This window comes from Paraburkholderia sp. GAS333 (assembly GCF_050435665.1).
Taxonomy (GTDB): Bacteria; Pseudomonadota; Gammaproteobacteria; order Burkholderiales; family Burkholderiaceae; genus Paraburkholderia; species Paraburkholderia fungorum_A.
In genome coordinates this window covers 115344-171559 of sequence record NZ_JBNDKS010000001.1, presented here as the reverse complement: position 1 = coordinate 171559, position 56216 = coordinate 115344, and the positions used below count along the sequence as shown (strand labels likewise).

The 56216-nt window shown below is 62.5% G+C and carries 54 protein-coding genes, 1 other RNA gene, 1 pseudogene and 1 riboswitch (2 of these 57 cut by a window edge); of the genes and pseudogenes, 26 read left to right on the top strand and 30 right to left on the bottom strand.

What is annotated here, in order from left to right; translation table 11 throughout:
• On the bottom strand, positions 1–561 hold the 5' end (the start) of the coding sequence (gene ggt, locus ABH945_RS00800; protein ID WP_074765661.1) for a gamma-glutamyltransferase. 1077 nt of this gene lie to the left of the window's left edge; 561 of the gene's 1638 nt are visible here — the first part of the coding sequence; it begins with the start codon at positions 559–561; its stop codon lies off the left edge, out of view.
• A 362-nt stretch (positions 562–923) separates the two neighbouring features.
• Here ggt and ABH945_RS00795 point away from each other — a divergent pair, with 362 nt between their 5' ends.
• Both ABH945_RS00795 and ABH945_RS00790 read left to right on the top strand, forming a co-directional pair.
• A complete protein-coding gene (locus ABH945_RS00795) occupies positions 924–1703 on the top strand; it encodes a DeoR/GlpR family DNA-binding transcription regulator (RefSeq protein WP_074765664.1) in 780 nt (259 codons plus the stop codon).
• A gap of 309 nt (positions 1704–2012) precedes the next feature.
• Positions 2013–2210 (top strand): hypothetical protein, encoded by a 198-nt coding sequence (locus ABH945_RS00790; RefSeq protein ID WP_074765666.1) that lies wholly within the window; start codon positions 2013–2015, stop codon positions 2208–2210.
• 219 nt (positions 2211–2429) lie between these two features.
• Here the strand turns inward: ABH945_RS00790 and ABH945_RS00785 are convergent, their stop codons facing one another.
• The gene (locus ABH945_RS00785; RefSeq protein WP_429249442.1) at positions 2430–2804 is read right to left on the bottom strand and encodes a hypothetical protein; all 375 of its coding nucleotides are present in this window, start codon (positions 2802–2804) and stop codon (positions 2430–2432) included.
• 218 nt (positions 2805–3022) lie between these two features.
• Between ABH945_RS00785 and glpD the strand changes: the two genes are divergently transcribed.
• The 3 genes from glpD to ABH945_RS00770 all read left to right on the top strand — a co-directional run bounded on the left by glpD (position 3023) and on the right by ABH945_RS00770 (position 7228).
• A complete protein-coding gene (glpD, locus tag ABH945_RS00780) occupies positions 3023–4552 on the top strand; it encodes a glycerol-3-phosphate dehydrogenase (RefSeq protein ID WP_429249441.1) in 1530 nt (509 codons plus the stop codon).
• Positions 4553–4873: 321 nt separating this feature from the next.
• A complete protein-coding gene (gene glpK / locus ABH945_RS00775; RefSeq protein ID WP_074765670.1) occupies positions 4874–6373 on the top strand; it encodes a glycerol kinase GlpK in 1500 nt (499 codons plus the stop codon).
• Between the two features lie 168 nt (positions 6374–6541).
• Positions 6542–7228 carry an HAD family hydrolase gene (locus tag ABH945_RS00770; RefSeq protein WP_074766551.1) on the top strand — a complete coding sequence of 229 codons (687 nt, stop codon included), beginning with the start codon at positions 6542–6544 and terminating at the stop codon, positions 7226–7228.
• Between the two features lie 123 nt (positions 7229–7351).
• Here the strand turns inward: ABH945_RS00770 and ribB are convergent, their stop codons facing one another.
• The 4 genes from ribB to ABH945_RS00750 all read right to left on the bottom strand — a co-directional run bounded on the left by ribB (position 7352) and on the right by ABH945_RS00750 (position 11161).
• Positions 7352–8071: a 3,4-dihydroxy-2-butanone-4-phosphate synthase gene (gene ribB, locus ABH945_RS00765; RefSeq protein WP_074765672.1), complete on the bottom strand. Its 720-nt coding sequence runs from the start codon at positions 8069–8071 to the stop codon at positions 7352–7354.
• A gap of 155 nt (positions 8072–8226) precedes the next feature.
• A riboswitch (FMN riboswitch) is annotated at positions 8227–8413 on the bottom strand.
• 122 nt (positions 8414–8535) lie between these two features.
• The gene (locus ABH945_RS00760) at positions 8536–9267 is read right to left on the bottom strand and encodes a helix-turn-helix domain-containing protein (RefSeq protein ID WP_074765674.1); all 732 of its coding nucleotides are present in this window, start codon (positions 9265–9267) and stop codon (positions 8536–8538) included.
• Between the two features lie 286 nt (positions 9268–9553).
• Complete coding sequence (locus tag ABH945_RS00755) at positions 9554–10741, bottom strand: MFS transporter (RefSeq protein WP_429249440.1); 1188 nt, start codon at positions 10739–10741, stop codon at positions 9554–9556.
• Between the two features lie 15 nt (positions 10742–10756).
• On the bottom strand, positions 10757–11161 hold the full coding sequence (locus tag ABH945_RS00750; RefSeq protein ID WP_429249439.1) for a VOC family protein: 405 nt from the start codon (positions 11159–11161) through the stop codon (positions 10757–10759).
• Between the two features lie 138 nt (positions 11162–11299).
• On the opposite strand from ABH945_RS00750, the gene ABH945_RS00745 reads away from it, so the two are divergent.
• The 7 genes from ABH945_RS00745 (at position 11300) to lnt (ending at position 19450) form a co-directional block, all read left to right on the top strand.
• Positions 11300–12283: a LysR family transcriptional regulator gene (locus ABH945_RS00745; protein WP_429249438.1), complete on the top strand. Its 984-nt coding sequence runs from the start codon at positions 11300–11302 to the stop codon at positions 12281–12283.
• Between the two features lie 155 nt (positions 12284–12438).
• Positions 12439–13812 (top strand): tRNA (N6-isopentenyl adenosine(37)-C2)-methylthiotransferase MiaB, encoded by a 1374-nt coding sequence (gene miaB, locus ABH945_RS00740; RefSeq protein ID WP_429249437.1) that lies wholly within the window; start codon positions 12439–12441, stop codon positions 13810–13812.
• A gap of 61 nt (positions 13813–13873) precedes the next feature.
• The gene (locus ABH945_RS00735; RefSeq protein WP_429249436.1) at positions 13874–14944 is read left to right on the top strand and encodes a PhoH family protein; all 1071 of its coding nucleotides are present in this window, start codon (positions 13874–13876) and stop codon (positions 14942–14944) included.
• Between the two features lie 51 nt (positions 14945–14995).
• Positions 14996–15457 carry an rRNA maturation RNase YbeY gene (ybeY, locus tag ABH945_RS00730; RefSeq protein WP_429249435.1) on the top strand — a complete coding sequence of 154 codons (462 nt, stop codon included), beginning with the start codon at positions 14996–14998 and terminating at the stop codon, positions 15455–15457.
• 41 nt (positions 15458–15498) lie between these two features.
• Positions 15499–16209, top strand: coding sequence for a gamma-glutamylcyclotransferase (locus ABH945_RS00725; protein WP_429249434.1), 711 nt, complete (start codon positions 15499–15501; stop codon positions 16207–16209).
• 451 nt (positions 16210–16660) lie between these two features.
• Positions 16661–17554 (top strand): HlyC/CorC family transporter, encoded by an 894-nt coding sequence (locus ABH945_RS00720; protein WP_074765689.1) that lies wholly within the window; start codon positions 16661–16663, stop codon positions 17552–17554.
• Between the two features lie 171 nt (positions 17555–17725).
• Positions 17726–19450: an apolipoprotein N-acyltransferase gene (lnt, locus tag ABH945_RS00715; RefSeq protein WP_429249433.1), complete on the top strand. Its 1725-nt coding sequence runs from the start codon at positions 17726–17728 to the stop codon at positions 19448–19450.
• Between the two features lie 224 nt (positions 19451–19674).
• Here the strand turns inward: lnt and ABH945_RS00710 are convergent, their stop codons facing one another.
• Entirely contained in the window at positions 19675–20289 is a 615-nt protein-coding gene (locus tag ABH945_RS00710) for a glutathione S-transferase N-terminal domain-containing protein (RefSeq protein WP_171910231.1), read from the bottom strand.
• A gap of 183 nt (positions 20290–20472) precedes the next feature.
• Between ABH945_RS00710 and ABH945_RS00705 the strand changes: the two genes are divergently transcribed.
• From ABH945_RS00705 to purH, 5 genes are all read left to right on the top strand, one after another.
• Positions 20473–21879 carry an aminopeptidase P N-terminal domain-containing protein gene (locus tag ABH945_RS00705; RefSeq protein WP_429249432.1) on the top strand — a complete coding sequence of 469 codons (1407 nt, stop codon included), beginning with the start codon at positions 20473–20475 and terminating at the stop codon, positions 21877–21879.
• 6 nt (positions 21880–21885) lie between these two features.
• A complete protein-coding gene (locus ABH945_RS00700) occupies positions 21886–23193 on the top strand; it encodes a UbiH/UbiF/VisC/COQ6 family ubiquinone biosynthesis hydroxylase (RefSeq protein ID WP_429249431.1) in 1308 nt (435 codons plus the stop codon).
• Positions 23194–23421: 228 nt separating this feature from the next.
• A complete protein-coding gene (gene dusB, locus ABH945_RS00695) occupies positions 23422–24483 on the top strand; it encodes a tRNA dihydrouridine synthase DusB (protein ID WP_429249430.1) in 1062 nt (353 codons plus the stop codon).
• A complete protein-coding gene (locus ABH945_RS00690) occupies positions 24480–24713 on the top strand; it encodes a Fis family transcriptional regulator (RefSeq protein WP_006049915.1) in 234 nt (77 codons plus the stop codon). Before dusB ends, ABH945_RS00690 begins: the two co-directional genes overlap by 4 nt.
• 46 nt (positions 24714–24759) lie before the next feature.
• Positions 24760–26325: a bifunctional phosphoribosylaminoimidazolecarboxamide formyltransferase/IMP cyclohydrolase gene (gene purH / locus ABH945_RS00685; protein ID WP_074765699.1), complete on the top strand. Its 1566-nt coding sequence runs from the start codon at positions 24760–24762 to the stop codon at positions 26323–26325.
• A 275-nt stretch (positions 26326–26600) separates the two neighbouring features.
• Here purH and ABH945_RS00680 read toward each other — a convergent pair whose 3' ends face one another.
• Entirely contained in the window at positions 26601–26843 is a 243-nt protein-coding gene (locus ABH945_RS00680; RefSeq protein ID WP_429249429.1) for a hypothetical protein, read from the bottom strand.
• A gap of 126 nt (positions 26844–26969) precedes the next feature.
• Between ABH945_RS00680 and ruvC the strand changes: the two genes are divergently transcribed.
• Complete coding sequence (gene ruvC / locus ABH945_RS00675) at positions 26970–27512, top strand: crossover junction endodeoxyribonuclease RuvC (RefSeq protein WP_074766555.1); 543 nt, start codon at positions 26970–26972, stop codon at positions 27510–27512.
• Between the two features lie 10 nt (positions 27513–27522).
• Here the strand turns inward: ruvC and ABH945_RS00670 are convergent.
• Positions 27523–28154 (bottom strand): annotated as a pseudogene (locus ABH945_RS00670) (LysE family translocator).
• A gap of 148 nt (positions 28155–28302) precedes the next feature.
• Between ABH945_RS00670 and ruvA the strand changes: the two are divergent.
• The 3 genes from ruvA (at position 28303) to ABH945_RS00655 (ending at position 31048) form a co-directional block, all read left to right on the top strand.
• A complete protein-coding gene (ruvA, locus tag ABH945_RS00665) occupies positions 28303–28884 on the top strand; it encodes a Holliday junction branch migration protein RuvA (RefSeq protein WP_429249428.1) in 582 nt (193 codons plus the stop codon).
• A gap of 130 nt (positions 28885–29014) precedes the next feature.
• On the top strand, positions 29015–30079 hold the full coding sequence (ruvB, locus tag ABH945_RS00660; protein WP_074765706.1) for a Holliday junction branch migration DNA helicase RuvB: 1065 nt from the start codon (positions 29015–29017) through the stop codon (positions 30077–30079).
• Between the two features lie 27 nt (positions 30080–30106).
• Positions 30107–31048 (top strand): oxygenase MpaB family protein, encoded by a 942-nt coding sequence (locus tag ABH945_RS00655; protein ID WP_429249427.1) that lies wholly within the window; start codon positions 30107–30109, stop codon positions 31046–31048.
• A gap of 196 nt (positions 31049–31244) precedes the next feature.
• Here the strand turns inward: ABH945_RS00655 and ABH945_RS00650 are convergent, their stop codons facing one another.
• The 3 genes from ABH945_RS00650 to tyrS all read right to left on the bottom strand — a co-directional run bounded on the left by ABH945_RS00650 (position 31245) and on the right by tyrS (position 33811).
• Complete coding sequence (locus ABH945_RS00650) at positions 31245–31919, bottom strand: histidine phosphatase family protein (protein ID WP_429249426.1); 675 nt, start codon at positions 31917–31919, stop codon at positions 31245–31247.
• 157 nt (positions 31920–32076) lie between these two features.
• Positions 32077–32535 carry a D-aminoacyl-tRNA deacylase gene (dtd, locus tag ABH945_RS00645; protein ID WP_074765712.1) on the bottom strand — a complete coding sequence of 153 codons (459 nt, stop codon included), beginning with the start codon at positions 32533–32535 and terminating at the stop codon, positions 32077–32079.
• Between the two features lie 25 nt (positions 32536–32560).
• Positions 32561–33811, bottom strand: a complete 1251-nt coding sequence (gene tyrS / locus ABH945_RS00640) for a tyrosine--tRNA ligase (protein WP_429249425.1) — start codon at positions 33809–33811, stop codon at positions 32561–32563.
• 205 nt (positions 33812–34016) lie between these two features.
• Between tyrS and ABH945_RS00635 the strand changes: the two genes are divergently transcribed.
• Positions 34017–35147, top strand: a complete 1131-nt coding sequence (locus tag ABH945_RS00635) for an anhydro-N-acetylmuramic acid kinase (RefSeq protein ID WP_074765716.1) — start codon at positions 34017–34019, stop codon at positions 35145–35147.
• Between the two features lie 95 nt (positions 35148–35242).
• On the opposite strand, the gene erpA is transcribed toward ABH945_RS00635, so the two are convergent.
• From erpA to rplM, 3 genes are all read right to left on the bottom strand, one after another.
• A complete protein-coding gene (gene erpA, locus ABH945_RS00630) occupies positions 35243–35608 on the bottom strand; it encodes an iron-sulfur cluster insertion protein ErpA (RefSeq protein WP_029968241.1) in 366 nt (121 codons plus the stop codon).
• A gap of 277 nt (positions 35609–35885) precedes the next feature.
• Complete coding sequence (gene rpsI / locus ABH945_RS00625) at positions 35886–36278, bottom strand: 30S ribosomal protein S9 (protein WP_007180423.1); 393 nt, start codon at positions 36276–36278, stop codon at positions 35886–35888.
• A gap of 11 nt (positions 36279–36289) precedes the next feature.
• Positions 36290–36718, bottom strand: a complete 429-nt coding sequence (gene rplM / locus ABH945_RS00620; RefSeq protein ID WP_020069304.1) for a 50S ribosomal protein L13 — start codon at positions 36716–36718, stop codon at positions 36290–36292.
• A gap of 703 nt (positions 36719–37421) precedes the next feature.
• On the opposite strand from rplM, the gene ABH945_RS00615 reads away from it, so the two are divergent.
• Complete coding sequence (locus ABH945_RS00615; RefSeq protein WP_074765718.1) at positions 37422–37844, top strand: OsmC family protein; 423 nt, start codon at positions 37422–37424, stop codon at positions 37842–37844.
• A 97-nt stretch (positions 37845–37941) separates the two neighbouring features.
• On the opposite strand, the gene rnpB is transcribed toward ABH945_RS00615, so the two are convergent.
• The 3 genes from rnpB to pyrC form a co-directional block, all read right to left on the bottom strand.
• An RNA gene (gene rnpB / locus ABH945_RS00610) (RNase P RNA component class A) lies at positions 37942–38355 on the bottom strand.
• Positions 38356–38483: 128 nt separating this feature from the next.
• Positions 38484–39335 carry a DUF3025 domain-containing protein gene (locus ABH945_RS00605; RefSeq protein WP_429249424.1) on the bottom strand — a complete coding sequence of 284 codons (852 nt, stop codon included), beginning with the start codon at positions 39333–39335 and terminating at the stop codon, positions 38484–38486.
• Positions 39336–39360: 25 nt separating this feature from the next.
• Complete coding sequence (gene pyrC / locus ABH945_RS00600; protein ID WP_429249423.1) at positions 39361–40422, bottom strand: dihydroorotase; 1062 nt, start codon at positions 40420–40422, stop codon at positions 39361–39363.
• Positions 40423–40588: 166 nt separating this feature from the next.
• On the opposite strand from pyrC, the gene ABH945_RS00595 reads away from it, so the two are divergent.
• Positions 40589–41539: a class II glutamine amidotransferase gene (locus ABH945_RS00595; protein ID WP_429249422.1), complete on the top strand. Its 951-nt coding sequence runs from the start codon at positions 40589–40591 to the stop codon at positions 41537–41539.
• Positions 41540–41638: 99 nt separating this feature from the next.
• Here ABH945_RS00595 and ABH945_RS00590 read toward each other — a convergent pair whose 3' ends face one another.
• The 6 genes from ABH945_RS00590 to ABH945_RS00565 form a co-directional block, all read right to left on the bottom strand.
• The gene (locus ABH945_RS00590; RefSeq protein ID WP_042320997.1) at positions 41639–42364 is read right to left on the bottom strand and encodes an amino acid ABC transporter ATP-binding protein; all 726 of its coding nucleotides are present in this window, start codon (positions 42362–42364) and stop codon (positions 41639–41641) included.
• Positions 42361–43038: a glutamate/aspartate ABC transporter permease GltK gene (gltK, locus tag ABH945_RS00585; protein WP_074765726.1), complete on the bottom strand. Its 678-nt coding sequence runs from the start codon at positions 43036–43038 to the stop codon at positions 42361–42363. Before gltK ends, ABH945_RS00590 begins: the two co-directional genes overlap by 4 nt.
• Complete coding sequence (locus tag ABH945_RS00580; protein WP_074765728.1) at positions 43038–43778, bottom strand: amino acid ABC transporter permease; 741 nt, start codon at positions 43776–43778, stop codon at positions 43038–43040. The genes gltK and ABH945_RS00580 overlap by 1 nt, the downstream gene beginning before the upstream one ends.
• A gap of 91 nt (positions 43779–43869) precedes the next feature.
• Positions 43870–44763, bottom strand: a complete 894-nt coding sequence (locus tag ABH945_RS00575; protein ID WP_074765730.1) for a glutamate/aspartate ABC transporter substrate-binding protein — start codon at positions 44761–44763, stop codon at positions 43870–43872.
• 271 nt (positions 44764–45034) lie between these two features.
• Positions 45035–46348: a Glu/Leu/Phe/Val family dehydrogenase gene (locus ABH945_RS00570; protein WP_074765732.1), complete on the bottom strand. Its 1314-nt coding sequence runs from the start codon at positions 46346–46348 to the stop codon at positions 45035–45037.
• Positions 46349–46486: 138 nt separating this feature from the next.
• Entirely contained in the window at positions 46487–47443 is a 957-nt protein-coding gene (locus ABH945_RS00565; protein WP_074765734.1) for a LysR family transcriptional regulator, read from the bottom strand.
• A 354-nt stretch (positions 47444–47797) separates the two neighbouring features.
• Between ABH945_RS00565 and purB the strand changes: the two genes are divergently transcribed.
• Positions 47798–49186: an adenylosuccinate lyase gene (purB, locus tag ABH945_RS00560; protein WP_074765736.1), complete on the top strand. Its 1389-nt coding sequence runs from the start codon at positions 47798–47800 to the stop codon at positions 49184–49186.
• A 110-nt stretch (positions 49187–49296) separates the two neighbouring features.
• On the opposite strand, the gene ABH945_RS00555 is transcribed toward purB, so the two are convergent.
• The 4 genes from ABH945_RS00555 to edd form a co-directional block, all read right to left on the bottom strand.
• Complete coding sequence (locus ABH945_RS00555) at positions 49297–49791, bottom strand: gluconokinase (protein WP_074765738.1); 495 nt, start codon at positions 49789–49791, stop codon at positions 49297–49299.
• 10 nt (positions 49792–49801) lie between these two features.
• Positions 49802–51184 carry a GntP family permease gene (locus ABH945_RS00550; protein ID WP_429249421.1) on the bottom strand — a complete coding sequence of 461 codons (1383 nt, stop codon included), beginning with the start codon at positions 51182–51184 and terminating at the stop codon, positions 49802–49804.
• A 294-nt stretch (positions 51185–51478) separates the two neighbouring features.
• A complete protein-coding gene (gene eda, locus ABH945_RS00545; RefSeq protein WP_429249420.1) occupies positions 51479–52120 on the bottom strand; it encodes a bifunctional 4-hydroxy-2-oxoglutarate aldolase/2-dehydro-3-deoxy-phosphogluconate aldolase in 642 nt (213 codons plus the stop codon).
• 26 nt (positions 52121–52146) lie between these two features.
• Positions 52147–54084: a phosphogluconate dehydratase gene (gene edd, locus ABH945_RS00540; RefSeq protein ID WP_429249419.1), complete on the bottom strand. Its 1938-nt coding sequence runs from the start codon at positions 54082–54084 to the stop codon at positions 52147–52149.
• Between the two features lie 309 nt (positions 54085–54393).
• Between edd and ABH945_RS00535 the strand changes: the two genes are divergently transcribed.
• Positions 54394–55239: a MurR/RpiR family transcriptional regulator gene (locus ABH945_RS00535; protein WP_074765747.1), complete on the top strand. Its 846-nt coding sequence runs from the start codon at positions 54394–54396 to the stop codon at positions 55237–55239.
• A 106-nt stretch (positions 55240–55345) separates the two neighbouring features.
• On the opposite strand, the gene ABH945_RS00530 is transcribed toward ABH945_RS00535, so the two are convergent.
• Together ABH945_RS00530 and ABH945_RS00525 are read right to left on the bottom strand one after the other, a co-directional pair.
• Positions 55346–55762, bottom strand: a complete 417-nt coding sequence (locus tag ABH945_RS00530; protein ID WP_429249418.1) for a CopD family protein — start codon at positions 55760–55762, stop codon at positions 55346–55348.
• Between the two features lie 66 nt (positions 55763–55828).
• On the bottom strand, positions 55829–56216 hold the 3' end of the coding sequence (locus tag ABH945_RS00525) for a glutamate-5-semialdehyde dehydrogenase (RefSeq protein WP_429249417.1). The gene runs 884 nt beyond the window's last position; only the last 388 of its 1272 coding nucleotides appear in the window; its start codon lies beyond the right edge, outside the window — the gene reads right to left on this strand; it ends in the stop codon at positions 55829–55831.

The following is a 56216-nucleotide window of genomic DNA, read 5'->3' as shown; positions in this document are numbered from 1 at the left end:
CGCGCGTCCGCGCGGCATGAAGGTTTGCGCGAAGCCCGGCAGGTCCTTCAGTTCGGGCACGGCGGCGGCCCACTTATAGGCGACGATGCTCGCCACCGCGTGACCGCGCTCGGCGATTTCAATCGCCGGTTCCATCAGATCGGCGAACGGCAACGTGCCGAATTTCTGATGCAGCGCTTCCCAGCCAGCGATCACGCCCGGCACCGTCACCGCGTCCCAGCCGCGCTTGGGTTGCTTCGCGAGACCGTTTTCCTCGCCGTACTTCTGCTTGAAGTAATCCACGTTCCACGCTGCGGGCGACACGCCCGACGCGTTCAAACCATGCAGCTTCTTGCCGTCCCAGACCAGCGCGAACGCGTCGCCGCCAAGGCCGCAAGAAACCGGTTCGACAACCGTGATGGCTGCGGCCGCTGCGATTGCGGCATCGACGGCATTGCCGCCTTTCCACAGCATGCGCAGGCCGGCTTGCGCGGCCAGTGGATGCGAAGTCGAAACGATGTTGCGCGCGAACACGGGCAGACGCGGTGTCGGGTAAGGGTTTTGCCAGTTGAAGCCAGTCATGTCGAGCACTCTCAAAAGCGCGGCCCGGCTTTGAGAAAACGCCGGAAACCATGGGAACGTGTAAAAGGCGGGTAAGGCTCGCGTAAAACGCGGAACCCCGGATTGCAGCGCGAACCGGCCCAAAAAACAAATTCATTTATCTAATGAATAAATGCGCAAATTGTCTGAATGGGTCGCGGCCCGCGCGTTCTTGACCACCGCAGGTCTTATGGATGTCGCATGAGTTGGCGGACAACGCGGTCGATGGTCTTACAATACGCTCCATCCCCGTTCCCGCGCTGTGCACGCAGTACGCGGCTTCCGGCTCAGCGTATCGCGCCGGCGGCATGCAGCGCCGATAAAAACCCACGTTTTCGAGACCCATGACCCGAGACCCCCGCCTGACTCTCAACGCCCGGCAACAGGAACTGCTGGAGTGGGTGCAACGCGACGGCTTCGTAACCGTGGATGACCTCGCGGCCCACTTCGATGTGACGCCGCAGACGATCCGCCGCGACGTCAACTGGCTCGCCGACATGAACCTGCTGCGCCGTTATCACGGCGGTGCGAGCCTGCCCACCAGTTCCGAGAACGTCTCGTATACGGCGCGTCAGCGGATGTTCCATGAAGAGAAGCGGCGCATTGCGGCGCTAGTGGCCACTCACATTCCCGACCAGGCGTCGCTGTTCATCAACCTCGGCACCACGACCGAAGAAGTCGCCCGCGCGCTCAACCGGCATCGCGGCTTGCGCGTGATCACCAACAATCTGAACGTCGCCAGCATGATGAGCGGCTATCCGGATTGCGAAGTGCTGGTGACAGGCGGCATCGTGCGGCCTTGGGACAAGGGGATCGTCGGCGAACTGGCGATCGACTTCATCCGCCAGTTCAAGGTGGATTTCGCGATCATCGGCACGTCGAGCATCGAAACGGACGGCACGCTGCGTGACTTCGACACCCGCGAGGTGCGCGTGGCCGAAGCAATCATCCAGCATGCACGCACCGTCTTCCTCGCCGCTGATAACTCGAAATTCGGCCGCCCCGCGCTGGTTCGCCAAGGTCATCTCGATCAGATCGACGCGCTGTTCACCGACATCGCCCCGCCGCCCGACATGACCGAAACGCTCACCGCCGCCAACTGCCAGGTGTACGTCGCCGGATAGTTTGTCTGCCGCTATCGGCCATGCTGCAGCGCACGCGAAACTTCGAGTGAAATCAAGCTTCGGGCCGCGACTGCAAACCGCCGCCCGCGCCCCGCTTTGTCAAAGGGAAAATTTTCTGGGGCCGCTTTGGTGTTTAACGTGCGGTTGACTACACTCCAGTTCCCCGGCGTGCGTTCCGCATTCTGCGTAGCGCCGGTTGCGTGAATCTGTCGTGTAAGCCGTACTTCCCGCCTGATCCTCTAGCGGACTCACTGGCCCTTCGCCAGTTGCCGGCAAGGCTGTCCGCGTTTGTCTGACATGGAGAGAACGATGCTGAGTCCGCATGAATTCGCCACGTTGTTGCTCGTCAAAGACGCCCCCAATCAGGTCGACATGGCGCGAGAAGAACTCGACGCGCTACTCGAACGCCAGTTAGTGCAACTCGAACGGCTCGCATCGGGAAACGAACAATGGCGCGTGACGGAAACCGGCGATAGCGCATTGCGGGCAATCAAGCGGCTTTCCTGAGACATTTCTGATTTTTTCTGATTGCGTGGGCGCGCGGACGCTGCTTCCAAAGCGGCGGCTGGCCGGTTATCCGTCCGCTCACCCATCGCTGCAAGGCAGAAGCGTCTGCTGAAATTGCGTCACGCGCTTTCAGCCTTTTTAGTTTGCTTCGTATTCTTCGTGCGAGCAGGCCGTCAATAGTGGCGGCCGTTTTGTTGCGGCTTGAGCCGCAACAGCCCGTCAGCCCGATCGCAAAGTCGGATCGACCGTCGACCGCCAGCTCAGCGCCTTAGCCCGCTGAGCGGTGAAAAAATCCACCCATTGATTGCGCACTTGCGGATCGGTGCTCATGCCCTCGCTCGCATGGCGCTGCGCGATCGACGCCTGAAACGCGCAGAAATCCTCCTTCGACAACCTCCCACGCCGGTTCGCCACATACGCATCGAAAAACGCCGCATAGACGTTTTGCGCGTCGGGGCCGTAGTCGACCGTTTGCGGACTGCACATCTGCTGCAACGCCCCGAACGACGTCGCGCCCCGAGTGCCCTCCAGGCTTGGCGAGCTGACGCATCCCGCTAGAAGCGCTGCCGCGCCGATCATCGAAAGTCCACGCATTGATTCACCTCGAAATGGCTGCTGCCCGAGAGTATCGTCCGCGGCCGGGTGTTACGCCACTGTCCGAGATAACTCTCAGCCTGCCCGAGTAACCCAACCGAACTTTACTTTTTCGAATATGTTCATTAAAGTTCGAAAACGAACACGACTTGTTCGCGAGTCTCGTTCACTACGCTTCTTCAAGCCCCCATTCCAGATTCAACGCAAGGACCCAGCAGGTGACGCAAGGCTCGAAATACGATTTGCTCGTCGTAGGCGGCGGGATCAACGGCGCAGGCATCGCTCGCGATGCAGCGGGCCGCGGCCTGTCGGTATTGCTCTGCGAACAGGACGATCTGGCCGCGCACACATCGTCGGCGAGTACCAAGCTGATTCACGGCGGCTTGCGCTACCTCGAATACCGCGAGTTCGGGCTGGTGCGCAAAGCGCTGCAGGAACGCGAAACGCTGCTGCGCGCCGCGCCGCACATCATGTGGCCGCTGCGTTTCGTGATGCCGCACATGCCCGATCTGCGCCCGGCCTGGCTGATCCGCGCAGGACTTTTTCTGTACGATCATCTCGCCAAACGCGAACTGCTGCCGGGTTCGCGCGGCATTTCCATGCAGAAGCATCCGGCCGGCGCACCGCTGGTCGATAGCATCAAGCGCGGTTTCGTCTATTCGGACGGCTGGGTCAACGACGCACGGCTGGTCGTGCTCAACGCGCTGGACGCCCAGGAACACGGCGCGACCATCCTCACGCGCACCCGGCTGGTCAGCGCTGTGCGCGCGAGCGGCGAATGGCGCGCGCAACTCCGGCGCGCGGACGGCACGACGCTCGACGTGCGCGCCGCTTCTATCGCGAACGCGGCTGGTCCATGGGTCGGCGAACTGCTCCACGGCGCGCTCGGCCGCAAGTCGTCGCATAGCGTGCGGCTCGTCAAAGGCAGCCACATCGTCACGCGCCGCCTGTTCGAACACGACCACGCGTACATCTTCCAGAACCCGGACAAGCGGATCATCTTCGCGATTCCGTACGAACACGACTACACGCTGATCGGCACGACCGATCTCGAATATCGCGGCGATCCGTCGAAAGTGGCGATCAACGCCGAAGAAACGCAGTACCTGTGCGACTCGATCAACCGCTACTTCAAGCAGAAAATTTCGCCCGCCGATGTGCGCTGGACCTATTCGGGCGTGCGTCCGCTGCTCGAGGATGAAGGCGCGGACAACCCGTCGGCGGTCACGCGCGACTACTCGCTCGAACTCGATGCACCTGCCGGCGAAGCACCGTTGCTGTCGGTGTTCGGCGGTAAAATCACGACCTTTCGCAAGCTGGCTGAAGAGGCCGTCGACAAGCTGGCCGGCGCGCTGCGCAACGAAACGCCCGCGTGGACGGTCGGTGCGCCATTGCCCGGCGGCGATATTCCGAACGCGAATTTCGAGCGTTTCCTGACCGAACTCAAGCAGCAGCATTCGTGGTTGCCCGCCGATCTCGCTCATCGCCTCGCGCGCGCTTACGGTACGCGCGTTAAGCAGGTAGTCGGCAACGCGCGCTCGCTGGCCGATCTCGGTCACGCGTTCGCGCCGGGTCTTTACGAAACCGAGCTGATCTATCTGCGCGATGTCGAATGGGCGCGGAGCGCTCAGGATGTGCTGTGGCGTCGTTCGAAACTCGGTCTGCATGTCGAGCCGGGCACGCTCGATTCGGTCACGCAGACTATCGACGGCTGGTTCGCGCGCCAACCGGTGCGGCAAAGCGCTTAGTTGCGTGGTCGGCGGGTCGGCGTGATGCGGGCAGGACGCGTGCGTGAGCGCCAAGCGGCTCCGGGTTCAGACACAAGCTGGTTGTTCGATCGCCCTCAGGCAATCGAACGGCCGGCGCGAACCGGATCACTTCACAGCAGCCTTCTCGCCGAACGAACCGGGCCAGAACGCACGAATCAGGCACGCGCGCGCAAACGCACACAAACGCACGCACCCGCAAACGCACAATCACACACTGTTTTGCAGTCCGCTTAAAACAACGAGCCGTTACCATCGCCGGTGAGCAGTCCGGGGATTTGCAAAACGCATGGAGAAGAGACAATGCAGGATCAGTACATCCTCGCGCTTGACCAAGGCACCACCAGCTCGCGTGCGATGCTGTTCGACCGCAGCGGCAATGTCGTGTCGATTGCGCAGAAAGAATTTCAGCAGATCTATCCGCATCCGGGCTGGGTCGAGCACGATCCGCAGGAAATCTGGTCGACCCAGGCCGGCGTCGCCGCCGAAGCCGTCACGCGCGCGGGCATGAACGGCGCATCGATTGCCGCGATCGGCATTACGAATCAGCGCGAAACCACGATCGTGTGGGATCGCGAAACCGGCCATCCGGTCTATAACGCGATCGTCTGGCAGGACCGCCGCACCGCCGATTTCTGCGACCAGCTCAAGGAGCAAGGTCTCGAAGAAAAAGTCCGCGCGAAAACCGGTCTGCCGGTCGATTCGTATTTTTCGGCGACCAAGATCCGCTGGATTCTCGACAACGTCGAAGGCGCGCGCGAGAAAGCCAAGCAAGGCCGCCTCGCGTTCGGCACGGTGGATAGCTGGCTCGTGTGGAATTTCACGAAAGGCGGCCTGCACGTCACCGACGTGACCAACGCGTCGCGCACGATGCTGTTCAACATTCACACGCTGAAGTGGGACGACGAGTTGCTCGACGCGCTCGATATTCCGCGCAGCATGTTGCCGGAGGTGCGGCCTTCGTCGGAAATTTACGGGCCGACCAAGACCACGGTATTCGCGTCGAAGATCCCGCTTGCGGGCATCGCCGGCGACCAGCACGCCGCCCTCTTCGGCCAGATGTGCACGGAGTCGGGCATGGTGAAGAACACCTACGGCACCGGCTGCTTCCTCGTGATGAACACCGGCGACAAGCCGATCGAATCGAAGAACAACCTCGTCACGACGATCGCCTGGCAGATCGGCGACAAGATCAACTACGCGCTCGAAGGCAGCATATTTATCGGCGGCGCGGTGGTGCAGTGGCTGCGCGACGGCCTCGGCATCATCAAGAACGCGGCAGAAATCGAAACGCTCGCGCGCGGCGTGCCGCATTGCGACGGCGTGTATCTGGTGCCCGCGTTTGCCGGGCTCGGCGCGCCGCACTGGAACGCACGCGCTCGCGGCACGCTGTTCGGCGTGACGCGCGGCACGACCTCTGCGCACATTGCACGCGCGGCGCTCGATTCGATCGCCTATCAATCGCTCGATGTGCTGAAGGCGATGGAAGCCGATTCGGGTATTCGCATCGGCGAATTGCGGGTGGACGGCGGCGCGTGCGCGAACAATCTGCTGATGCAATTCCAGGCCGATATTCTCGGCGTCGACGCGGTGCGTCCGAAGGTGCCGGAAACGACCGCGTTGGGCGCGGCCTATCTGGCGGGCCTCGCGGTGGGCTACTGGAAGGACGTCGACGAACTGCACAGCCAGTGGAAGCTCGACCGCCGCTTCACGCCCGCGCTGCCGCACGCCGATGTCAGGGATTGCCTCGACGGCTGGAAGCGCGCGATTCGCGCGGCGAAAGCATGGGCCGACACGCCCTGACTGGCTGACCGCAAAGTCGCCGCCTGAACCTGCCCGCGCGAATGAAAGCGGCGGCAAGACGTCGCCGCCATGGGGGCGACGTCAAAGCACGTATCATGATGCTTTCAATCAACGCGCATGAGCTTGCCGTTCTTCGGCTCACGCGCTTCCCGCTTCTGCATTTCAGGCATGATCGACCACCTCATCTGTGACTGCGACGGCGTACTCGTCGACAGTGAAATCATCGCTGACCGCGTGATGTTCGAAACGCTGACCAGCACCTTCCCCGGCCTCGACTTCGAACCGGTCGTCAAGACGGCGTTCGGTCAGCAAACCTCGCGCTTTCTCGAAGGCATCGAGAAGTCGTTCGACATCACGTTGCCCGCGGATTTTCTCAACACCATCGATCACGCCGTCGAACTCGAACTCGCGGCGTCGCTCAGTCCGATCAACGGCGTGCGCGAGGCCTTGCAACGCGTGACGTTGCCCGCGGCGGTCGTCTCCAACAGCCGGATGGCACGCGTGACCGCGTCGGTGAGGCGAGCCGGTTTGCAGCAGATTTTCGGCGAGCGGATTTTCAGCGCCGAACAGGTCGCGCGGCCCAAGCCTTATCCCGATGTGTATCTGTTTGCCGCGCAGACGTTGGGCGTGGAGCCGTCACGCTGCATCGTCGTCGAAGATAGCGTGGCGGGCTTGAACGCGGCGCGCGCGGCGGGAATGAAGACGATTGCGTTCGTCGGCGCGAGCCACATCCCCGATGGTTATGCGGACGCGCTGCGCAAAATGGGCATGACACGCATCATGAAACATATGGACGAGTTGCCCGCGCTGATCGAGGCCGGCGTGCGTGGGGATTTCGGGGACGTGCAGTCGTAGCCTGAATTGCAGTCACGTCGAGTTGCAGCGATAAAAAAGGCCGAATCTGTCTATCAGATTCGGCCTTTGTGTTTGCGCCGCGTGTCTGTGGCTCACATGCGGTGCTTAACGCCAATCAATTCATCAAACCTCTTCCACCTCACGCTCGCGCACCCGCGCCAGCGCTTCGCGAAACGCCACCAGCTCCGCAATCGTCAGCATCGGCAGATTGTGTTGTGCGGCGAAACGTTCGACGTCGGCACCGCGCGTCATCGTGCCGTCCGCGTTCATTAGTTCGCACAGCACGCCAGCCGGCTTCAGACCTGCGAGGACCGCGAGATCGACCGTGCCTTCGGTGTGACCGCGTCGCGCGAGCACGCCGCCGGGCATCGCCCGCAACGGGAATACGTGGCCCGGGCTCACGATATCGGCAGGCTTCGCCGCGTCGGCAATCGCGGCGCGGATCGTCGTCAGGCGATCGACCGCCGACACGCCCGTCGTCACGCCTTCGCGCGCTTCGATCGACACCGTGAACGCGGTGCCGTAACGGCTCGCGTTGTTGGTGGTCATCGGCGGAAGCTCGAGCGAACGGATTGTGTCGTCGGGCAGGCACAGGCAAACAATGCCGCTGCACTCGCGGATCAGCAACGCCATGGTTTCGACCGACAGACGCTCGGCAGATACCACCAGATCGGCTTCGTTCTCGCGATCGTCGTCATCCTGAAGGACGACGGCGCGGCCGTCGCGCATGGCCTGCAACGCGGCGGCGATGCGGGGCGGCACAGCTTCGGTGGCGAGTAGCGGGAGATCGTCGATTGCATCGCTGGCAATCGTCAAGGGAGCAGGAAATTTAGCAAAAGACATAGTTGAAACGCTCATCGCAAAAGTGGGGCGAAAAACGTTTCAGGGCATTGCAAACAGACAAAGACGCGCCGCTGAACGCCGCCCGATTCAAGCGGGGCGACGCTCACGCGTCGCCTGAACCTCGGGCGACGACACGACAACGAACATGACTATCTGCACATCTTCTTTCATCCGGACTGTGACCGTCGGCTCTGGCTTTTCACCAGATCTGCTGACCCCGCTGCGGTCCTCGATGCACTGAGAAAAACCGCACGATGCGGGCGCTCGCGGGCTCACCGGCTCACGCTTTCGCGCTGCCGGCATACCGCCGGTGGGGAATTTCACCCCGCCCTGAAGACGCACTGATTGCCGGATCGACCGGCTGGCAAAGCTTACAACAGTCGCGCATGGGCTGCTGCGCGACAGACCACGGCCTGACAGGAAGCTCTATTTCGAGACAAGCTATCATCAGCCTGAAATTGTGCTCAAACGGGTGTCGCTTCGCGCTGTGGCGTCGCCTGGGTCTGAGCTTCCGGCTGCGTTTCATGCCGCGTCTCGTGCAGCGCGGGCACGTCCCAGCGCGGCGGGGTCTCCGCCTTCAGCGTGACGCGAAAAGCGCGCGCTTCAGTGTCGCCAGGATTGCGCAGACTATGCGGCTGATCGGCATCGAACACGATGGCGTCGCCGGTTGCGAGCAACTGGCGCTGATCGTGAACGCTGACTTCGAGCGTGCCTTCGCTGACCACCAGATTCACCGTCGTGCCCGGCGCGCGGCGCGTGCCCGCCTCGGTGTGCAACGGCGCGATTCGCAATTCGTGGAACTCGGCGGCGGTCGGTTCGGCATCGGGATAAAGCGGCCGCGCCGAATAGCGCCCGTTCGAGCTAACGATGCGCTGCGAGCGCTCGGCCGGCAGATGCTCGAAGCCGTTAGTCGCATGACGCCGCAAGAACGCCGCCACCGATACCTTCAGCGCAGCCGCCACCTTACACAGCACCTTGATGGACGGCACGCTGCGCGCCGATTCGATCTGCGCGAGCATGGCCCGCGACACGCCCGACGCGCGGGCCAAAGCATCGAGCGACAGTTGCCGCTCGGCACGCAGGCGGGCCAGATTGACACCGACCAGGTGCTCGAGTGCGTCGAAGGGTTCGGCGGCGCGCGGCGACGCATCGGCGTCGATCGAGGGATCGCGGACCAGCGCGAGCGGGGAATGCATGATTGCCTCCAAAGCGCCGCCGGACGGCAACGCATGCGGTTAGTGGAAGCAAGATAGCATCGCGTCCGCCCACGCCCAACGAAGTTATCTTCACACTGTTATCAGTATTGCGGAGGGCGATTCTGGCAAAGCTTGTGCGGATTTTTCATATGGACAGGAGCTAGATTGAAGGCTCCTGGTCAGTCGTGCGGAGCATGCGTAACCGGGCCTTACAGGGTTGAAGGCACAACCGTCCTATACGACATCGGCCGGTTGCGCCCTCTTCCCTCGTCGCGAAATCTCGGTGTCAGACGTGCTCGCGCACTGTCACACTCTGCTGCGCCGCCTTCGACACCGGCGCATCCATCCGCGCGGCGAACCACGTCAGCAACAGCGCCACCACGCTGACGCCCGCCGCGACCCACGGCAGCGTATCGAGCGAATGGCCGTGGTTGATCACCAGGCCGCCGAGCCACGCGCCGCCCGCATTGCCCACGTTAAACGCGCCGATGTTCAGCGTCGACGCGAGATTCGGCGCGGCGGCTGCCTTCTCGACCACGCGCATCTGCAACGGCGGCACCGTCGCGAACGCGGCAATGCCCCATACGAAAATCGTGATCGCGGCGGCCACCTGCGAATGGCTGGTGCGCGCGAAAATCGCCATCACCACGGCCAGCGCGACCAGAATGCCCATCAGCGACGGCATCAGCGCGCGGTCCGCGAGCTTGCCGCCGACCGTATTGCCGATCGTCAGACCCACGCCGAACAGCACCAGAATCAGCGTCACGCCACGCGGCGAGAAGCCGCTCACCTGCTCCAGAATCGGCGCGATATACGTGAACACGACGAACACGCCGCCGAAGCCGAGCACCGTCATCGCGAGCGCGGTCCAGACTTGCGGGTCTTTCAGCACGCGCACTTCGTGACCGAGACCGACGGGCCCGGAATCGTGACGATTCGGCACCAGCGCGGTCACGCCGAGCAGCGACAGCACGCCAAACGCGCTGACGATCCAGAACGCCGCGCGCCAGCCGAACTGCTGTCCGATGAAGGTGCCGAACGGCACGCCGAGCACGTTCGCGAGCGTCAGGCCGGTGAACATCAGCGCAATCGCGCTGGCACGCTTTTCGGTCGGCACGAGCGACGCTGCCACCACCGCGCCGATCCCGAAGAACGAACCGTGCGCGAACGATGTCACGACGCGCGCGATCATCAGCACGGAATAGTCCGACGCCACCGCGCACAGCGTATTGCCGACGATGAACACGCCCATCAGCAACTGCAATGCGAGCTTGCGCGGCATCTTGCTCGTGAGCACCGCGAGCAGCGGCGCGCCGACCGCGACGCCGAGCGCATAGCCGCTCACCAGCAGCCCCGCCGACGGAATCGACACGGACAGATCGCGCGCGACCTCGGGCAGCAAGCCCATGATCACGAATTCGGTCGTGCCGATTGCGAATGCGCTGATCGCCAGCGCGAGTAACGGAATGGGCATTTTTATTCTCCAGTCTTAAAGTTGAGCGTGAATCAGCGTCGTCACGAATTCGATGACGACGCCCGGCGCGAGCGCCACGAACAATTGCCGTTCGGCGGGCTGCGCGCCCATTTGCGGGACCTGCGCGGTTTGATAGGCGACGCCTTCCGCGTCGAGGCGCTCCAGCAACGCCTGCCATTCGGCCGCGCCGTCCAGCCGGAAAGCGATGTGGTCGATCCGCGGCGCCACCCGGCTCTGCGTGGCGGCAGCCGGCATCGTCGAGTCGATCAGATGCAGCACCGGACGGCCGTTTGCGTACAGCCAGTAGCCATCCACCGAAAACGGCGGGCGCGCGCCTTCGGTCAGTCCGGCGATGTCGACGAAGAAATGCCGGGCGGTGTCGAGATCGGCGGTGACGATGGTGGCGTGGTCGAGTTGCATGGCGTCTGCCTCGGGAATGCCGACACTTGCGCGCGCGGCATCAGGGTTTTCGAGGAGTGCATTGTCGGTGCGGAGCGTCGATTTGATAATTGGCGTAGCATTTGAAGCATTTTCAAATTCTTTTTGAAAGCACGAACGATGGACAACCTTGGTGACATCCGCCTCTTCGTTGAAGCCGCGCAACAGGGCAGCCTGTCGGCGGCGGGCCGCAAAATGGGCCTGACGCCGGCCGCCGCAAGCGCGCGCCTGGCCAAGCTCGAAACCGGCCTGAGGGCGCGGCTGTTCGAGCGCACCACCCGCCAGTTGCGGCTCACCGACGAGGGCCGGCTTTATCTGAATTGCTGCCGCCAGGCGCTGCAGTCGCTCGACGACGCCGAGGCCGCGCTGCAAGCCGGACAAGGCGTGGTGCGTGGCAAAGTGCGAATTTCGGCGACGTCCGACTTCGGCCGCAATCTGCTGATGCACTGGCTCGACGAATTCAACGCGCTCTACCCCGAAGTGACGTTCGCGCTGACGCTGTCCGATTCGCTGTCGAACCTCGTGCAGGAAGATATCGATCTGGCGATACGTTTCGGCGTGCCGCAGGACAGTTCGCTGGTCGCCCGCAAGCTCGCGCCGAACCGGCGTGTGCTGTGCGCGTCGCCGGAATACATTGCGCGCAAGGGCGAGCCGAAAGATCCGCACGATCTGGCGAATTTCGATTGCATCGTGCTCGGCACCGCATCCGGCTGGGCGAACGAGTGGCACTTCACGCGCGGCGACGAGGAGCAGAACTACACGGTGCCGTTCGAAACCGCGCGCGAGACCAATGACGGCGCGGTTGCCCGCGAATGGGCGTTGCGCGGCTACGGCATCGTGATCAAGTCGATGTGGGACGTGGAAGCGGATCTGCGCGCCGACGGTCTGAAAATCCTGTTGCCGGAGTGGCGCTATCCAGACGCGCCGCTGCACGCGCTTTATCACCGCAACCGCTTCATGGCGCCGCGCGTACGCGTGCTGCTGGATTTTCTCAGCGAGCGTTTCGCGCAGGTGTCGGACGAACTGGAAAGCCTGCTGGGCTTGCCGCCGGAGCGGCCGCGCGCTGCCGCAGCGGAGAAAACCGCATCCCGTGAAGGGCTATAATGTTGCGTTACGCTGCAAACGTGTAGAGCCTGCCAACCGCGACTACGCGCAGGTTCCAAAGCAGGCCCGGGTGGCCCAAAGCACCGCCCCTACGTTTCGCCCCCTTTACCTTTTACCGACGCCCCCAGGTTAACCACTGCGACCGGCGAAATTCGATGACCAAGAAAGTTTATGTAAAGACCTTTGGCTGCCAGATGAACGAGTACGACTCCGACAAGATGGTCGACGTACTCGGCGCGGCGGAAGGCCTCGTGAAGACCGACACGCCCGAAGATGCGGACGTGATCCTGTTCAACACCTGCTCGGTGCGTGAAAAAGCGCAGGAAAAAGTCTTCTCCGACCTCGGCCGGGTGCGTGAGCTGAAGGAAGCGAATCCCAATCTGATCATCGGCGTGGGCGGCTGCGTGGCGAGCCAGGAAGGTGCTGCGATCGTCGCGCGCGCGCCCTATGTGGATCTGGTGTTCGGTCCGCAAACGCTGCACCGTCTGCCGCAAATGATCGACCAGCGCCGCGAAAGCGGCCGCGCCCAGGTCGACATCTCGTTCCCGGAAATCGAAAAGTTCGACCACCTGCCGCCGGCGCGCGTCGACGGCCCGAGCGCGTTCGTGTCGATCATGGAAGGTTGCAGCAAATACTGCAGCTACTGCGTCGTGCCGTACACGCGCGGTGAAGAAGTGTCGCGTCCGCTGGACGACGTGCTGACCGAAATCGCCGGTCTCGCCGACCAGGGCGTGCGCGAAGTCACCCTGCTCGGCCAGAACGTGAACGCGTACCGCGCCGGTTTGACGCTCGGTTCGTCGGAAATCGCCGACTTCGCGACGCTGATCGAATACGTCGCCGATATCCCCGGCATCGAGCGGATTCGCTACACCACGTCGCATCCGAAAGAATTCACGCAACGCCTGATCGACACCTACGCAAAGGTGCCGAAGCTGGTCAGCCATCTGCATCTGCCGGTTCAGCACGGCTCCGACCGCATCCTGATGGCGATGAAGCGCGGCTACACGGTGCTCGAATACAAGTCGGTGATCCGCAAGCTGCGTGCTATTCGTCCTGACCTGTCGCTGTCCACGGACATGATCGTCGGCTTCCCCGGCGAGACCGAAGAAGACTTCGACAAGATGATGTCGCTGATTCACGAGATGAGCTACGACACCAGCTTCTCGTTCATCTACAGCCCGCGTCCCGGCACGCCGGCTGCGAATCTGCACGACGACACGCCGCACGAGGTGAAACTCAAACGTCTGCACCACTTGCAGGCGACGATCGAAGAAAACGTGCAGCGCATCAGCGAGTCGATGGTCGGCAAGATCGAGCGCATTCTGGTCGAGCGCCCGGCGCGCAAAGACCCGAACGAACTCGCGGGCCGCACCGAAAACAACCGCGTGGTGAATTTCCCGGCGCCGGTGGCGTCGCACGCGCGGCTGATCGGCCAGATGGTCGACGTGAAAATCGTCCATGCGTACCCACATTCGCTGCGTGGCGAACTCGTGCTGGTGCATGACGACGCGCCCGCCACGACGCACTGAATGCAGCACTAAGCGACACATCCCAACCGCGTATCGAAACCGACAGGATCGAACCTCCGCCTTGAAGACCGCTCAGCAGCATCTGGAATTCACCGCACCGCGCGAAGACAACGCGCGGCTCGCCAACCTCTGCGGACCGCTCGACGAAAATCTGCGGCAGATCGAGCAGGCGCTCGACGTGACGCTGCAACGCCGGGCTCACCGCATCACGATCCGCGGGCGCGGCGCGAAACTCGCGCTCACCGCGCTCGAGAACTTCTACAACAACGCGCGCGAACCGCTGTCGGTCGACGACATCCAGCTTGCGCTGGTTGAGGTGCGTCATCCGGCGCGGCATCGTCCGAACGGCACCCATGGCGACGAAGCCGGCGATCCGCGTTTCGCGGGCAACCCGGACCATCCGTTCGACCAGCCCGCCGAGGCAGCCGATGACGACCTCGACGCACTCGGTCCGAAGCTGTACACGCGACGCGCCGATTTGCGCGGCCGTACGCCGATGCAGCGCGAGTATCTGAAGCAGATCGTTTCGCACGATGTCACCTTCGGCATCGGGCCGGCAGGTACGGGTAAAACGTACCTGGCCGTCGCCTGCGCGGTGGATGCGCTGGAGCGCGATCAGGTCAAGCGTATCGTGCTGACGCGCCCCGCCGTCGAAGCGGGCGAGCGTCTCGGCTTCCTGCCGGGCGATCTGGCGCAGAAGGTCGATCCGTATCTGCGTCCGCTGTACGACGCGCTGTACGACCTGCTCGGTTTCGACAAAACCGCCAAGATGTTCGAGCGGCAGATGATCGAAATCGCGCCGCTCGCGTACATGCGCGGCCGCACGCTGAACCACGCGTTCATCATCCTCGACGAGGCGCAGAACACCACGCCCGAACAGATGAAGATGTTCCTCACGCGGATCGGCTTCGGCTCGAAGGCCGTGGTCACCGGCGACACGACCCAGGTCGACTTGCCGCGCGGCCACAAGAGCGGGCTGATCGAAGCGCAGCAGGTGCTGACTGACGTGCGCGGCATCGCCATGACGCGTTTTACCAGCGCTGACGTGGTGCGGCATCCGCTGGTCGCGCGAATTGTGGAGGCGTACGATGCGCATTCGCAGAAAGTCGCCAGCCCGGCGGATTCCCGCTGATTTGCGTCCATCGAGCATGCTTCTGATCCACACGCCTCACCAAGAAACCGCATGAGCCGCGCCCCGAAACTGACGTTGAATCTGCAATTCCCCGCCGCCAAGGCCTTCCCGGAACACAAGGCGTTGCTGCCGCGCGCCACGGTGGCCGGCTGGATCAAGGCGGCGCTTTTCGCGGACGGCGAACTGACCGTGCGTTTCGTCGACGCCGAAGAAGGCCGCACGTTGAACCGCACGTATCGCGGCAAGGATTACTCGACCAACGTGCTGACCTTCGCGTACGCCGAATCGGAAGACGATCCGGTATCGGGCGATCTGATCCTGTGCTGTCCGGTGGTCGAGAAAGAAGCCGCCGAGCAGGGCAAGCCGCTCGTCGCGCATTACGCGCATCTGCTGGTGCACGGTACGCTGCACGCGCAGGGCTACGACCACGAAGTCGAAGAAGAAGCCGAGGAAATGGAAGCGATCGAAACCGAGATTCTCGGCAAGCTCGGCTTTCCAGATCCTTATCAATAGGCTTCGATCACCCTTCACCGACCATTCGTTCGAACCATACCGTGAGCACATTCTCCCCAGAAGCCGACCTCCGACAACCCTGCCCGGACTATCCGCCGGCGCTCGGCGAGTCGCGGCTTCTGACGGACGACGAACTGCGCGCGTCGCTCGAATGCACGCTACGTGACTGGGACCGCAAGAGCGATCTCTGGCTGTTCGGCTATGGCTCGCTGATCTGGAATCCCGGCTTGCCCACCGTCGAGGCCACCCGTTCGAAGGTGCATGGCTATCACCGTGGGCTGTATTTGTGGTCGCGCGTGAATCGCGGCACGCCGGAGCAGCCGGGTCTCGTGCTCGCGCTCGATCGTGGCGGTTCATGCACCGGCATCGCGTTCCGGCTGGCCGCTGAAGGCTCGGCGCCGCATCTCGACGCGCTGTGGCGCCGGGAGATGGCGATGGGCTCGTATCGTCCGGCGTGGCTGCCGTGCGTGCTCGCCGACGGCCGGCGCGTCGACGCGCTCGCGTTCGTGATGCGCCGCGACGTGCCAAGCTACACCGGCAAGTTGCGCGACGACGTCGTCAAGACCGTGTTCGGTTGCGCGTGCGGCCGCTATGGAACCACGCTGGACTACGTCAGCCGTACCGTTCACGCGTTGCGTGAGAGCGGAATGCCGGATCGTGCGCTTGAAGCGCTGCTCAAGCGTTGTCGCGAGGAAAGCGATGAAGCGGGTCGGCAGTCCGGGGCGTCGGGCGCCGCAGCAACGGGGAGCTGAAGGCGTCGCGTTGCTGCGACGTGCGATGGTCGGCCAATGACAGTCCTTCGCCGATCCCGCGACAAAGCAAGCTCCAGCGCACTGACGAAGGCCGTGCCGCGAACAGTGCAGCGCGTTCGGTCCAGCGCTAAGAATCGAGCGGGTAACGGCACGGCGTATTGCTCAGCATGCGCCCAAAGCGCGCCATCGCCCACACCGCTCCTCCCGCACCTCACCTCCGCGAACAAGCTCCCATCCGCGCCACTTTTTTGCTCAGAAACGCTTTTCCGCGCGTAATCAGTTAGGATTGACCCACGCGCTGTCCATCGCGACAGAGCACGACAAAGCCGCTTCAACCCGCTGCACCCCGGTTTCACCCATCGCCCAGCCCGTCGGAACACGGTTCCGCCATGTGCCTGGTGTATCCTTAATGCTCCGCAACAGCGCGTCCAGTCTTGCCGGGCGCACTACCATGAACGACACGTATCCCAGTCGAAGACAAACCGACAAACCGCAGGAAAAGCGCTCACTCCTCGAGCGTCTGACCGACTTCATCTCGCCCGAGCCCGACTCGCGCGCCGAACTTCTGGAAATTCTGCAGGATGCGCACGAGCGCAACCTGATCGACGCCGACTCGCTGTCGATGATCGAAGGCGTGTTCCAGGTCACCGAACTCAGCGCACGCGACATCATGGTGCCGCGCGCCCAAATGGACGCGATCAACATCGCGGACAATCCCGCCGAATTCATCCCCTACGTGCTGGAAAAAGCGCACTCGCGCTATCCGGTCTACGAAGGCAATCGCGACAACATCATCGGCGTGCTGCTGGCCAAAGACCTGCTGCGCTACTACGCCGAAGAAGAGTTCGACGTGCGCGGCATGCTGCGCCCCGCCGTGTTCATCCCCGAATCGAAGCGTCTGAACGTGCTGCTGCACGACTTCCGCGTGAATCGCAATCACCTCGCGGTGGTGGTCGACGAGTACGGCGGCGTGGCCGGTCTGATTACGATAGAAGACGTGCTGGAACAGATCGTCGGCGACATCGAGGACGAATACGATTTCGACGAGGAAAGCGGCAACATCATCGCGTCGCCGGACGGCCGGTTCCGAGTGCGTGCCCTGACCGAGATCGAGCAGTTCAACGAGGCATTCGGCACGCACTATCCGGACGACGAAGTCGACACGATCGGCGGACTCGTCACGCATCACTTCGGGCGCGTTCCGCATCGTGGCGAAAAAGTCCGCCTCGACGATCTGATCTTCGAGATTCTGCGCGGCGATGCCCGCCAGATTCACATGCTGCTGGTGCGCCGCGATCCGCTGGCTGGTCAGCGCGAGCGCGAAGCGCAGCACGTGCAGACCTGATCCGGCTGCTGGCCGCGTGGGTTCGCGTAAGTTTCACGCGGCTGCCTCGTGGCTGCTTTCGGTCTGCCCGCCGGCTGCTCATCGACGGCTTTCCCGCTTCCTGGCAGCACGTCCCGGCAGTCCCTTCGCAGCCTTTTCACTTTCCCAACTACTCACGCCGACCGCGCAACAATGGCCGACCCGATTACTACCCGTTCGCGCCCCGGCGTGAACGCTTCCGCCGCCGATGCGTCCCCCGACGCAGCGCGCAGTCGCAAGCTGCCTCGCTGGCATTACCTCGTCGCGCTCGTCGCTGGCGCGGCCAACACGCTTTCGTTCGCGCCGACGCCGCACGGCGGCTGGCTCCAGCTCGCCATCTTCGCGTTCTTCTTCGCGTGGCTCACGCGCACGACCAGCTGGAAAAGCGCCGCGCTGACAGGCGGCGCGTTCGGTTTCGGCAACTTCGTGACCGGCGTGTGGTGGCTGTACGTCAGCATGCACTACTACGGCGGCATGGCCGCGCCGCTCGCAGGCGCGGCGCTCGTGCTGTTCTCGCTGTATCTGGCGGTTTATCCGGCGCTGGCAGCCGGGGTCTGGTCGTTCTGCGCGGGTCACGCGCGACACGGCTCGGCGGCTGACGATCTGCCGTTCTCGCCCACCTGGCATGGCGCGCTGGCGTTCGCGAGCGCGTGGGCGATCGGCGAATGGCTGCGCGGGACGGTGTTCACCGGCTTTCCGTGGCTCGCGAGCGGTTATGCGCAGGTGGATGGCCCGTTGGCCGGGTTTGCGCCTGTGGTCGGCGTGTATGGCGTCGGCTGGATGCTGGCGCTGGTGGCCGCGTTGATCGCCCAGACGCTGTTACGGTTGTTGCGTTCGCGCCGGGCCGCGAGCAGCGTCGACGGTACTGCCGATATTGACGGCGCGCCCGCAAAACCAAACGCCGCAGCCATCGTGGTTCCGGCTGTCGTCGCCCTGGCGCTGATCGTCGCGGGCCTGCTGCTTCCGCTGGTCCAGTGGACCGTGCCGTCCAACGCGCCGCTGAAGGTGCGTCTGCTGCAAGGAAACGTCAAGCAGGAAATGAAGTTCGAGGAAGCGGGCATGCGCGCCGCCATCGATCAGTATCAGCAGATGATCACGTCGAAACCCGCCGACCTGATCGTCACGCCGGAAACCGCGATTCCGGTGCTCGCGCAGCAGTTGCCTGCGCCGTTTGCGTCGGCGGTGCGCGAGTTCGCGGATTCCACCGGCACGTCGATCCTGTTCGGCGCGATTGGCGGCACGATCACCCCGGAAGGCCAGGTGATCGACTATACGAACAGCCTGTTCGGCGTCACGCCGGGTTCGCACGACGTGTATCGCTACGACAAGCATCACCTTGTGCCGTTCGGCGAATTCGTGCCGTGGGGGTTCCGCTGGTTCGTCAATCTGATGAGCATTCCGCTCGGCGACTTCTATCGCGGCGCGCCGGTGCAGAAACCGTTCATGGTGCACAACCAGCCGGTGTCGGTGAACATCTGCTACGAGGACATCTTCGGCGAAGAGATCGCGCGCAATATTCGCGAAAGCGCGACGCCCGCCGGCGTGCTGGTCAACTCGACCAATCTCGCGTGGTTCGGCGACACGATCGCGCTCGACCAGCATCTGCAGATTGCCCGCATGCGCTCGCTGGAAACTGGCCGGCCGATGCTGCGCGCGACCAACACCGGCATGACCGCCGCGATCGACGCAAACGGCCGGGTGATCGGCCGGCTCGCGCCCTACACGATCGGCTCGCTCGACGTCTCCGTACAAGGCACATCGGGCAACACGCCGTACGTGACGAGCGGAAATAACACGGTGCTGGCGGTTTCGCTGCTGTTGCTCGCGTTCGGCTTCGCGTTCGGGCCGGGCATTACGCGGCGACGCAACGGGAAATAAGCCGCAGGGAAACGTGCTCGTCATGCGCAACGCATGGCGAGCGCGAGTTGCAGGTTGCAACCTCCGAGTCGCAACTTTCGCGTTGCAAAACACCGGACCCACCAAGCAACCCGCATAAAAAATGCGCCTGCAGAGCAGGCGCATTTTCAATTCCATCACACTCTTCAAGCCAGATTTCCAGGAGCCAGGACCAGCCGGTTCAGCGCTCCGTCAACCTTCGACCCTCAAGCCGCCGGCACCGTATCGATAAACGATTGCCGCTGCGACAGCTTCTGCAAATGTTTGTCCAGATTCGGATGCGGTTCGCGCCAGTTCAACTCCGGCATGCGGAAGTCGAGATAAGCCAGCGCGCAGCCCACGGCGATATCCGCGAGCGTGTAGTGATTGCCCGCGCACCAGGTCTTGCTACCCAGCCCCTGTGACATCGCCACCAGACCTTCTTCGATCTTGCGCTGCTGCCGCGCCACCCACGCATCCACGCGTTGCTCCGGCGTGCGCTGGGTGTTTTCGGCGCGGATCAGCACGGCTGCGTCCATCACGCCGTCTGCGAGCGCTTCCCAGCAACGCACTTCGAGCCGCTCACGCCCCGACGGGGGAATCAGCTTGCCGACCGGCGACAGCGTATCCACGTATTCGCAGATCACCCGCGAATCGAACACGGCTTCGCCATCTTCCATCACGAGGCAAGGAACCTTGCCGAGCGGATTGAAGGTGTGAATCTGGGTATCCGGTGCCCAGACATTCTCGGGCACCAGTTCGTAGTCGATCCTCTTGTCGGCCAGAACGATCCGCGCTTTACGCGCGAACGGACTGGCGAGCGAACCGATGAGTTTCATCATGACCATCTGCCTTTTCTTGAATCCGGCGAAAGTATAAGTGCTCGGAGGCCATCACGAGCGCAGCGCCACCGCTTCGCAACCCGCGTGGAGACTCGCTGTGGACGGATTGCAACATGCCGGCGGCCGTCCCGCCAACTGTATTTGCGCAAAATGACTCCGCGCATTGGGCGCTACAATCGCACGATGAACCAGCCGACCGAACCCACCCTCGCCATCGACGTTTACCGCACGCGCCGCGAGCGCGTACTCGCTGCGCTGCGCGCGGCGGGCGGCGGCGTCGCCATCGTTCCGACCGCGCCGGAAGCGGTGCGCAACCGGGACGCCGACTACCCGTACCGGCACGATAGCTACTTCTATTATCTGACCGGCTTCACCGAGCCCGAAGCGCTGCTGGTGCTCGACGCAAGCGCCGCGCCCGGCGAGCCCACGTCGATCCTGTTCTGCCGCGAGAAGAACGTCGAGCGGGAAACGTGGGAAGGCTTCCGGTTCGGCCCGGAAGGCGCGCGTGCCGCCTTCGGTTTCGACGCCGCATTCGCGTTCGGTGAGCTCGACGCGCAAGTGCCGCGACTGCTCGCCGACAAACCCTCGTTGCACTATGCGCTCGGCACGTCGGCGAAACTGGACGAACAGGTGCGCGGCTGGCTGGACGCGGTTCGCGCGCAAGGCCGCGGCGGCATCGCCGCGCCCGCCGAGGCGCGCGATCTGCTGCCCTTGCTCGACGACATGCGCCTGTTCAAGGACGACCACGAACTCGCGATCATGCGCCGCGCCGGACAGATTTCCGCGCAGGCGCATCGGCGCGCGATGGCCGCGTGCCATCCCGGCGTCCGTGAATACGAACTCGAAGCCGAATTGCTGTACACGTTCCGCAAATTCGGCGCGCAGGCACCGGCTTACACGTCGATCGTCGCGGCGGGCGCGAACGCCTGCGTGCTGCACTACGCGGCCGGCAACACGATTGCGCGGGACGGCGACCTGATTCTGATCGACGCCGCGTGCGAACTCGACGGCTATGCGTCCGACATCACGCGCACGTTCCCGGCCAGCGGCCGCTTCTCGCCTGCGCAGCGCGAGTTGTACGACATCGTGCTGGCCGCGCAGTACGCCGCCGTCGATGCCACGCGCGCCGGCGCTACCTTCGACGATCCGCACCAGGCAGCCGTCCGTGTGCTGGCGCAGGGGCTGCTGGACACCGGCATCGTCGATCGCGCGAAATTCGCTTCGGTCGACGACGTGATCGCCGAGCGCGCCTACGCGCCGTTCTACATGCACCGCACTGGCCACTGGCTCGGCATGGACGTGCACGATTGCGGCGACTATCGCGAACGCGGTGCGCCGCGCGACGAAGCGGGCGCGTTGCCGTGGCGCACGCTGCAACCGTCGATGACGCTGACCATCGAGCCGGGTCTATACATCCGCCCGACTGAGGGCGTGCCGGAGCGCTACTGGAACATCGGCATCCGCATCGAGGACGACGCGGTCGTCACGCCGACGGGTTGTGAACTGCTCACGCGCGACGTGCCAGTCGAGGCCGGTGAAATCGAAGCGCTGATGCAGGAAGCGCGCGCGGCGCATGGAACAGGGAAGTAATCGGCGATGAACGACGTTTCCCAGTCGACGGTGATTCTGAAACCCGCATCGGCCCGCCAGGCATTCGATTTCGACGTGACGATTGTCGGCGCCGGTCCGGTCGGGCTGGCGCTGGCCGGCTGGCTCGCGCGCCGCAGCGTGACGCGAGAGCTGAAGATCGCGCTGATCGACGCACGCGAGCCGGAAGATTCGATCGCCGATCCGCGGGCAATCGCCGTGTCGCAAGGCAGCCGGATGATTCTGGAGCCGCTGCGCTGGCCCGCCGACGCTACCGCAATCCAGCGCATTCACGTTTCGCAGCGTGGTCACTTTGGGCGCACGCTGATCGATCACAGCGAGCATGGCCTGCCTGCGCTCGGCTATGTGCTGCGCTACGGGTCGATCGTGCACGGGCTCGCCGAGGCTGTGCACGCAAGCCCGGTGCACTGGTTCCGCTCGACCTCGGCGTCCACGCCCGTCCAGGAGGACGACGGCGTCACGCTGCCGATCGAAACCGCCGGCGTCACGCGCCGACTGCGGACGCGGATTCTGGTGAATGCGGAAGGCGGCCTGTTCGGCGATCAGAAGTCGGGCAAGCTGAGCGCACACGGCGCGGATGATGCCGACGACGGCAAGGACACCGACTTCGCCGCGAGCACCGACAGAAGCGCCCGTAGCACGAAGCCAACCACCGGCACCCGCGACTACGGCCAAACCGCGTTGGTCGGCACCGTCACCGTTTCGGCGCCGCAGCCGCATGTCGCGTGGGAGCGTTTCACGTCGCAAGGTCCGATCGCGTTGCTGCCGATGGGCGGCGTGCGCGGCGCGGATTACGCGCTGGTCTGGTGCTGCGCGCCCGACGAAGCCGCGCGCCGCTCGCAACTCTCCGACGACGAATTCCTGCGCGAACTAGGCGCGGCATTCGGCGACCGCATGGGCCGCTTCACGCAGATTCGCGGCCGCGCGTCGTTCCCATTGGGGCTGAACGCGGTCGATACGCTGGTGAACGGCCACATCGTCGCCATCGGCAATGCGGCGCAGACGCTGCATCCGGTGGCGGGTCAGGGCCTCAATCTGGGCTTGCGCGATGCGCATGCGCTGGCCGACGCGTTGTCGGCGGAGGGCCCCACGCCGGTTGCGCTCGCCGCCTTCGCCCAACGCCGTGCGCTCGACCGCCGCATGACGATCGGCGCCACCGACACGCTCGCGCGCCTCTTCACGGTCGATTCGACCCCGCTCGCGATCATGCGCGGCCTGGCGCTCACCGCGCTCGAATTCGTGCCGCCGGTGAAAACCGCGCTCGCCCGCCAGATGATGTTCGGCCAACGTCGCTGAATATGCCGTCCGCGCTCGCGGCGCTGCCTTTTTAAGCAGCCAGAAGAAAGCGCCGCGAGCGCCACCAAGTCTATGAAATCCGGCACTTTCATAGAAGATTTAATGAGTTACGACCGACTCAAGTCCGATGCCGGCTAGCTGTTAACGCTAAAATAGCGGTTTTCCCTCGCATTTCGCGGTTCTCCGATTGTCAAAAAATCGACGGTCGGTTACGCGCGCGTCCACGTCATGCCCACTCTCGGCTCCCACAATCTGCGTAATAACCTGTTCGTCGCGCCCATGGCCGGCGTGACCGACCGTCCGTTCCGGCAACTGTGCAAACGGCTGGGCGCGGGCTATGCGGTGTCGGAAATGGTCGCGTCGAACGCGCAATTGTGGAAAAGCGAAAAGACCATGCGCCGCGCGAATCACACCGGCGAGGTCGAGCCGATTTCCGTGCAGATCGCCGGCGCCGATCCGGCGATGATGGCCGAAGCGGCCCGCTACAACGTGGCCAACGGCGCGCAGATCATCGACATCAACATGGGTTGTCCAGCCAAGAAGGTCTGCAACGTGGCGGCGGGTTCCGCGCTGCTGCAGAACGAGCCGCTGGTGCAGCGCATCGTCGAGGCGGTAGTCGGCGCGGTGGGCGTCGGGCCCGACGCGGTGCCCGTCACGCTGAAAATCCGCACCGGCTGGGACCGCGACAACAAAAATGCGCTTTCAGTCGCGCATCTGGCCGAAAACGCCGGCATTTCGATGCTGACCGTGCACGGCCGTACGCGCGCCGACCTGTACAAGGGCGACGCGGAATACGAGACCATCGCCGCCGTGAAAGCGTCGGTGCACATTCCGGTCGTCGCCAATGGCGACATTACGTCGCCGCAAAAGGCCCGCGACGTGCTGGCCGCCACCGGCGCCGACGCGATCATGATCGGCCGCGCCGCGCAGGGGCGCCCGTGGCTGTTCCGCGAGATCGAATATTTCCTGCAAACGGGCGAGTTGCTGCCGCCGCCGCGCATCGACGAAATCCAGCAGGTCATGAACGAGCATCTCGAAGATCACTACGAGTTCTACGGGGAATTTACGGGCGTTCGCACTGCGCGTAAGCACATCGGCTGGTACACTCGCGGCCTTTCTGGCGCCAATGTGTTCCGGCATCGCATGAATACGCTGGACACCACGCGCGAACAACTCCTCGCCGTCAACGAGTTCTTTGACGCACAAAAGGCGATCTCAGACCGCCTCGTCTACGTCGACGAATCGCTCGACCAAACGGGCGAGGACCCAACCGACAAACTAGCAGCATGAGCAAGAACAATATCGAACAATCTGTCCGCGACAGCCTGGGAATCTATTTCCAGGATCTCGACGGCTCGAATCCGCATGACGTCTACGACATGGTTATTTCATGCGTAGAAAAACCCCTGCTCGAAGTGGTGCTCGAGCAGGCCGGCGGCAATCAGTCGCTGGCCGCCGAGTATCTCGGCATCAACCGCAATACGCTGCGCAAGAAGCTGCAACAGCACGGTTTGTTGTAGTTTTTCGGCGCCCCGCCACGATTTTCTTCGGCTTTTCGTCTTCATCATGATCAAGCAAGCGCTCATCTCCGTTTCCGACAAGTCAGGCATCGTCGACTTCGCCAAGTCGCTGTCGGACCTCGGCATCAAGATCCTGTCGACCGGCGGCACCGCGAAACTGCTCGCGGACGCAGGCCTCTCCGTCACCGAAGTCGCCGACTACACGGGCTTCCCGGAAATGCTCGACGGGCGCGTGAAAACGCTGCATCCGAAGGTGCACGGCGGCATTCTTGCCCGCCGCGACCTGCCGGAACACATGGCAGCGCTTGAAAAGCACGACATTCCGACCATCGACCTGCTGGTCGTGAATCTGTACCCGTTCGTGCAGACCGTGTCGAAAGAAGAGTGCTCGCTCGAAGACGCCATCGAGAACATCGACATTGGCGGCCCGACCATGCTGCGCTCGGCGGCGAAGAATCACCGCGACGTGACCGTCGTGGTCGATCCGGCCGACTATGCAGTCGTGCTCGACGAAATGCGCGCGAACGCCAACGCGGTGTCGTACAAGACGAATTTCCGTCTGGCCACCAAGGTGTACGCACACACCGCGCAGTACGACGGCGCGATCACAAACTACCTGACGAGCCTGACCGACGAACTGCAGCACTCGTCGCGCAACACGTATCCGGCCACGTTCAACCTCGCTTTCGACAAGGTGCAGGACCTGCGCTACGGCGAAAACCCGCACCAAAGCGCCGCGTTCTATCGCGACCTGAGCGTGCCGGCCGGCGCACTGGCGAACTACAACCAGTTGCAGGGCAAGGAACTGTCGTACAACAACATCGCCGATTCCGACGCAGCGTGGGAATGCGTGAAGACTTTCGACGTGCCGGCCTGCGTGATCGTCAAGCACGCGAATCCGTGCGGCGTGGCAGTGGGCGCGGACGCAAACGAAGCGTATTCGAAGGCGTTCCAGACCGATCCGACCTCGGCGTTCGGCGGCATCATCGCGTTCAACCGCGAAGTGGATGCGGCGGCGGCGCAAGCGGTGGCGAAGCAGTTTGTCGAAGTGCTGATTGCACCGTCGTTCAGCGCTGAAGCGCGTCAGGTGTTCGCGGCCAAGCAGAACGTGCGTCTGCTGGAAATCGCGCTGGGCGAAGGCCACAACGCGTTCGATCTGAAGCGTGTTGGCGGCGGCCTGCTGGTTCAATCGCTCGATTCGAAGAACGTGCAGCCGGACGAATTGCGTGTCGTGACGAAGCGTCAGCCGACGGCAAAGGAAATGGACGACCTGCTGTTCGCATGGCGCGTGGCGAAGTACGTGAAGTCGAACGCGATCGTGTTCTGCGCGAACGGCATGACGCTCGGCGTCGGCGCGGGTCAGATGAGCCGCGTGGATTCGGCTCGTATCGCGAGCATCAAGGCGCAGAACGCCGGCTTGACGCTGGCGGGTTCGGCGGTGGCGTCGGACGCGTTCTTCCCGTTCCGTGACGGTCTCGACGTGGTTGTTGCCGCGGGCGCGACGTGCGTGATTCAGCCGGGCGGCTCGATGCGCGACGACGAAGTGATCGGCGCAGCGGACGAGCACAACATCGCGATGGTGTTGACCGGCGTGCGGCACTTCCGGCATTGAGATTGGGTCTCGGTGACGGCTGCCTGATTTTTCAGGTGGCGCTACCGGACTAAAACACGAAGAAAAACAGCCCGATGGAGTTTTCCATCGGGCTGTTTTTTTGATGGGATGCTTTTGAGGAAGCGAGAGCCGGCTAGCTGCTGATTTGCCCCGGCCAACTGACCACCGTCGCGGCAGTGGCAGTGCCTGAGGCACGGGTCAGTTAGTTGCGATGGCCCGGCTAAGGCAGTTAGTTGCACATCGACGCTCATCGCAGTTTGAATACGCGCGCACCATCAATCATCATCCGGCTCCTTCTTCGCGTAGCCGTTTTTCACCTCCCGATGCTGACTGATATACGTGCCCAGCCCTCTCCCGCGCAACGCGAGACGCTTCAGCACAGCGACATGCTGCGCGCCGATCCCCTCCTCCGTGTACCAATACACGACACCCGGCCTGAAGCGAACGGCGACGAAATCATCGCCAATTTCATATGCGTCGACGGCTGAGTCGCCGCTGAGATTCCGATAGCGCTTCATCTGCGATCCCCCTGACCATGCGCGCAGCAGTTTTTATTCCGCTGACAACGCTTAACACCGTCCGTCATCTGGCGCGTTCGTTGTAGTATCGCAAGCACCTGGTTTTTACTGCATTCGCAGCATTTCATGAGAATTCTCGGCATCGACCCCGGCTTGCGCGTCACTGGCTTCGGCGTGATCGATCAAAGCGGCCACAAGCTCAGTTACGTCGCGAGCGGCATCATCAAAACTGCCGACGCCGATCTGCCCTCACGCCTGGGCACTATTTTCGACGGCATATCAACGTTGGTCCGCCAGCATTCGCCGGATCAATCGGCGATCGAAAAAGTGTTCGTCAACGTCAATCCGCAGTCCACGTTGCTGCTCGGCCAGGCGCGCGGCGCGGCGATCTGCGGACTGGTGGCGGGCGGCGTGCCGGTCGCCGAATACACCGCGCTGCAATTGAAGCAGGCCGTGGTGGGCTACGGCCGCGCGACCAAAGAGCAGATGCAGCAGATGGTGGTGCGGCTGCTCAATCTCTCAGGCGTCCCCAGCACCGACGCCGCCGACGCGCTCGGCATGGCTATCTGCCATGCGCACGGAGGCACGACCCTGAGCACGCTGGGAGGAATTGCGCCTTCGCTGGCGAAGAAGGGATTGCGCGTGCGGCGCGGGCGTCTGGTCGGATAACGCGGCGTTATCAGTTGCGGCTCGCCAGCGCCAGGCGGCAAGCGAGTCCCGCAAACACAGTGCCCAGCACATATTGCGGCGCTCGCGACGGCCACCGCCCTGCCGACAAAGTGCGGCTCAATTTGCTCGCCATCAGAATCACGGTGCCGTTCACGCAGAATCCGATCAGATTCAGCACGGTCGCCAGCATCATGATCTGCAACGCGACGGACCCGCCTCTGGTCGCACGAATTGCGGAAACAGCGCGAGCACGAAGAGCGCCATTTTCGGATTCAGCAGATTCGTGAAGAGGCCCTGCCGGAAGATCCGGCCAACCGGATACCGCTTCATCGACGCATCCGGCGACAGCACCGTGCGTTGCGCTCGAATCGTTTTCCACGCGAGATACAGCAGATACGCGGCACCCGCAAAACGCACGACGTCGTACGCCAACGGCACGGCGAGAAAGAGTTGCGACAGACCGAACGCCGCTGCCAACGCGTGGCAGTAAGTGCCAGCCTGAATGCCCGCCAACGACGCAAAGCCCGCCGAACGCCCCTGACTCACACTGCGCGACGCAATCAGCAACATGTCGGGACCGGGCGTAACGGTCAACGCGAGGCACGCGCCGGCAAACAGCGCGAGAGTGGTGAGGCTCAGCATGGAAGCTCCTTCAGGATAAGTGGGTCGAGAACCCGCCAAAAGGGACCTCAGTCTATGGTCCCGATATGCGGCGGTCAACGCAATTTCGGCCGCCGCGCCGCTCATCGGCTGCGCTACACTCGCCCTTTCTTTTGAGATTGAATTCGCCATGATCGGTCGCATTGCCGGCGTTCTGCTGGAAAAAAACCCGCCGCACCTGCTCGTCGACTGCAACGGTATCGGTTACGAAGTCGATGTGCCGATGAGCACGTTCTACAACCTGCCCTCCACCGGCGAACGCATCGTCCTGCTCACACAGATGATCGTGCGCGAAGACGCGCATCTGCTATACGGCTTCGGCACCGCCGACGAACGGGCGACCTTCCGCGAACTGCTGAAAATCTCCGGCATCGGCGCACGCATGGCGCTCGCGGTGCTGTCGGGCATGAGCGTGCACGAACTCGCGCAGACCGTCACGATGCAGGACGCGGCGCGCCTGACTCGCGTGCCTGGCATCGGCAAGAAGACGGCGGAGCGGCTGCTCCTCGAACTGAAGGGCAAGCTCGGCGCCGACCTGGGCGCGATGGCGGGCGCGGCGTCGGCATCCGACCATGCTTCCGATATCCTGAACGCATTGCTCGCATTGGGTTACTCCGAAAAAGAAGCGTTGGCCGCGGTCAAGAACGTGCCTGCCGGTACCGGGGTTTCCGAGGGCATCAAGCTGGCATTGAAGGCGTTGTCGAAGGGTTGAAGCGAGCGCCGCAAGGCTCATTGCATGAACGTTCGGGCGGCGTGAATAAAGCTTCCCACAAGCCTCGTCCGAACGCACCCTGGCCATTCGGCCGGGTTTCGCCACGGACGGCGCGCGGTACAATGAACCCATGATCGAAACCGACAAACTCGCCGCTGAGCGCATCATCGCGGCCACGCCCGTGTCATCGAACGAAGAAGCGTTCGAGCGCGCGTTGCGCCCGCGTCAGCTCGAAGAATATGTCGGGCAGGAAAAAGTGCGCGGCCAGCTCGAAATCTTCATCGAGGCCGCCAAACGCCGTTCCGAATCGCTCGACCACGTGTTGCTGTTCGGGCCGCCGGGGTTGGGCAAAACCACGCTCGCGCACATCATCGCGCGTGAGATGGGGGTCAATCTACGGCAAACCTCCGGGCCGGTGCTCGAACGCGCGGGCGACCTCGCCGCGCTGCTGACCAACCTCGAAGCAAACGACGTTCTTTTCATCGACGAAATCCATCGGCTCTCGCCGGTCGTCGAAGAAATTCTGTACCCGGCGCTCGAGGACTATCAGATCGACATCATGATCGGTGAAGGACCGGCCGCGCGCAGCGTGAAGCTCGATCTGCAACCGTTCACGCTGGTCGGCGCAACGACGCGCGCGGGCATGCTGACCAATCCGCTGCGCGACCGCTTCGGTATCGTCGCGCGGCTCGAGTTCTATAACTCCGAAGAACTGGCTCGCATCGTCACGCGGTCGGCTTCGCTGCTGAACGCGCAGATTCATCCGGACGGCGCGTTCGAAATCGCCAAGCGTGCACGCGGCACGCCGCGTATCGCGAACCGCCTGCTACGTCGCGTGCGCGATTTCGCCGAAGTGAAAGCCGACGGCAACATCACCGCGCAGGTGGCCGACGCGGCGCTCAAAATGCTCGACGTCGACGGCGTCGGCTTCGACCTGATGGACCGAAAGCTGCTCGAAGCGATCCTGCACAAGTTCGACGGCGGCCCGGTCGGTGTCGACAACCTGGCGGCGGCAATCGGCGAAGAACGCGACACGATCGAAGACGTGCTCGAACCGTATCTGATCCAGCAAGGTTTCCTGCAACGTACGCCGCGCGGCCGCGTCGCCACGCTGCTGACCTATCGGCATTTCGGCCTCTCCGCGCCGGATTCATCGAGCGCGCTGCCAGGCATCTGGGACTCGGCCGCGAAGTGATACAGGCGTAGCGCGAGGCCGATCAGGATGTCCGACCAGACCAGTCAATCCGGCTCGCCCAACGGCCTCGCACAATTGCTCACGCGCCGCCTGCGCGTGAAACTCGCCGCCGGTGTCACGCATCTGACGAGCGGCAGCGGCCCCGTACTCGACTACTCGTCGCCGCCAGGAGATCCCGGTCTGTTCGGCCCCGACTCCGTGTGCTGGAAAGTCCACGCCGATTTCACATCGATGATGACCGGCGGAATCAGCGCGCTGCTGCTTCAGGCCTTGCACCCCGTGGCGCTCGCCGGTGTGTGGGATCACTCCACGTTCCGCACCGATATTCTCGGGCGCTTGCGCCGCACCGCTACGTTTATCGCGGGGACGACTTACGGCAACCGGCACGATGCGCTCGCGCTGATAGAACGTGTGAAGCGCATTCATCTCGGCGTGACCGGCGTCGCGCCCGACGGCCGTCCTTATCGTGCCAGCGAGCCCGCGCTGTTGACGTGGGTGCATGTCGCTGAAGTGTCGAGTTTCATGACCGCTCACTTGCGCTACGTGAACCCGCAGCTGCCGGTTGCCGCGCAAGACCAGTATTTCGCGGAAACAGCGCGCATCGCCGAAATGCTCGGTGCTTCGGATATTCCCCGCTCGCGCGCTGAGATCGACGCTTACCTGCTGGCCATGCAGCCCGAGCTGGTCGCGAGCGGGCGTACTCGCGAACTCGTCAGGATTCTGATGAATGCGCCGGCTCCAAGCGCTTCAATGCGGCCTGCGGGCGTGTTGATGCTCAATGCCGGTGTCGATCTTCTGCCGGACTGGGCGCAAAACATGTTGGGATTCGAGCGTTACGCAGCGGTTCGTCGTGCGTTGACGCGGCCGGGGGTTAGGCTTGTCGCGCCGATAATTCGCTGGGCGCTGGTGAATGGCGTGTCCAAGCGGGCGCGTCGGCGGGTTGCGGCTGGGGCAAAGGAAGCTGATTGATGCGAGTTCACGGCTGGCCGGAAGCGTAGGCTTTGAGCTTGCGGCCTTGGTGACCTATGAGATGTGCGACAACCGCAAATGGAGCGCGCGGCCTAAGCGCAACCGGCCGAACCCGCTACCGTAAGTCTCTACGCAAGCTGCTCAACGTCTAACGGCAAACGCGCCCCCAACCTCGAAACTCAAACCCACGCTTCGATCAGCGCCCCGGCTCCGACACTTTCTTCCTGAATCCATCGTCCGCGCCCGGTGCGTCGAGATGCGAGACATCGCCCCACGAAACAATGCTCGCGTGGCCGTCATCGAAATCCACGATATTCACGCTCGTATTCAGCAGCGGGTAATCGCGCGGAGCATCGAGCGGCAATTGGCACGCAAACCGGCGCACGCAATCAAGCACGCCGCCATGCGCAACGCACGCAATCCGGCCGCCGGGATGCGCCGCGATCAGAGGCTCGATTGCATGCACCACGCGATGATAAAACGCGCGCTGCGACTCGCCTTCGGGCGGGCCAAAGCCAGGGTCGCGGGTTTGCCAGTGTGCGTATTCGTCGGGAAAACGCAGCGCGATCTCGTCGCTGTCATGGCCCTGGAACGCGCCGTAATTGCGTTCGCGCAGACTTTCGCGAAGTTGCAGCGTCAAGCCGAGCGCATCGGCGATGGGCTGCGCAGTTTGTTGCGCGCGTTGCAGATCGCTCGAATAGATCGCGTCGAGCCGCGCGCCCTGCTTCGCCTCGTCAGCGATACGGCGTGCGAGGCGCTGCGCCTGCTCCACGCCGGTCGTCGCCAAGGGAATATCGATGTGACCTTGAATGCGCTTGATGCGGTTCCAGTCGGTTTCGCCGTGCCGGATGAACAGAATCTGCGTAGTCATGAGATGGAAGTGGGCGCCGTTCGCCGGTTGCTGGACCATCTGGTCCGAGCCGCTATTGTCGCAAAAAGCGGCTGGAGGGTTGATGTGCGCGCGATAGTGCACATCGGGAGACAGCAAACGAAACGCGCTTCGATACAACGGGAAGCCGAGGTAAAACTCAGGCGTTCGTCTGCAACCAGAACGTGACTGGCCCGTCGTTGACGAGCGAAACCTGCATATCCGCGCCGAACTCGCCGGTTTCGACGATGGGATGCTTCCCGCGCGCCGCCGCTACAAAGTAATCGAACAGGCGCTTGCCCTCGTCCGGCGGCGCAGCTGGCGTAAAGCTCGGACGCAGACCGCTGTTGGTATCAGCGGCCAGCGTGAATTGCGACACGAGCAGCAGTCCACCCGCGCGCCCTGCGCCATCGAGATTCTGCACGGAGAGATTCATCTTGCCCGCCGCGTCGCTAAACACGCGGTAGCCGAGCACCTTGGCGAGCAGCCGGTCGGCGGCCGCCTCGGTGTCGCCGCGCTCGGCGCAAACCAGCGCGAGCAGTCCGGCTTCGATCGCGCCGGTCACCCGGTCGGCGACGCGCACTTCGGCACGCCGCACCCGTTGGATCAGCGCGATCATCGGCGATTCGAGCGTGAACGCGACATCAGGCCGTCAGCGTGACGCGTGCGAAGCGGCGCTTGCCGACCTGCACGGTGTACTCGCCCGCGTCGACCTTCAGGCCTTTGTCCGACACCGTCGTGCCGTCGATCTTCACGCCGCCCTGCTCGATATTGCGCAGCGCTTCGCTGGTCGACGGCACCAGGTGCGCCTGCTTAAGCAACTGACCGATAGCCAGCGGCGCGCCGGCGAGCGTCACGGCCGGAATGTCGTCCGGCACGCCGCCCTTCGCGCGATGGTTGAAGTCCTCGAGCGAACGCTCGGCATCGGCTTGCGAGTGGAAGCGCGCGACGATTTCCTGGCCGAGCAGCACCTTGAAATCGCGCGGATTGCGGCCCGCTTCGATCTCTTTTTTGAAACCCGCGATTTCGTCCATCGGACGGAACGAGAGCAGTTCGAAGTAACGCCACATCAGCACGTCGGAAATGCTCATCAGCTTGCCGAACATGTCGTTCGGTTTTTCGCTGATACCGATGTAGTTGTTCTTCGACTTCGACATCTTCTCGACGCCGTCGAGGCCTTCGAGCAGCGGCATCGTCAGGATGCACTGCTGTTCCTGGCCGTACTGCTTCTGCAACTCGCGACCCACCAGCAGGTTGAACTTCTGGTCGGTGCCGCCGAGTTCGAGGTCCGCGTTCAGCGCAACCGAGTCGTAGCCTTGCATCAGCGGGTACAGGAACTCGTGAATCGAGATCGGCACGCCGCCCTGGAAGCGCTTGGTGAAATCTTCACGCTCGAGAATGCGCGCGACCGTGTAGCGCGACGCGAGCTTGATCATGCCGTCGGCGCCGAGCGGCATCGACCATTCGCTGTTGTAGCGGATTTCCGTCTTGTCGCGGTCGAGCACGAGTGCGGCCTGCTCGAAATACGTTTTCGCATTCGACTCGATCTGCTCGCGCGTGAGCGGCGGGCGCGTCGCGTTACGGCCCGACGGATCGCCGATCAGCGACGTGAAATCGCCGATCAGGAAAATCACCGTGTGACCGAGATCCTGCAACTGGCGCATCTTGTTGAGCACGACCGTATGGCCGATGTGGATGTCAGGTGCAGTCGGATCGAGCCCGAGCTTGATGCGCAAAGGCTTGCCAGTCGCCTGGCTGCGCGCGAGTTTTTGCGCGAATTCGTCTTCGATCAGCAGCTCGTCGACACCGCGTTTGGTGACGGCGAGCGCGTGCCGGACTTCGTCGGTGATCGGAAGGGCGGGCGCTGAATTGGGCTTGGTGGACTCGGTGCTCATGCTGGAAACGTGAAGTCGCGAAAAAACAGGATTGTCCCATAGATGCAGACCGCCGCGCCCACTGACTCGGACGCAAACGGTCCGCAGGCGCGCGATTTCTGCACAGAGAGCCACGGTCATGGCGTTTCGGCGCTTAAATTCGACCGCGTTCGCGTCGATAATCTGCTAAAACGGATCGCAACGAACCCTCGACAGGAGCAGCAACGTGGCGCAAGACACGGCAGACGGCATCTACTTCGGACTGATGTCCGGCACGAGCATGGACGGAGTGGACGGAATCGCCGTCAGGTTCGCCGAAGGGCGCCCGCCCGAGGTGCTGGCCGAGGCCTTCGTCGGCTTCGCGGCGGGTTTGCGCGACGCGCTGTTCGCGCTGCAACAGCCGGGCGACAACGAAATCGAGCGCGAGGCGCTGGCGGCTAACGCGCTCGCCACGCGCTACACCGTTTGCTGCCACGAACTGCTGCGCGGCATCCACGTTTCCGCTTCGGAAGTTCGAGCGATCGGGGTGCATGGGCAGACCGTGCGGCATCGGCCGGAAAAGGGTTATACGCGGCAGATCAACAACCCTTCGCTGCTCGCGGAAATGATGCACATCGACGTGGTCGCCGATTTCCGCAGCCGCGACGTCGCGGCCGGCGGTCAGGGCGCGCCGCTCGTGCCCGCCTTTCATGCGACGGTGTTTGGTGCGAAAGACGAGACGCGGGTGGTCTGCAATCTCGGCGGGATCAGCAATATCACGATTCTGAACGCGACCGGTAGCGTGCGCGGTTTCGACTGCGGGCCCGCGAACGCATTACTCGACGAATGGGCGCAGCGCCATCTCGGCAAGCCGTTCGACGAAAACGGGCATTTCGCGGCGGGTGGCCAGGTGGATCGCACGTTGCTGAATGCTTTGCTCGACGAACCGTTTTTCTCGCAACAGCCGCCCAAAAGCACCGGGCGCGACCTGTTCAATGCCGAATGGCTCGACGCAAAGCTCCAGCCGTTCGCCAACCTCGATCCCGCTGATGTCCAGGCGACGCTGGTCGCGCTGACGGCGGTGACCGTTGCGCGCGAAATCGAGCGGCACGCATCGGACGCGCGGGCGGTTTATGTCTGCGGCGGCGGGGCCCGCAATCCTGAGATCCTGAGGGCGTTGCAGCAGGCGCTGGAAGATAGCGGCGTAAGCGGCGTGCCCGTCTTGACGACCGATGCGCTCGGCGTGCCGCCAAACCAGGTCGAGCCGCTGGCCTTCGCCTGGCTGGCGATGCGTTGCGTGGCGCGTCTTCCGGGCAATTTGCCTGCCGTCACGGGGGCGTCTGCGGAGCGCGTGCTGGGGGCAATTTATCCGCGGTGATACTTCGGGAATCGCGCCGTTGTATGGCGTAGAGACAATAAAAAACGGGACCTCGCGGTCCCGTTTTTTTGCACAACCAGTCGCTTAATCAGCCATCAAACCGAGAACGACGAGCCGCAACCACAGGTGGTCGAAGCGTTCGGGTTCTTGATGACAAACTGCGCACCATTGATGTCGTCCTTGTAATCGATCTCAGCGCCGACCAGATACTGGTAGCTCATCGAGTCGATCAGCAGCTGGACGCCGCTCTTGTTCATGACGGTGTCGTCTTCGTTGACGGCTTCGTCGAACGTAAAACCGTACTGAAAGCCCGAGCAGCCGCCGCCCTGCACGAAAACGCGCAGTTTGAGGTCCGCATTGCCTTCTTCTTCGATCAGTTGCTTGACCTTGTCAGCCGCTGCGTCGGTAAAAACGAAGGGGGCGGGCATCTCGGTCACGGGTGTATCGGTGACTGCGTTCATTCGAACTCTCCAAAAAGCTTCTAACCACTATTGTAGGGCTGTTCTCAATATCGTGCTGAAGCCCACAAACGCAATGGGTGCTTTGAGCAAAATCAATGCATTACAAGATTGTCGCCACAAAGCTGACCTGAGCGGCACGAATCATTGCTCCAGCGCCTTGTTCGGCGTGGCCACAGGCCAATCCAAACCGGTGAAACCATAAAAAAAGCCGCCTTCGCGAAAGCGTTGGCGGCTTTTGCAGCGATCCGGCCCGAGAGCCGGTTCGCACCCGAAACGATTAACGCTTCGAGAATTGCTTCCGGCGACGTGCCTTGTGGAAGCCGACCTTCTTACGTTCGACTTCACGAGCGTCACGCGTAACGAAGCCAGCCTTCGACAGTTCCGGCTTCAGCGTTGCGTCGTAGTCCATCAGCGCGCGGGTGATGCCGTGGCGAACCGCACCGGCTTGACCCGTTTCACCGCCACCGTTCACGTTGACTTTGATGTCGAACGTGACGCCGTGGTTCGTGAGTTCCAGCGGTTGACGCACGATCATCAGCGACGTTTCGCGCGAGAAGTAATCGGCAATAGGCTTGCCGTTCACAATGATCTCGCCCTTGCCTGCCTTGATGAACACGCGTGCGACGGCGCTCTTGCGGCGGCCCGTGCCGTAATTCCAGTTACCGATCATGTGGGCTCCCCTTAGATCTCGAGCGCTTTCGGCTGTTGTGCCGAATGCGGATGCGTTGCTTCAGCGTAGACCTTCAGCTTCTTGATCATCGCGTAGCCGAGCGGGCCCTTCGGCAGCATGCCCTTGACCGCTTTCTCGAGCGCACGGCCCGGGAAGCGTTCTTGCATCTTGCCGAACGTCGTTTCATAGATACCGCCCGGGTAACCCGAGTGACGGTAGTACTTCTTGTCAGTAGCCTTGTTGCCCGTGACCTTCAGCTTGCCTGCGTTGATAACGATGATGAAATCACCGGTGTCGACGTGGGGAGTGAATTCTGGCTTGTGCTTGCCGCGAAGACGGTGTGCCACTTCGCTGGCGACACGCCCGAGAACCTTATCCGTCGCGTCAATCACGTACCATTCACGCGTAACCTCATGGGCTTTTGCGGAAAACGTCTTCATGATCGATCCAAAAAAATTGCTGCGCCCAATATGTTTTTTCCTGCTTGTAGTGTGCGCATCGAGGCGCGTGCAGGCTCTCCCTGGTTCTTCCTCCGCGGGCGCGAATGCGGAAAAGCCTTGAATTATAAAGGACTTTGCGGCAGCAAGTCAAAATGTGCGGCGTTTTTTGAGAAGCGGCCGTGGCTGAAGGACTCTGGAGAAGCCCCTTTGCGCCCTTTCCGTGCCCGAAACCTGATCGGGCGGGTCGGGAAAGCGACCGGTAGCCCATAAAACGTAGGCGAAAAAAAACCCGAACTATCGGTTCGGGTTTAATCCACCAAAGGAGGAGGTGGAGGAGACAGCGGAAGTTGCAGAGCAACTGCAACCAATGAGAGCAATTATACGAGTCCGCCTTGTGCGACGCAAGAACATTTGCATTGCGAAATGCCTTCTCATAATGTGACAACTTGAAATATAAGCGCCAGGACCGCAAATTCCCTTGCCGATCAAGAGATAAGGGCGGGTTTGCCGGACTCGTCCACGGGAATTTTCTAGAGCAAAACCCCTAAAGATGTTAGGGCATTCCCGAATTCGCTGAACATGCCGCACCGCAGCATGCAAGCCATCATCCGGCATAACTTTGAGGAAAAGTCGCTTCGGGCGGATCCGCAGATGGCGGGCTACAATGCCGTCTCGATATTTGTGAAGCGCGGTGGAGCACAGCATGGAATGCAAAGTAAGCTGGATGGGGCAAGACGGGATGGCATTCGCGGCCGAAACGGGCAGCGGTCATCTGGTAACGATGGACGGCGCGCCTGAAGGCGGCGGTCGCAACCTCTCGCCGCGTCCGATGGAAATGGTGTTGCTCGGCACGGGCGGTTGCACGGCGTACGACGTCGTGATGATCCTGAAGAAAAGCCGTCAGGAAATCGCCGGTTGCTCGGTCACGCTGAAGGCCGAGCGCGCCAGCGAAGATCCGAAAGTGTTCACGAAGATCCACTTCCACTTCACCGTGACCGGCAAGAATCTGAATCCGGCGACGGTGGAACGCGCAATCAATCTGTCGCACGACAAATATTGCTCGGCATCGATCATGATCGCGAAAACGGCCGAGCTGACGCATTCGTTCGAAATCGTCGCGAGCTAAGGCTTGGCGGGCAGCGCTGTCGTGCGTGAAGCGAGCCCAAAGGTCCACCAAATAAAAATGCCGGCGTCCCAATGGACGCCGGCATTTTTTTGTCAGGTGGCAAAGCAGGCCGATAAGCCGGATTCTGTGCACGCGCAACGTCCGAAAACGCGACGCGCGTGGCAGCCATTCCTCTAGACGCGCCATTACTGACGCGCTCAAGCTTCCTACCCGCAGACGTGACGGGGGCCCCGTCCTGCATCTCGAAGATGCTAGCCTGCCTACTTGGAATTGCTCCGGGTGGAGGTTACCGTGCCGGTCTGCCTCGCAGCAGCCGCGGTGCGCTCTTACCGCACCGTTTCACCCTTACCTGATCCCGACTTGCGCCGGGCCATCGGCGGTTTGCTTTCTGTTGCCCTGTTCCGCGTGTTGCCACGGATGGCCGTTAGCCATCACCCTGCCCTGTGGAGTCCGGACTTTCCTCGCCCTCTTTGACCGAAGCCGCAGAGGCCGCGACTGCCTGGCCTGCTTTGCTGGGGCGCATTTTAACATCTGCGATGCAGGCAAGCCGGTTTGACGGATGAAATAGCCGAATGGCCAGGGGCTTGCGGGAAGATTGTGCGGAAGGACGGGGTGAAGTCCGGTAGCGAGCCAGAGCTATTAGCGATTACGCCGTCCCGTGCGAAACACGGACGTATCGTCGTAAAACGCGGGCGATTCGTTCTCCGTCCACCAGCCCGGAATGCCGAGCACAGGAAGCGGCGCAAACATGCGGCTTGTCAGTGCGTCGGTGTTCAGCAACGCCGCGCTGACCGATTCATCGAGGTAGGCGTCCCGCGCCACCCTGCTCCACTCGAAGTACGCGGACGGCACGTCGACGATCCACGCATGTCCCGTGCAGGCCTTGAACGGCGCGATCAGTTTTTCCAGCAACGCGTGTCCGAAGCATCGCACTTCGCAACGCGAGCCCCATGCGCCTCGCCCGGCCACCAGCAACGTTTGCCAGTCGAATCCTCTTAGAGCAGCGCTCAACGAAGGATCAGCGCAAGCAAACAGCAACGCGTTTTCGTCGAATAAAGTCAGCGTATCGCGCACGCCGCCGCGAGTCGGGCCGATGCCCAACACGTCGATCGCCGTCGACTGCCGCGCGTTCAACGCGGCCTTGACGCGCGGAAACGCAAACCACATCGAACCATTGAAGAAATCATGCAGGTTGTGGCGCGTCGGCACGCATCCGGTCGACGCGATATGCGCTTCGTACGAAGCGCCGGGCGGAAGATCGTCCTGCGCAATGAACGCGAGCCGCTGCCCGCGTCCGGTGATCTGCCGCATCTCGGCGGCGTCGGCGTTCATTTCGGCGAGCAAGGCGGCGTAGCTCGTCAGCGCCGCCTGCTGCCAGCGCTGACCTCTTGCGGCAAACTGCGCGAACCATGGCTTCGACCAGTCGATGGCGGCAAATTCCGACTTCGCCGCGTCCTCGTCCGCTGGAAGCCCCGCCTCACTCGCCAGCATTTAATGCGACCTCAAAACGGCGACCTCAAACCAGCCGCCAACCAATCGACTCGCCGCCGCGCAACGGCACGACCGGCGTATCGCCAACCGGCAATTCCGCCGGCAATACCCACTCCTCGCGAAGCAGCGTGACCTCCTCGGTATTACGCGGCAGACCGTAAAAATCCGCGCCGAAGAAGCTCGCAAAGCCTTCGAGCTTGTCGAGCGCGCCAGCTTTGTCGAACGCTTCGGTATAAAGCTCGAGCGCGTGCAATGCCGTGTAGCAGCCCGCGCAGCCGCAAGCGTGCTCCTTCAAACCCTTCGGATGCGGCGCGCTGTCGGTGCCGAGGAAGAAGCGCGGATTGCCCGACGTCGCCGCCTCGACCAGCGCCACGCGATGCGTCTCGCGCTTCAACACCGGCAGGCAGTAGTAATGCGGACGAATGCCGCCCTGGAAAATCGCGTTGCGGTTGTACAGCAGATGATGCGCGGTAATCGTCGCGCCCAGCAGGTCCGGCGCGGCACCGGCTTCGCGGATGTAGTCGACCGCGTCTTTCGTCGTGATGTGTTCGAACACCACCTTCAGCGCCGGGAACGCGCGGCGCAGCGGCGTCATCACGCGGTCGATGAACACCTTCTCGCGGTCGAACAGATCGATTTGCGAATCCGTCACTTCGCCGTGCACCAGCAGCGGCATGCCCACTTCCTGCATCACTTCGAGCGTTTTTGCGCACTTCATGATGTCGGTGACGCCCGCGTCCGAGTTGGTCGTCGCGCCCGCCGGATACAGCTTCACGCCATGCACGAAACCGCTCTCACGCGCGCGGCGGATTTCGTCGGGCGGGGTGTTGTCGGTCAGGTACAGCGTCATCAGCGGCTCGAATTTCGCGCCCTCGGGAATCGCGGCGATGATCCGCTCGCGGTACGCCTGCGCCATCGCGGTGGTCGTCACCGGCGGCTTCAGATTCGGCATGATGATCGCGCGGCCGAACTGGCGCGCGGTGTCCGGCAACACGGCGGCGAGCATCTCGCCGTCGCGAACGTGCAGGTGCCAGTCGTCCGGACGGGCGAGCGTGAGGGAGTCGAGGGAAACGTTGGAAGCGGTCATGGCAAGTGGGGACGAGACTCTGCGGCAAAAGCCAATCGACCCGGTCAAACCGCCTTGTTGCGGCCTGAACACACGTCAATTTTGCTATTTGGCGTTTCTGGCTCGGTGATATGCTTGGAAAATCATCATTGTAACGGCTCGCCCCGTTCACAGGCTTACCTGCAACATGTGCCAACTTCTCGGAATGAACTGCGCCGCGCCGACGGACGTCACGTTCTCTTTCACCGGCTTTGCGGCGCGTGGCGGCGTCACCGATCACCATGCCGACGGCTGGGGCATCGCCTTCTTCGAAGACAAAGCGTGCCGTTTGTTCATCGACCATCAATCGTCGGCCACGTCGCCGATCGCCGAGATGGTCAAGCGTTATCCGATCAAATCGAAGAACACGATCGCGCATATCCGCAAGGCGACGCAGGGGCATATCCTGCTCGAAAACTGCCATCCGTTCATGCGCGAATTGTGGGGACGTCACTGGATTTTCGCGCACAACGGCGATCTGAAAGAGTACGCGCCTGAACTGACCGGCGTGTATCAGCCGGTCGGCACGACCGACAGCGAACTCGCTTTCTGCGCGCTGCTGGAAGGCTTGCGCAAGGCTTTTCCGGGGGCGCAGCAGCCGCCGCTCGCCGAACTGTTCGCCGCGCTCGAAACGATCACGCGCGACATCACACAGTTCGGCGTGTTCAATTTTCTGATGTCGAACGGCCAGGCGCTGTTCGCGCATTGCTCGACGCATCTGCATTACATCGTGCGGCGCTGGCCGTTCTCGACCGCGCATCTGGTCGACGCGGATGTATCGATCGATTTCGCCAAATACACGACGCCGGAAGACCGCGTCGCAGTTATTGCGACCAAGCCACTGACCGACAACGAAGTGTGGACCGCGTTCGAACCGGGCGATCTGATGATGTTCCAGCACGGCGAAGTGATCGACCGTGTGAATGTGCCGGTGCCGGCGTCGGTGCTGGAAAAGCTGCGCAATCCGGCGCTGGATGCATCCGCGTCGGCCACGACGATTGCGGCATCGATCACGCCGACAGTGTCCGAAGCAGACACGCTGGCGGCCAATGAAATCGACATCGAAGCCGCAGACGATACCGCCGCGTTCGAATCCTGACCGAATAAGTCGCGCACAAAAAAAGCCGCTATAAATAGCGGCTTTTTTTCATTCTGAGCAAGCGGCCAGACAACACCGGCCGCGTAATCAAGCTCAATCTCAGTGCAGGATCTTCGCCAGAAAATCCTTCGCGCGATCCGACTTCGGGTTCGCGAAGAAATCTTCCTTGCGGTCGTCTTCGACGATCAAGCCCTTGTCCATGAAGATCACGCGATGCGCGACCTTCTTCGCAAAGCCCATTTCGTGCGTGACGCACATCATGGTCATGCCTTCCTGCGCGAGTTCAACCATTACATCGAGCACTTCGTTGATCATTTCCGGATCGAGCGCCGAAGTGGGTTCGTCGAACAGCATCGCGATCGGGTCCATCGACAACGCGCGCGCAATCGCCACACGCTGCTGCTGACCACCCGACAACTGCCCCGGAAATTTGTCCGCATGCGCACGCAGGCCCACGCGATCAAGCAGCTTCAGCCCTTTCGCGGTGGCTTCGTCGTTCGAACGGCCGAGTACCTTCACCTGCGCGAGCGTGAGGTTCTGCACGATCGACAGATGCGGGAACAGCTCGAAGTGCTGGAACACCATACCGACCTTCGAACGCAGCTTCGACAGATTGGTTTTCTTGTCCGTCAGCGACTGGCCGTTGATAACGATTTCGCCCTTCTGGAACGGCTCCAGGCCGTTGACGGTTTTGATCAGCGTGGATTTGCCCGAGCCCGACGGCCCGCACACCACCACCACTTCACCTTTTTTGACTTCCGTCGTGCAGTCGGTCAGCACCTGAAACTGGCCGTACCACTTCGAAACATTTTTGATGGAGATCATCTTGCGACCTTTTTCTGAAGACCTTTGACGAGGCTCGACGCGATCACGCAGACCACGAAATAACACGCGCCCGCGAACAGTACCATTTCGATGTTCGTACCGTCACGATCGCCAATATTCGTGGCGGTGCGGAAGAAGTCGGCGAGGCTGATCACGTAGACGAGCGACGTATCCTGAAACAGCACGATACCTTGTGTGAGCAACAAAGGCACCATTGCGCGGAACGCCTGCGGCAATACGATCAGGCGCATGGCCTGCGAATAGCTCATGCCGAGCGCGAACGCGGCGTTGACCTGCCCGCGCGGCACCGCCTGAATGCCCGCACGAATGATCTCGGAATAATACGCGGCCTCGAACAGCGAGAACGCGACCATCGCCGACGCGAGGCGGATGTCGATATCCGGCGACAGCCCGAGCACGTTCTGCAGCACTTGCGGCACGATCAGGAAGAACCACAGCAGCACCATCACCAGCGGGATGGAACGGAAGATCGTCACGTAACCCTTCGCGAACCACTCGAAGGGTTTGAACGACGACAGCCGCAGCATCGCGAGAATGGTGCCCCAGATGATGCCGAACACGATCGCGATCAGCGTGATCTTGAACGTGACGACAGCGCCGGTCCACAGCGTAGGCAGCGCGCCCGGAATACCGCTCCAGTCGAAATGATGCATCACTTGCCTCCGATATAGCCGGGCAACCGGGTTCTGGCTTCGACCCAGCGCATCAGTTGCATCACGACCAGGTTGATCAGCATGTACGCGACCGTGACGGCGATAAACGACTCATAAGTCTGCGACGTGTAGTCGACCAGCTGACGCGCCTGCGCGGACAGATCGAGCAGACCGATCGTCGACGCGACCGCCGAGTTCTTGAAGATATTCAGAAACTCGGACGTGAGCGGCGGCACGATGATCCGGTACGCAACCGGCAGCAGCACATAGCGATACGTCTGCCATTGCGTAAAGCCCATTGCCAGACCCGCGGCACGCTGGCCGCGCGGCAGCGCGTTGATGCCCGAGCGCACCTGCTCGCACACGCGCGCGGCGGTGAACAGGCCCAGGCACAGAATGGACGACGAAAAGAACTGCGCGCCGGGCGGCAGTTGCTTGAACCAGTTGCCCATCGATACAGGCAGCAACTCCGGTATCACCAGATACCAGATAAAGAACTGCACAATCAGCGGGATGTTGCGAAAAATGGCGACGTAAAGTGTGCCGATGCCGGATGCCCATTTATTCGGCACCGTCCGCAGCACGCCGAAAAACGAACCGACGATCAGCGCGATGACCCATGCCGACAACGACACGGTCACCGTCACCCACAAACCTGAAAACAGCCAGCCCAGATAGGTGGTCGGCTCGCCGGTGGAGACCGGACTCAGCAGAATGCCCCAGTTCCAGTGATATGACATGAGCAAGACTCCAGCAAAAAGAAACGGAAGAAGCGCGTGGCCCCTTCCGTTTCGTTCAGCGTTTCAAAAAGACAGCTAAGGTTTGATCGACTTAGTCGATTGCCTTGTCGTTCGGATTCTTGAACAGCGCCTTCATGTCGTCGCTTTGCGGGAAGTTCAGGTTCAAACCCTTCGGCGGAATCGGCGATTCGAACCACTTCTTGTAGATCGCATCGGCCTGGCCCGAGGTCTGGACCTTGGCGATCGCGTCGTCGGCGACCTTCTTGAATTCCGGGTCGTTCTTGCGCAGCATGCAGCCGTACGCTTCACGCGATTGCGGCGCGCCGACGATCACGAAATCGCCCGGATTGTTCGACTTCGCGCGCTCGCCCGCGAGCAATGCGTCGTCCATCATGAACGCAGCGGCACGGCCCGTGGACAAGGTCAGGAACGACTCGCCATGGTCCTTCGCGCTGATGATGTTCATGCCCATGCTCTTTTCCTGATTCATCTTGCGAAGCAGGCGCTCGGACGTGGTGCCGGCGGTCGTCACGACCGTCTTGCCCTTCAGGTCGGCCCAGTCTTTGATGCCGGAGTCTTTCTTGGTCATCATGCGCGTGCCGATCACGAAAATCGTGTTCGTGAACGCAGCCTGTTGCTGGCGCTCGAGGTTGTTCGTGGTCGAACCGCACTCGATGTCGACCGTGCCGTTCTGCACCAGCGGAATACGGTTTTGCGACGTGACCGGCGTGAGCTTCACCTTCAGGTTAGGCATGTTCAGCTTCTGCTTCACTGCCTCGACCACGGCCAGCGCGTACTCCTGCGAGTAGCCGATCACATTCTGTTTGTCGTCGTAATACGAGAACGGAATCGACGATTCGCGATGGCCCAGCGAAATGACGCCCGTGTCCTTGATCTTTTTCAGTGTGCCGGCGTCCTGCGCTTGCGCGCCAACGGTAAACAGACCGAGTGTCGCGAGCAGCAGCGCAGCTTTTTTAACCTTCATGTTGTGATCTCCTTGGCAAGAACCGGCGCCAGTTTAGCAAAGTAATTATTCTGAAAGTATCGCAATTAGCCCTGCTGTTGCGTGCGCGCCGCTAAGGGTTTTTGCGCCGTTTTCAGGGCCATCCGGTCAGGCTTTCCGGATATGCGAAGGCGGGCGGCACCGATAGGATGCCGCCCGCCAGGTAAAACACGCCGTCTCGTGGACGGCGTTCAGCCAGGAATCGACGGCAAACCCGCTTGTGGGCGGGCCGGCCGTTATTCAGACATAAGGATCAGGGATACAGGCCGCGCAGTTCGCGCGCTTCCAGAATCCGCTTACAAGCGACGATAAACGCCGCCGTCCGCACCGAGACTTTCTGCTCGCTCGACACTTGCCACACCGCGGTGAAGGCCTCGCGCATCACGCGCTCCAGACGCTGGTTGATCTCGTCTTCGGTCCAGAAGAAGCTCGAGAAATCCTGCACCCATTCGAAGTACGAAACCGTCACGCCGCCCGCGTTCGCCACCACGTCCGGGATCACGAGGATGCCGCGATCGTGCAGGATGTCGTCCGCTGCCGTGGTGGTCGGGCCGTTGGCGCCTTCCACGACGATCTTCGTCTTGATCTTGCCGGCATTTTTCTCGGTGATCTGATTTTCCAGCGCGGCCGGGATCAGGATGTCCGATTCGACCGTCCAGAATTCTTCGTTCGTTACGGCGTCCGCTTCGGGGAAACCGCCCACGCCGCCCGTTTTCGCAACGTGTTCGAGCAATGCGCGCGCATCGATGCCGGTCGACTTGTACAGCGAGCCGGTGTGATCCTGCACCGCGACCACTTTCGCGCCCGCTTCCTGGAACAGGCGCGCCGCGATCCCGCCGACGTTACCGAAGCCCTGCACCGCAATGCGTGCGCCTTCGATATCGAGGCCGACGCGGCGTGCCGCTTCGCTGCCCACCACGAACACGCCACGGCCAGTCGCTTCGCGACGGCCCAGCGAGCCGCCGAGCGTGATCGGCTTGCCGGTCACGACGCCGGTGGCCGTCTGCCCCTGGTTCATCGAGTACGTGTCCATCATCCACGCCATGATCTGCTCGTTCGTGTTCACGTCCGGCGCGGGAATGTCGGTGTTCGGTCCGATGATGATGCCGATTTCGCTCGTGTAGCGGCGCGTCATGCGCTCCAGCTCGCCACGCGACAAGGTGCGCGGATCGACGCGGATACCGCCCTTCGCGCCGCCGTACGGCACGTTCACGGCCGCGTTCTTCACCGACATCCACGCGGACAACGCCATCACTTCCGACAACGTCACGTCCTGGTGATACCGCACACCACCCTTGCCTGGACCGCGCGAAACGTTGTGCTGCACGCGATAGCCTTCGAAGTGCGCGACGGTGCCGTTATCGAGCTCGATGGGCACGTCGACGATCAGAATGCGCTTCGGGCGCTTGAGGGTTTCGAGCCAGCGTGACAGCGAGCCGAGGTACGGCGCGACGCGGTCGACCTGACGCAGGTAGTTGCCCCACGGGCCGAGGTTGTCGCTATTGAGGTAGGAAGGAACGGACTGCAACGATGATGCGGATTGGACAGCTTGCGGCTGGGAAGACATGAACGCTCCGGCGTTGATCGAATACGTGCATTGTCGAAAAACGCCGTTTTGAAATCCAATGCCGTTTCCTTATCCGATTATGTTTTTTTTGCATAACGTTCGGAAAGCCGCAAATTCGCGTCGTGAGCGTGCAGGTTTTCAGGCTGTGCTGTGCCCTAACTCTTCGGATACCACGTCCCACAACTGGCGTACGAGTATCTGCCGCGCGTCGTCGCTTTTGGCCGCAAGTTTGTCGCGGTACAGGCGGATCTCCATGCTCAACGTAAGCTGCCCTTCCGGCGTGCCGCGCGTCGCCCGATCGAGGCGGATCAGCTTGCCATCGGCGACGGCGTCTTCCACGGCGCTGTGCGGCAGGAACGCGATGCCGTGGCCGGCCAGCGCCATCGCCTTGAGCCCTTCGGCCATGTCCGTTTCATACAGCCGATCCAGATAGAGGCGCTCCGGCGCGTTCGCGAGGATCACTTCGGTCATGCGCCCGAGATATGCGTTCGGCGTGTACGACAGATACGGCGTGGGCGCATCGGCGGTGCCCGGCAACGTATGACGCGGACGACCCGCGCGGCCCGGCACGGAGAACGGGCTGATCGGCTCGTTGCCGAGCGTCAGCATGTCGTAGCGCCCGGGGTCGAGCGCCACCGGATGACTGGGATGGTGATAGCCCATCATCAGATCGCAGCCGCCTTCCACTAACGACAAAGCCGCGTCGTGCACGTTCAGCGCGCGCAGCCGCGTGTGGATCGGGCCCATTTGCGCTTCGATCCGCTGCAGCCAGCGCGGGAAGTAAGTGAGCGACAGCGTGTGTGGCACCGCGAACTCGATGGTCGCTTGCGGTGTCGCCGTGTGTCCGCGCAACAAAGCGCGCGCTTCGTGGAATTGCGACAGCATTGCAAGCGCCTGCTCGTTGAACACCTGCCCCGCCGCCGTCAGCCGCGTCGGATACACCGAGCGGTCGATCAGCTCGGTGCCGAGCCATGCTTCCAGCGCCTGAATCCGTCGTGAAAACGCAGGTTGCGTGACGTGGCGCAGCTCGGCCGAGCGGCTGAAACTACGCGTTTCCGCGAGCGAAACGAAGTCTTCGAGCCATTTCAGTTCCATGCGGGGCCTGCTGCCTGCGGGTGGGGAGAAGTCAGCATTCTAGAGGGTGTCGGGGGGCGCGGCTGTCGCGATTGCGGGGCGTTTTGTGCGGGTGTCTACGAGTCTGGTCCGCGCAAATCTGGTTTGCCTGGGCCATGTCGCTCGCATGGGCCACCGCGTCAAGCTGCGTTCCGCGCCTGCCGTGAGGTCTGCGGCTCCAACGCGCCGCCCGCCGCCTCGCCGTTTCCGGCGGCCGATATCACCGCGGCTCGCCGCCTCGCAGGCATCACCGCAAAATCGGGACAGCCGCCGTCCGGTGGTAAAATTCGCGATTCCCGCAGTTTCTCCCGCTCTTTCAGCGCTCACGCCTCCATCATGTCCGACACCCGCCCCGACACCCTGTTCGCGCTCAACGCGCTCTCCCCGCTCGACGGCCGTTACGCGTCGAAAACCGAAGCCCTGCGCGACTGGCTCTCGGAATCCGCTTTCATGCGCAATCGCGTGACGGTTGAAATCCACTGGCTGATCGCGTTGTCGCGCGCCGGTTTCGCCGAAGTGCCGCGTTTTTCCGAAGCGTCCGAACAATTCCTGCTGCAACTCGCCGAGCGCTTCACCGCGCACGACGCCGCGCGCATCAAGGAAATCGAACGCGTGACGAATCACGACGTGAAAGCGGTCGAGTACTGGCTGAAGGAATCGGTCAAGGGTCAGGAAGAACTGGAACGCGCGAGCGAGTTCATCCACTTCGCGTGCACGTCGGAAGACATCAACAACACGTCGCATGGCCTGATGCTGGCCGGCGCACGCGAGCACGTCATTCTGCCGGCGCTGCGCTCGGTGCATCAGCGCCTCGTCGCATTGGCTCACGCTCACGCCGAACAGCCGATGCTGTCGCGCACGCACGGCCAGCCGGCCAGCCCGACCACACTCGGCAAGGAAATCGCCAACGTCGCCGCGCGCCTCGAGCGCGCGATCGACCGCGTCGCGAAGGTCGAACTGCTCGGCAAGATGAACGGCGCGGTCGGCAACTTCAACGCGCATCTGTCCGCGTATCCCGAGTTCGACTGGGAAGCGTTCTCGCGCGAAGTCGTCGAGCAGCGTCTGAAGCTCACGTTCAATCCGTACACGATCCAGATCGAGCCGCACGACTACATGGCCGAACTGTTCGACGCGCTGTCGCGCACCAACACGATCCTGCTGGATCTGGACCGCGACGTGTGGGGCTACATCTCGGTCGGTTACTTCAAGCAGCGCACGAAGGCCGGCGAAATCGGTTCGTCGACGATGCCGCACAAGGTCAACCCGATCGACTTCGAAAACTCCGAAGGCAACCTGGGTCTGGCGAACGCCACGCTGCGCCATCTCGCCGACAAGCTGCCGGTGTCGCGCTGGCAGCGTGACCTGACCGACTCGACGGTGCTGCGCAACATGGGCGTCGCGTTCGGTTACTCGCTGCTCGCGTACGACTCGCTGATCCGCGGTCTCGACAAGCTCGAAGTGAACGCACAGCGTCTGAACGAAGACCTCGACAACTGCTGGGAAGTGCTGGCCGAGCCGGTGCAAACCGTGATGCGCCGTTACGGCATCGAAAACCCGTACGAGCAGTTGAAAGAACTGACGCGCGGCAAGGGCATCACGCGTGAAGCGCTGCAAACGTTCGTCACGGGTCTCGCGATTCCGCAAGACGCGAAGGACCGTTTGCTCGCCATGACGCCGGGTTCGTATATCGGCAAAGCGGTCGAACTGGCGAAGCGTATCGCTTAAACGCGCCTGCTTTGCACATGGCCGCCTCGTTTCACACGAGGCGGCACGAAAAAAAAGCCGCTCCGAGGAGCGGCTTTTTTTACGGCTCTACAACGAGCGAGTTAGCAAACTCACCGTTGCTCGACCTGCTTGAGCACGTCATCGACGATCTCTTCGGGCGTCAACTCGATGCTCACCGTGATCGCTTCATCCGAACCCGGCTCTTCGAGCGTATCAAGCTGGCTTTGCAGCAGCGACGGATCGAAGAAATGCCCGGTGCGCGTCGTCAAACGCTCTTCGAGCACAGCCCGGGTGCCCTTCAGATAAACGAAGCACACGTCCTTGTCGCCGTCGCGCAGAACATCGCGATACGAGCGCTTCAGCGACGAGCACGTGAACACCGCCGTCTCGCCCGCCTTCTGCTTTTCCACAATCGCCGCGCGGATGGTTTTCAGCCACGGCCAACGGTCCTCGTCGGTGAGAGGAATGCCGTGGTGCATCTTTTCCTTGTTGGCGGCGCTGTGAAACGCGTCGCCGTCGGTGAATGCGCAGTGCAGGCGCTCCGCCAGCATTTCGCCAATCTTCGATTTGCCGGCGCCCGACACGCCCATTGCGATCAAAATCATCAAAAACTCCTTACACAACCGCCGCTAGCGCGAACGTCAAGCCCAAACCCATCAGCGAGATGATGGTCTCGAGGAGCGACCATGTCTTGAAGGTCTGCCCCACCGTCATACCAAAGTATTCCTTGATCAGCCAGAAACCGCCGTCGTTCACGTGCGAGAAGATCAGCGAGCCCGAGCCGGTGGCCAGCACCAGCAATTCCGGCCGGACCTGCACCGCACCGGCTGCCGCGATCGGCGCGACGATGCCGCAGGCCGTCGTCATCGCGACCGTGGCCGAACCCGTTGCAAGGCGGATCAGCGCTGCGACCAGCCAGCCGAACAGCAGCGGCGACATATGCACCGACGTCGCCGCGTTGACGATTTCCTTCGAAATGCCGCTGTCCATCAGCACGCGGCCAAAGCCGCCGCCCGCGCCCACGATCAGCGTGATGCCCGCGATCGGCGCAAGACATTCGCCGCAGAACTTCTGGATCTGGTCGCGCGTGAAGCCACGTTTCGCACCGAAGGTCCAGAAGCTGACGAGCACGGCCGTCAGCAGTGCGACGTCCGAATTGCCGAAGAAGCGCAGCAGATCGTTCGGCAAGGTTTTCGGCGCAAACACGAGATCGGCCCAACTGCCGACCAGCATCAGGATCACCGGCAGCAGAACCGTGAACAGCGTGATGCCGAAGCTCGGCAGTTCGCGCTTCGGTGCATTCGCTTTCGCCGCATCGTCGCCATTAGCGCCGCCGAGAAACTGCGCAGCCAGCGCGTTCTCTTTCGGCAGCTTGATATAGCGGCTGATCAGCAACGCAAACAGCGGACCCGCGACGATCGCGGTCGGAATGCCGACGATCAGACCATAAGCAATCGTGCGGCCGATATCCGCGTGATACGCCTGCACCGCGAGCATCGCGGCCGGGTGTGGCGGCAACAGCCCGTGGACGACGGACAGACCCGCGACCATCGGCAGGCCGACCAGCAGCAGCGATTTATTGGTGCGTTTCGCGACGTTGAACGCGATGGGAATCAGCAGCACGAAGCCGACTTCGAAGAACACCGGCAAGCCGACGATCACGGCGACGACCATCATCGCCCAGTGAATGTGTTTCTCGCCGAAGAAGTCGATCAGCGTGGTGGCGATGCGCTCGGCGCCGCCCGATTCGGCCATCATCTTGCCGAGCATCGTGCCCAGGCCGACCACGATCGCGATGTGCCCGAGCGTATTGCCGTTGCCGGTTTCGAACGATTTGACGATGGTCGCCATCGGCATGCCCGCCGCCAGACCCAGCAGCAGCGACACAATGATGAGAACGAGGAACGGATAAACCTTGTAGCGCGTGATCAGCAGGATCAGCAATGCGATGGCGATCACCGCGATGACCAGCAGCATGCTGCCGTGGAAAGCTCCCATGAAGCCCCTCCTTTTTTGCGTTATTGACTCAGAGTGCAGAACACGCAGCCAACACTTCGTCTCACGGCAACCTGCGCGATGCCTGAAAACCGGGCTGGCCGCGCGGACGCTGAATTTTACTGTTTGTTATCAGAAAACGCGCGCGAATCCTGTGCTCGTAACAAAAAGGAGCCTCGGCGTTACAACCTGAACGGCTGTATCGGCGAGGCTCCTTTGTCACCGGACCACGATCCGGCGACGAATGGCGATTAAAGCCAACTAAAGCGACCTAAAGGTGGCTAAAGCGCTTCCTGCTCAATGAGCAGGCGCAGCCAGCTGGCTCGCAGCACGCGCGAGACGCGTGACTTCGTCCCAGTTGCCGGCAGCCAGCGCGGCCTTCGGCGTCAACCACGATCCGCCGACGCACACCACGTTCGGCAGCGACAGGAAATGCGTGGCCGTCTCAGCGGTGATGCCGCCCGTCGGGCAGAACTTCAGCGTCGGGAACGGGCCGTGGAACGCTTGCAGCATCGGCACGCCGCCGGCTTGCTGCGCCGGGAAGAACTTGACGATTTCATAGCCGAGTTCGAGCGCGGTGATGATGTCGGTCGGCGTCATGACGCCCGGCAGCAGCGGCAGACCCGCATCCAGCGAAGCCTGGTGCATGTCTTTCGTCAGACCCGGCGACACGCCGAACTGCGCGCCCGCCTTCTTCGCCTGAGCGCAGTGCTCGGGCTTCGTGATCGTGCCGACGCCGACCACGATGTCTTCGGCCAGTTGACTTGCACGCTCGATCGCTTCCAGGCCGGCTGCGGTGCGCAACGTGATTTCCAGTACCTTCACGCCGCCCGCGTGCAGTGCGCGCGACACGTGTTCGCCCTGTTCGACCGTGTCGAATGCGAGCACCGGAATCACCGGGCCGAGGCGCACGATCTCGCTTACTGTTTTCGCCGTCATAGTCAGACTCCTTGTTTCAGCAACACTTAGCTGGCTTGCGTAGTGCTGGTGTGTTTTTCGGTATGCGCTTTGTGCGCAGTGTGCTGGGCCGTGTGCGAGGCACCGTGCGCGCTCGCGTGAGAGCCTGTGCCTTCGCCCACCATCTTGCCGAACACCGACGCGCCCTGCTCCGCGGGTGCCGCCGCTGCACGGAATACGCCGAACAGTTCGCGACCAAAGCCCACTTCGTTTTCTGCCTGATGCTGCGGCTCGGCGTTCGGTCGCGCGACCCATTCGGCTGAGTCGATTTCGATGTCGAGCACGCCCGCTTCGGCGTCGATCACCAGCATGTCGCCGGTTCGCACTTTGCCGATCGGGCCTTGCAGCAACGCTTCCGGCGATAGATGAATCACGGCCGGCACTTTACCCGATGCCCCGGACATACGGCCGTCCGTGACCAGCGCGACATGGAAACCCTGATCCTGCAACACACCCAGCAGCGGCGTCAAACGATGCAGTTCGGGCATGCCGTTTGCGCGCGCGCCCTGGAAGCGCACCACGGCGATGAAGTCACGCTTCAACTCGCCTTTGTCGAATGCTTCCTGAACCGCTTCCTGCGAATCGAACACGATCGCCGGCGCCTTCACCTTGCGGTGCGCCGCGGCCACCGCCGAAATCTTGATCACGCCGCGACCCAGCTTGCCTTGCATCAGACGCAGACCGCCGTCCGGCTGGAACGGCTCGCCGATGCCGCGCAGCACGGTCGTATCTTCGCTGGCCTGCGCGCCCGGCACCCATTGCAGCTTGCCGTCGATCAGCTTCGGTTCTTCGGTGTAGTGCGTCAGGCCCTTGCCCGCCACCGTGTTTACGTCTTCATGCAGCAGGCCGCCTTCCAGCAGATTGCGCACGAGGAACGCCACGCCGCCGGCTGCGTGGAAGTGATTCACGTCGGCCTTGCCGTTCGGGTAGATCTTCGCGAGCAGCGGCACCGCTTGCGACAGCGTGTCGAAATCATCCCAGTCGATCACGATGCCGGCCGCGCGAGCAATCGCGACCAGGTGCAGCGTGTGATTGGTCGAGCCGCCCGTCGCCAGCAACGCGACGATGCCGTTGACGATCGCCTTCTCGTCGATCACATGGCCGATCGGCATGTAGTTGCCGCGCTCCACCGTCAGATCGAGCACGCGGCGCGCGGCCTGCGCGGTCAGCGCGTCGCGCAGCGGCGTATGCGGGTGCACGAACGCCGAACTCGGCAGATGCAGGCCCATCACTTCCATCAGCATCTGATTGCTGTTCGCGGTGCCGTAGAACGTGCAGGTGCCGTGGCTGTGATACGCGGCGGCTTCGGCTTCGAGCAGCGCGTCGCGGCCGCATTGGCCGGTCGCGAACAGTTGGCGCGTCTTGGCTTTGTCGTCGTTCGAGAGACCGCTGCCCATCGGGCCGGCCGGCACGAAAATGGTCGGAATGTGGCCGAATTGCAGCGCGCCGATCAGCAGGCCCGGCACGATCTTGTCGCAGATGCCGAGGCACAGCGCCGCGTCGAACATGTTGTGCGTGAGCGCAACCGCCGTGCCCATCGCGATGACTTCGCGCGAGAACAGCGACAGTTCCATGCCCGCGTTGCCCTGCGTGATGCCGTCGCACATGGCCGGCACGCCGCCCGCCACTTGCGCGACGCCGCCGTTTTCACGGGCGGCCTGCTTGATGATGTCGGGGTAGTTTTTGTACGGCGCGTGGGCCGACAGCATCTCGTTGTACGAGGACACGATGCCGATGTTCGGCTCGCGAATCTGCTTGATGACGAGCTTGTCGTTGCCTTCCATGCCGGCGAAACCGTGGGCCAGATTGGCGCAGGACAGCGCGCCGCGCGCCGGGAACTTGCCTTGAGCCTGCTGGATGCGGGCGAGATACGCCTCGCGCGTGGGCTTGCTGCGCTCGATCACGCGCTGCGTGACTTTCAACAATTGCGAATGCGGGGAAACCATCGGAGCTCCTTCGTCGCTGGCTTCAGGTGCGTGAGGTGCTCGAGGCGCATGCGCACTTTGCCAGGTAGGTATCGCGGGGGCGTCGGTTCAACCGACGACGCCATCTTAGTAGAAAAACTACACGATCGCAACGTCGTTTCCTGCTGCGCCGCCGCATCGCGGAATATCGTCGAGCGCCTTACTGGCCGCCAGTCAGCGCTTATTTAATCGAAACTAGGGATAACACCTAGAACCAAATATGTAGTTTTTGTAGCTTCTTCGCCAATCAGCTATAGTCCACGCATTCTTCAGCATAGTGCGAGTTTTCCAATGATGCTGTCTCAGGTGGAAGAGATGCGTGACCAGTTGCGGCCGTCCGAGCGCAAGCTGGCCGACTACGTGATCGAGGCGCCGCGTGAAGTGCTCGACCTGTCGATGACGGAAGTCGCCGCGCGCGCAGGCGTGAGCCAGCCGACCATCGCGCGGTTCTGTCACGCGCTAGGCTTTTCGGGGTTTCGCGAATTCAAGATCCGGCTGGCGCAAGGGATTGCCGCCGAAGTGCCCGCCGTCTACCGCGACGTGCGGCCCGACGAGCCGACGCCGGGCGTCGCCGCGAAGGTGCTCGACCGGACCATCGGCGCGTTGATCCAGGTGCGCAACAATTTGTCGTCGGATAGCGTGGCGGCGGCCATCGATCTGCTCGCGCAGGCGCGGCGCATCGAGTTCTACGGCGCGGGCGGTTCGGGCATTGCCGCGCTCGACGTGCAGCACAAGTTCTTCCGACTCGGCATGCCGAGCGTCGCGTACTCGGACCCGCATACGTTTCTGATGTCGTCGGCGTTGCTGGGCGAAGGCGATGTCGTGGTCGCGATCTCGAACACCGGCCGCACACGCGACATCATCGACGCCGCGAAGGCCGCGCTCAATGCCGGCGCGAAGGTGATTGCGATCACGCACGGCAATTCGCCGCTTGCACGGCTCGCGACCGTCGGCCTGTTTGCCAACGTCGACGAAGACACCGATATTTTTTCGCCGATGACCTCGCGCGTGTCGCATCTGGCGATCGGCGATATTCTGGCGGTGGGCGTGGCGCTCAGCCGGGGACCGGAGTTACTGGAAAAGCTGTCACAGACGAAAGAGGTGATTCATCGGCGCAGAGTGGATTCGCACGGGTGACGGCTTCTGCGTGAGCTTCGGAGCGAAGCCAGAATGACAAAAGGGCAGTTGCCGACATGAACGGCAACTGCCCTCTTTCTTTGCAGCACCAACCCGCTGCGAACTGTCAGAACGGCTTGATCACCACCAGCGCGACCGCTGCGAGCATGCCGAGCACCGGCAATTCATTGAACATCCGATACCACTTGTCCGAGCGCTTATTCTCACCGCGTTCGAAAGTCCGCAGCAGTACGCCGCAAAACGCGTGATAAATCACCAGCAGCACGACCACGCCGACCTTCGCGTGAATCCAGCCCTGCCCGCTGCCGATGCCGATTCCGAGCCACAAGTACAAACCGCAAGCCAGCGCAGGCACCGCAATCACCGTCATGAAGCGAAACAGCTTGCGCGCCATGATCAACAAGCGCGCCGTCGCAGCGGCTTCCGTTTCCATCGCCAGATTGACGAAGATGCGCGGCAAATAAAACAGGCCGGCAAACCAGGAGGCAACCAACACGATGTGAAACGTCTTGATCCAAAGCATCAGCGATCCCCGAACAACTTTGTGACTGGCTGCGCCTGTGCAGACGCACGCCAGATTGCAACGGCCTTATTGACGGCCTTCGCCGTGGCCCAGCACGACGTACTTCAGCGAGGTCAGCCCTTCCAGGCCGACCGGGCCGCGTGCGTGCAGCTTGTCGTTCGAAATGCCGATTTCCGCGCCGAGGCCGAATTCGAAACCGTCGGCGAAACGCGTCGAGGCGTTGACCATCACGCTCGCCGAATCGACTTCGCGCAGGAAGCGCATCGCGCGGTCGTGGTCTTCGGTAACCACGGCGTCGGTGTGATGCGAGCTGTATTCGTTGATGTGCTCGATCGCGGCGTCGAGGTTGTCGACCACCTTGATCGCCAGCACCGGCGCGAGGTATTCCGTGCGCCAGTCTTCTTCGGTGGCGTCGACGAGCGGCGTGACGCCCGCGTCCGCGAGAATCGCACGC

Excerpts from the sequence above, each read along its gene's own strand:
- ABH945_RS00700 (WP_429249431.1), top strand. The coding sequence starts at position 21,886 with ATGAACGACGTTTCCCAGTCGACGGTGATTCTGAAACCCGCATCGGCC.
- lnt (WP_429249433.1), top strand. The coding sequence starts at position 17,726 with ATGGCCGACCCGATTACTACCCGTTCGCGCCCCGGCGTGAACGCTTCC.
- ABH945_RS00680 (WP_429249429.1), bottom strand. The coding sequence starts at position 26,843 with ATGAAGCGCTATCGGAATCTCAGCGGCGACTCAGCCGTCGACGCATAT.
- ABH945_RS00580 (WP_074765728.1), bottom strand. The coding sequence starts at position 43,778 with ATGTCATATCACTGGAACTGGGGCATTCTGCTGAGTCCGGTCTCCACC.
- dtd (WP_074765712.1), bottom strand. The coding sequence starts at position 32,535 with ATGATCGCGCTGATCCAACGGGTGCGGCGTGCCGAAGTGCGCGTCGCC.
- ruvC (WP_074766555.1), top strand. The coding sequence starts at position 26,970 with ATGAGAATTCTCGGCATCGACCCCGGCTTGCGCGTCACTGGCTTCGGC.
- ABH945_RS00575 (WP_074765730.1), bottom strand. The coding sequence starts at position 44,763 with ATGAAGGTTAAAAAAGCTGCGCTGCTGCTCGCGACACTCGGTCTGTTT.
- ABH945_RS00555 (WP_074765738.1), bottom strand. The coding sequence starts at position 49,791 with ATGATTTTGATCGCAATGGGCGTGTCGGGCGCCGGCAAATCGAAGATT.
- glpK (WP_074765670.1), top strand. The coding sequence starts at position 4,874 with ATGCAGGATCAGTACATCCTCGCGCTTGACCAAGGCACCACCAGCTCG.
- ABH945_RS00755 (WP_429249440.1), bottom strand. The coding sequence starts at position 10,741 with ATGCCCATTCCGTTACTCGCGCTGGCGATCAGCGCATTCGCAATCGGC.
- ABH945_RS00710 (WP_171910231.1), bottom strand. The coding sequence starts at position 20,289 with ATGATGAAACTCATCGGTTCGCTCGCCAGTCCGTTCGCGCGTAAAGCG.
- ABH945_RS00570 (WP_074765732.1), bottom strand. The coding sequence starts at position 46,348 with ATGTCTTCCCAGCCGCAAGCTGTCCAATCCGCATCATCGTTGCAGTCC.
- ABH945_RS00550 (WP_429249421.1), bottom strand. The coding sequence starts at position 51,184 with ATGGGAGCTTTCCACGGCAGCATGCTGCTGGTCATCGCGGTGATCGCC.
- ruvB (WP_074765706.1), top strand. The coding sequence starts at position 29,015 with ATGATCGAAACCGACAAACTCGCCGCTGAGCGCATCATCGCGGCCACG.
- ABH945_RS00650 (WP_429249426.1), bottom strand. The coding sequence starts at position 31,919 with ATGACTACGCAGATTCTGTTCATCCGGCACGGCGAAACCGACTGGAAC.
- ABH945_RS00530 (WP_429249418.1), bottom strand. The coding sequence starts at position 55,762 with ATGCTTTGGATCAAGACGTTTCACATCGTGTTGGTTGCCTCCTGGTTT.
- ABH945_RS00770 (WP_074766551.1), top strand. The coding sequence starts at position 6,542 with ATGATCGACCACCTCATCTGTGACTGCGACGGCGTACTCGTCGACAGT.
- ABH945_RS00590 (WP_042320997.1), bottom strand. The coding sequence starts at position 42,364 with ATGATCTCCATCAAAAATGTTTCGAAGTGGTACGGCCAGTTTCAGGTG.
- purB (WP_074765736.1), top strand. The coding sequence starts at position 47,798 with ATGTCCGACACCCGCCCCGACACCCTGTTCGCGCTCAACGCGCTCTCC.
- ABH945_RS00720 (WP_074765689.1), top strand. The coding sequence starts at position 16,661 with ATGAACGACACGTATCCCAGTCGAAGACAAACCGACAAACCGCAGGAA.
- purH (WP_074765699.1), top strand. The coding sequence starts at position 24,760 with ATGATCAAGCAAGCGCTCATCTCCGTTTCCGACAAGTCAGGCATCGTC.
- ruvA (WP_429249428.1), top strand. The coding sequence starts at position 28,303 with ATGATCGGTCGCATTGCCGGCGTTCTGCTGGAAAAAAACCCGCCGCAC.
- ABH945_RS00795 (WP_074765664.1), top strand. The coding sequence starts at position 924 with ATGACCCGAGACCCCCGCCTGACTCTCAACGCCCGGCAACAGGAACTG.
- ABH945_RS00690 (WP_006049915.1), top strand. The coding sequence starts at position 24,480 with ATGAGCAAGAACAATATCGAACAATCTGTCCGCGACAGCCTGGGAATC.
- erpA (WP_029968241.1), bottom strand. The coding sequence starts at position 35,608 with ATGAACGCAGTCACCGATACACCCGTGACCGAGATGCCCGCCCCCTTC.
- ABH945_RS00595 (WP_429249422.1), top strand. The coding sequence starts at position 40,589 with ATGTGCCAACTTCTCGGAATGAACTGCGCCGCGCCGACGGACGTCACG.
- rplM (WP_020069304.1), bottom strand. The coding sequence starts at position 36,718 with ATGAAGACGTTTTCCGCAAAAGCCCATGAGGTTACGCGTGAATGGTAC.
- ABH945_RS00535 (WP_074765747.1), top strand. The coding sequence starts at position 54,394 with ATGATGCTGTCTCAGGTGGAAGAGATGCGTGACCAGTTGCGGCCGTCC.
- tyrS (WP_429249425.1), bottom strand. The coding sequence starts at position 33,811 with ATGAGCACCGAGTCCACCAAGCCCAATTCAGCGCCCGCCCTTCCGATC.
- ABH945_RS00615 (WP_074765718.1), top strand. The coding sequence starts at position 37,422 with ATGGAATGCAAAGTAAGCTGGATGGGGCAAGACGGGATGGCATTCGCG.
- ABH945_RS00565 (WP_074765734.1), bottom strand. The coding sequence starts at position 47,443 with ATGGAACTGAAATGGCTCGAAGACTTCGTTTCGCTCGCGGAAACGCGT.
- ABH945_RS00760 (WP_074765674.1), bottom strand. The coding sequence starts at position 9,267 with ATGCATTCCCCGCTCGCGCTGGTCCGCGATCCCTCGATCGACGCCGAT.
- eda (WP_429249420.1), bottom strand. The coding sequence starts at position 52,120 with ATGACGGCGAAAACAGTAAGCGAGATCGTGCGCCTCGGCCCGGTGATT.
- pyrC (WP_429249423.1), bottom strand. The coding sequence starts at position 40,422 with ATGACCGCTTCCAACGTTTCCCTCGACTCCCTCACGCTCGCCCGTCCG.
- ABH945_RS00745 (WP_429249438.1), top strand. The coding sequence starts at position 11,300 with ATGGACAACCTTGGTGACATCCGCCTCTTCGTTGAAGCCGCGCAACAG.
- gltK (WP_074765726.1), bottom strand. The coding sequence starts at position 43,038 with ATGCATCATTTCGACTGGAGCGGTATTCCGGGCGCGCTGCCTACGCTG.
- ybeY (WP_429249435.1), top strand. The coding sequence starts at position 14,996 with ATGAGCCGCGCCCCGAAACTGACGTTGAATCTGCAATTCCCCGCCGCC.
- ABH945_RS00705 (WP_429249432.1), top strand. The coding sequence starts at position 20,473 with ATGAACCAGCCGACCGAACCCACCCTCGCCATCGACGTTTACCGCACG.
- rpsI (WP_007180423.1), bottom strand. The coding sequence starts at position 36,278 with ATGATCGGTAACTGGAATTACGGCACGGGCCGCCGCAAGAGCGCCGTC.
- ABH945_RS00750 (WP_429249439.1), bottom strand. The coding sequence starts at position 11,161 with ATGCAACTCGACCACGCCACCATCGTCACCGCCGATCTCGACACCGCC.
- miaB (WP_429249437.1), top strand. The coding sequence starts at position 12,439 with ATGACCAAGAAAGTTTATGTAAAGACCTTTGGCTGCCAGATGAACGAG.
- edd (WP_429249419.1), bottom strand. The coding sequence starts at position 54,084 with ATGGTTTCCCCGCATTCGCAATTGTTGAAAGTCACGCAGCGCGTGATC.
- ABH945_RS00785 (WP_429249442.1), bottom strand. The coding sequence starts at position 2,804 with ATGCGTGGACTTTCGATGATCGGCGCGGCAGCGCTTCTAGCGGGATGC.
- ribB (WP_074765672.1), bottom strand. The coding sequence starts at position 8,071 with ATGTCTTTTGCTAAATTTCCTGCTCCCTTGACGATTGCCAGCGATGCA.
- dusB (WP_429249430.1), top strand. The coding sequence starts at position 23,422 with ATGCCCACTCTCGGCTCCCACAATCTGCGTAATAACCTGTTCGTCGCG.
- ABH945_RS00655 (WP_429249427.1), top strand. The coding sequence starts at position 30,107 with ATGTCCGACCAGACCAGTCAATCCGGCTCGCCCAACGGCCTCGCACAA.
- ABH945_RS00605 (WP_429249424.1), bottom strand. The coding sequence starts at position 39,335 with ATGCTGGCGAGTGAGGCGGGGCTTCCAGCGGACGAGGACGCGGCGAAG.
- ABH945_RS00790 (WP_074765666.1), top strand. The coding sequence starts at position 2,013 with ATGCTGAGTCCGCATGAATTCGCCACGTTGTTGCTCGTCAAAGACGCC.